General features: G+C 73.5%; 50 protein-coding genes and 1 pseudogene (1 of these 51 cut by a window edge). 35 read left to right on the top strand and 16 right to left on the bottom strand.

What is annotated here, in order from left to right; translation table 11 throughout:
• On the bottom strand, positions 1-37 hold the start of the coding sequence (locus tag ACSUPT_RS04785) for an IclR family transcriptional regulator (RefSeq protein ID WP_399219095.1). The gene continues 728 nt to the left of window position 1, outside the view; only the first 37 of its 765 coding nucleotides appear in the window; the start codon lies at positions 35-37; the stop codon falls past the left edge of the window.
• A 240-nt stretch (positions 38-277) separates the two neighbouring features.
• On the opposite strand from ACSUPT_RS04785, the gene metH reads away from it, so the two are divergent.
• The 4 genes from metH to ACSUPT_RS04765 all read left to right on the top strand — a co-directional run bounded on the left by metH (position 278) and on the right by ACSUPT_RS04765 (position 8,520).
• Complete coding sequence (gene metH, locus ACSUPT_RS04780; RefSeq protein WP_365724793.1) at positions 278-3,799, top strand: methionine synthase; 3,522 nt, start codon at positions 278-280, stop codon at positions 3,797-3,799.
• A 294-nt stretch (positions 3,800-4,093) separates the two neighbouring features.
• The gene (locus tag ACSUPT_RS04775; protein ID WP_351963100.1) at positions 4,094-4,795 is read left to right on the top strand and encodes an HAD family hydrolase; all 702 of its coding nucleotides are present in this window, start codon (positions 4,094-4,096) and stop codon (positions 4,793-4,795) included.
• Positions 4,796-5,294: 499 nt separating this feature from the next.
• Positions 5,295-6,896 (top strand): ABC transporter substrate-binding protein, encoded by a 1,602-nt coding sequence (locus tag ACSUPT_RS04770; RefSeq protein ID WP_351963099.1) that lies wholly within the window; start codon positions 5,295-5,297, stop codon positions 6,894-6,896.
• A 37-nt stretch (positions 6,897-6,933) separates the two neighbouring features.
• Positions 6,934-8,520, top strand: coding sequence for an ABC transporter substrate-binding protein (locus ACSUPT_RS04765; RefSeq protein WP_351963098.1), 1,587 nt, complete (start codon positions 6,934-6,936; stop codon positions 8,518-8,520).
• A gap of 169 nt (positions 8,521-8,689) precedes the next feature.
• Here the strand turns inward: ACSUPT_RS04765 and ACSUPT_RS04760 are convergent, their stop codons facing one another.
• Together ACSUPT_RS04760 and ACSUPT_RS04755 are read right to left on the bottom strand one after the other, a co-directional pair.
• Positions 8,690-9,361 (bottom strand): response regulator transcription factor, encoded by a 672-nt coding sequence (locus tag ACSUPT_RS04760; protein ID WP_351963097.1) that lies wholly within the window; start codon positions 9,359-9,361, stop codon positions 8,690-8,692.
• 9 nt (positions 9,362-9,370) lie between these two features.
• Positions 9,371-10,252: a RecB family exonuclease gene (locus ACSUPT_RS04755; RefSeq protein ID WP_351963096.1), complete on the bottom strand. Its 882-nt coding sequence runs from the start codon at positions 10,250-10,252 to the stop codon at positions 9,371-9,373.
• Between the two features lie 118 nt (positions 10,253-10,370).
• On the opposite strand from ACSUPT_RS04755, the gene ACSUPT_RS04750 reads away from it, so the two are divergent.
• From ACSUPT_RS04750 to ACSUPT_RS04740, 3 genes are all read left to right on the top strand, one after another.
• A complete protein-coding gene (locus tag ACSUPT_RS04750; protein ID WP_351963095.1) occupies positions 10,371-11,624 on the top strand; it encodes a site-2 protease family protein in 1,254 nt (417 codons plus the stop codon).
• Positions 11,625-11,680: 56 nt separating this feature from the next.
• Positions 11,681-12,568, top strand: coding sequence for a tRNA (adenine-N1)-methyltransferase (locus ACSUPT_RS04745; protein ID WP_345692554.1), 888 nt, complete (start codon positions 11,681-11,683; stop codon positions 12,566-12,568).
• 223 nt (positions 12,569-12,791) lie between these two features.
• A complete protein-coding gene (locus ACSUPT_RS04740) occupies positions 12,792-13,364 on the top strand; it encodes a hypothetical protein (protein ID WP_436943516.1) in 573 nt (190 codons plus the stop codon).
• A gap of 7 nt (positions 13,365-13,371) precedes the next feature.
• On the opposite strand, the gene ACSUPT_RS04735 is transcribed toward ACSUPT_RS04740, so the two are convergent.
• Positions 13,372-13,683 (bottom strand): ferredoxin, encoded by a 312-nt coding sequence (locus ACSUPT_RS04735; RefSeq protein WP_315879158.1) that lies wholly within the window; start codon positions 13,681-13,683, stop codon positions 13,372-13,374.
• Between the two features lie 255 nt (positions 13,684-13,938).
• On the opposite strand from ACSUPT_RS04735, the gene arc reads away from it, so the two are divergent.
• The 5 genes from arc to prcA all read left to right on the top strand — a co-directional run bounded on the left by arc (position 13,939) and on the right by prcA (position 19,886).
• A complete protein-coding gene (gene arc / locus ACSUPT_RS04730) occupies positions 13,939-15,705 on the top strand; it encodes a proteasome ATPase (RefSeq protein WP_351963093.1) in 1,767 nt (588 codons plus the stop codon).
• A 283-nt stretch (positions 15,706-15,988) separates the two neighbouring features.
• Complete coding sequence (gene dop, locus ACSUPT_RS04725) at positions 15,989-17,500, top strand: depupylase/deamidase Dop (RefSeq protein WP_351963092.1); 1,512 nt, start codon at positions 15,989-15,991, stop codon at positions 17,498-17,500.
• Between the two features lie 144 nt (positions 17,501-17,644).
• Positions 17,645-17,863 carry a ubiquitin-like protein Pup gene (locus tag ACSUPT_RS04720; protein WP_023589517.1) on the top strand — a complete coding sequence of 73 codons (219 nt, stop codon included), beginning with the start codon at positions 17,645-17,647 and terminating at the stop codon, positions 17,861-17,863.
• Positions 17,864-18,234: 371 nt separating this feature from the next.
• Positions 18,235-19,080 carry a proteasome subunit beta gene (gene prcB, locus ACSUPT_RS04715; protein ID WP_436943515.1) on the top strand — a complete coding sequence of 282 codons (846 nt, stop codon included), beginning with the start codon at positions 18,235-18,237 and terminating at the stop codon, positions 19,078-19,080.
• A 47-nt stretch (positions 19,081-19,127) separates the two neighbouring features.
• A complete protein-coding gene (prcA, locus tag ACSUPT_RS04710) occupies positions 19,128-19,886 on the top strand; it encodes a proteasome subunit alpha (RefSeq protein ID WP_351963090.1) in 759 nt (252 codons plus the stop codon).
• 100 nt (positions 19,887-19,986) lie between these two features.
• On the opposite strand, the gene ACSUPT_RS04705 is transcribed toward prcA, so the two are convergent.
• Positions 19,987-21,012 (bottom strand): LacI family DNA-binding transcriptional regulator, encoded by a 1,026-nt coding sequence (locus ACSUPT_RS04705; RefSeq protein ID WP_351963089.1) that lies wholly within the window; start codon positions 21,010-21,012, stop codon positions 19,987-19,989.
• A gap of 148 nt (positions 21,013-21,160) precedes the next feature.
• On the opposite strand from ACSUPT_RS04705, the gene ACSUPT_RS04700 reads away from it, so the two are divergent.
• From ACSUPT_RS04700 to ACSUPT_RS04650, 11 genes and pseudogenes are all read left to right on the top strand, one after another.
• Entirely contained in the window at positions 21,161-22,444 is a 1,284-nt protein-coding gene (locus ACSUPT_RS04700) for an MFS transporter (RefSeq protein ID WP_361662888.1), read from the top strand.
• A 9-nt stretch (positions 22,445-22,453) separates the two neighbouring features.
• Positions 22,454-23,815 carry a Pup--protein ligase gene (gene pafA / locus ACSUPT_RS04695; protein WP_023589522.1) on the top strand — a complete coding sequence of 454 codons (1,362 nt, stop codon included), beginning with the start codon at positions 22,454-22,456 and terminating at the stop codon, positions 23,813-23,815.
• 187 nt (positions 23,816-24,002) lie between these two features.
• Entirely contained in the window at positions 24,003-24,989 is a 987-nt protein-coding gene (locus tag ACSUPT_RS04690) for an FKBP-type peptidyl-prolyl cis-trans isomerase (RefSeq protein ID WP_351963087.1), read from the top strand.
• Positions 24,990-25,031: 42 nt separating this feature from the next.
• Positions 25,032-25,403 carry an FKBP-type peptidyl-prolyl cis-trans isomerase gene (locus ACSUPT_RS04685; RefSeq protein WP_351963086.1) on the top strand — a complete coding sequence of 124 codons (372 nt, stop codon included), beginning with the start codon at positions 25,032-25,034 and terminating at the stop codon, positions 25,401-25,403.
• A gap of 162 nt (positions 25,404-25,565) precedes the next feature.
• Positions 25,566-26,552 (top strand): helix-turn-helix transcriptional regulator, encoded by a 987-nt coding sequence (locus ACSUPT_RS04680; protein WP_351963085.1) that lies wholly within the window; start codon positions 25,566-25,568, stop codon positions 26,550-26,552.
• A gap of 38 nt (positions 26,553-26,590) precedes the next feature.
• Positions 26,591-27,550 carry a helix-turn-helix transcriptional regulator gene (locus ACSUPT_RS04675; RefSeq protein WP_351963084.1) on the top strand — a complete coding sequence of 320 codons (960 nt, stop codon included), beginning with the start codon at positions 26,591-26,593 and terminating at the stop codon, positions 27,548-27,550.
• A gap of 51 nt (positions 27,551-27,601) precedes the next feature.
• Positions 27,602-27,874 (top strand): hypothetical protein, encoded by a 273-nt coding sequence (locus ACSUPT_RS04670; RefSeq protein WP_351963083.1) that lies wholly within the window; start codon positions 27,602-27,604, stop codon positions 27,872-27,874.
• A 19-nt stretch (positions 27,875-27,893) separates the two neighbouring features.
• A pseudogene (locus tag ACSUPT_RS04665) lies at positions 27,894-28,085 on the top strand (hypothetical protein); the annotation flags it as partial.
• Between the two features lie 194 nt (positions 28,086-28,279).
• Positions 28,280-28,555 (top strand): Sec-independent protein translocase subunit TatA, encoded by a 276-nt coding sequence (tatA, locus tag ACSUPT_RS04660; protein ID WP_351963082.1) that lies wholly within the window; start codon positions 28,280-28,282, stop codon positions 28,553-28,555.
• A gap of 80 nt (positions 28,556-28,635) precedes the next feature.
• Entirely contained in the window at positions 28,636-29,577 is a 942-nt protein-coding gene (tatC, locus tag ACSUPT_RS04655; protein ID WP_351963081.1) for a twin-arginine translocase subunit TatC, read from the top strand.
• Between the two features lie 195 nt (positions 29,578-29,772).
• Positions 29,773-32,601: a DEAD/DEAH box helicase gene (locus ACSUPT_RS04650; protein ID WP_361665012.1), complete on the top strand. Its 2,829-nt coding sequence runs from the start codon at positions 29,773-29,775 to the stop codon at positions 32,599-32,601.
• A gap of 191 nt (positions 32,602-32,792) precedes the next feature.
• Here the strand turns inward: ACSUPT_RS04650 and ACSUPT_RS04645 are convergent, their stop codons facing one another.
• Positions 32,793-33,245 carry an ABA4-like family protein gene (locus ACSUPT_RS04645; protein ID WP_351963079.1) on the bottom strand — a complete coding sequence of 151 codons (453 nt, stop codon included), beginning with the start codon at positions 33,243-33,245 and terminating at the stop codon, positions 32,793-32,795.
• The gene (locus tag ACSUPT_RS04640; protein WP_436943514.1) at positions 33,242-34,207 is read right to left on the bottom strand and encodes a hypothetical protein; all 966 of its coding nucleotides are present in this window, start codon (positions 34,205-34,207) and stop codon (positions 33,242-33,244) included. Before ACSUPT_RS04640 ends, ACSUPT_RS04645 begins: the two co-directional genes overlap by 4 nt.
• A gap of 123 nt (positions 34,208-34,330) precedes the next feature.
• On the opposite strand from ACSUPT_RS04640, the gene ACSUPT_RS04635 reads away from it, so the two are divergent.
• Positions 34,331-35,020, top strand: a complete 690-nt coding sequence (locus tag ACSUPT_RS04635; RefSeq protein ID WP_436943513.1) for a MerR family transcriptional regulator — start codon at positions 34,331-34,333, stop codon at positions 35,018-35,020.
• A 112-nt stretch (positions 35,021-35,132) separates the two neighbouring features.
• Here ACSUPT_RS04635 and ACSUPT_RS04630 read toward each other — a convergent pair whose 3' ends face one another.
• From ACSUPT_RS04630 to ACSUPT_RS04620, 3 genes are all read right to left on the bottom strand, one after another.
• Positions 35,133-36,734, bottom strand: a complete 1,602-nt coding sequence (locus tag ACSUPT_RS04630; protein ID WP_403499269.1) for a hypothetical protein — start codon at positions 36,732-36,734, stop codon at positions 35,133-35,135.
• 282 nt (positions 36,735-37,016) lie between these two features.
• Positions 37,017-37,856, bottom strand: a complete 840-nt coding sequence (locus ACSUPT_RS04625) for a siderophore-interacting protein (RefSeq protein WP_399219106.1) — start codon at positions 37,854-37,856, stop codon at positions 37,017-37,019.
• A gap of 49 nt (positions 37,857-37,905) precedes the next feature.
• Complete coding sequence (locus tag ACSUPT_RS04620) at positions 37,906-38,814, bottom strand: 5'-3' exonuclease (protein WP_365728722.1); 909 nt, start codon at positions 38,812-38,814, stop codon at positions 37,906-37,908.
• A 137-nt stretch (positions 38,815-38,951) separates the two neighbouring features.
• Between ACSUPT_RS04620 and ACSUPT_RS04615 the strand changes: the two genes are divergently transcribed.
• Both ACSUPT_RS04615 and ACSUPT_RS04610 read left to right on the top strand, forming a co-directional pair.
• On the top strand, positions 38,952-39,509 hold the full coding sequence (locus ACSUPT_RS04615; RefSeq protein WP_351963074.1) for a helix-turn-helix domain-containing protein: 558 nt from the start codon (positions 38,952-38,954) through the stop codon (positions 39,507-39,509).
• Positions 39,509-40,228 (top strand): helical backbone metal receptor, encoded by a 720-nt coding sequence (locus ACSUPT_RS04610; protein WP_436946168.1) that lies wholly within the window; start codon positions 39,509-39,511, stop codon positions 40,226-40,228. The genes ACSUPT_RS04615 and ACSUPT_RS04610 overlap by 1 nt, the downstream gene beginning before the upstream one ends.
• On the opposite strand, the gene ACSUPT_RS04605 is transcribed toward ACSUPT_RS04610, so the two are convergent.
• On the bottom strand, positions 40,155-41,429 hold the full coding sequence (locus tag ACSUPT_RS04605; RefSeq protein WP_436943512.1) for a C4-dicarboxylate ABC transporter: 1,275 nt from the start codon (positions 41,427-41,429) through the stop codon (positions 40,155-40,157). The two genes, ACSUPT_RS04610 and ACSUPT_RS04605, sit on opposite strands and share 74 nt — an antisense overlap.
• A 70-nt stretch (positions 41,430-41,499) precedes the next feature.
• Here ACSUPT_RS04605 and ACSUPT_RS04600 point away from each other — a divergent pair, with 70 nt between their 5' ends.
• On the top strand, positions 41,500-42,402 hold the full coding sequence (locus tag ACSUPT_RS04600) for a LysR family transcriptional regulator (RefSeq protein ID WP_351963072.1): 903 nt from the start codon (positions 41,500-41,502) through the stop codon (positions 42,400-42,402).
• 144 nt (positions 42,403-42,546) lie between these two features.
• On the opposite strand, the gene ACSUPT_RS04595 is transcribed toward ACSUPT_RS04600, so the two are convergent.
• The 3 genes from ACSUPT_RS04595 to ACSUPT_RS04585 all read right to left on the bottom strand — a co-directional run bounded on the left by ACSUPT_RS04595 (position 42,547) and on the right by ACSUPT_RS04585 (position 45,738).
• Entirely contained in the window at positions 42,547-43,224 is a 678-nt protein-coding gene (locus ACSUPT_RS04595) for a gamma-glutamyl-gamma-aminobutyrate hydrolase family protein (protein WP_351963071.1), read from the bottom strand.
• 12 nt (positions 43,225-43,236) lie between these two features.
• Complete coding sequence (eat, locus tag ACSUPT_RS04590; protein ID WP_436943511.1) at positions 43,237-44,709, bottom strand: ethanolamine permease; 1,473 nt, start codon at positions 44,707-44,709, stop codon at positions 43,237-43,239.
• Positions 44,710-45,006: 297 nt separating this feature from the next.
• A complete protein-coding gene (locus ACSUPT_RS04585) occupies positions 45,007-45,738 on the bottom strand; it encodes a FadR/GntR family transcriptional regulator (RefSeq protein ID WP_351963069.1) in 732 nt (243 codons plus the stop codon).
• A gap of 75 nt (positions 45,739-45,813) precedes the next feature.
• Between ACSUPT_RS04585 and ACSUPT_RS04580 the strand changes: the two genes are divergently transcribed.
• The 4 genes from ACSUPT_RS04580 to ACSUPT_RS04565 all read left to right on the top strand — a co-directional run bounded on the left by ACSUPT_RS04580 (position 45,814) and on the right by ACSUPT_RS04565 (position 50,462).
• Entirely contained in the window at positions 45,814-47,190 is a 1,377-nt protein-coding gene (locus ACSUPT_RS04580; protein WP_361660888.1) for a glutamine synthetase family protein, read from the top strand.
• 127 nt (positions 47,191-47,317) lie between these two features.
• A complete protein-coding gene (locus tag ACSUPT_RS04575) occupies positions 47,318-48,661 on the top strand; it encodes an aldehyde dehydrogenase family protein (RefSeq protein WP_351963228.1) in 1,344 nt (447 codons plus the stop codon).
• 4 nt (positions 48,662-48,665) lie between these two features.
• On the top strand, positions 48,666-49,526 hold the full coding sequence (locus ACSUPT_RS04570) for a 3-oxoacyl-ACP reductase (protein ID WP_351963067.1): 861 nt from the start codon (positions 48,666-48,668) through the stop codon (positions 49,524-49,526).
• Positions 49,527-49,547: 21 nt separating this feature from the next.
• Positions 49,548-50,462 carry a DUF2510 domain-containing protein gene (locus tag ACSUPT_RS04565; protein ID WP_436943510.1) on the top strand — a complete coding sequence of 305 codons (915 nt, stop codon included), beginning with the start codon at positions 49,548-49,550 and terminating at the stop codon, positions 50,460-50,462.
• A 157-nt stretch (positions 50,463-50,619) separates the two neighbouring features.
• On the opposite strand, the gene ACSUPT_RS04560 is transcribed toward ACSUPT_RS04565, so the two are convergent.
• Positions 50,620-51,822, bottom strand: a complete 1,203-nt coding sequence (locus ACSUPT_RS04560; protein WP_351963065.1) for an alanine racemase — start codon at positions 51,820-51,822, stop codon at positions 50,620-50,622.
• A 185-nt stretch (positions 51,823-52,007) separates the two neighbouring features.
• On the opposite strand from ACSUPT_RS04560, the gene ACSUPT_RS04555 reads away from it, so the two are divergent.
• The 3 genes from ACSUPT_RS04555 to ACSUPT_RS04545 all read left to right on the top strand — a co-directional run bounded on the left by ACSUPT_RS04555 (position 52,008) and on the right by ACSUPT_RS04545 (position 55,657).
• Entirely contained in the window at positions 52,008-53,477 is a 1,470-nt protein-coding gene (locus ACSUPT_RS04555; RefSeq protein WP_436943509.1) for a hypothetical protein, read from the top strand.
• A gap of 71 nt (positions 53,478-53,548) precedes the next feature.
• Positions 53,549-54,697, top strand: coding sequence for a type VII secretion-associated serine protease mycosin (mycP, locus tag ACSUPT_RS04550; RefSeq protein ID WP_399219198.1), 1,149 nt, complete (start codon positions 53,549-53,551; stop codon positions 54,695-54,697).
• Between the two features lie 171 nt (positions 54,698-54,868).
• Entirely contained in the window at positions 54,869-55,657 is a 789-nt protein-coding gene (locus ACSUPT_RS04545) for an SseB family protein (protein ID WP_436943508.1), read from the top strand.
• A gap of 8 nt (positions 55,658-55,665) precedes the next feature.
• Here ACSUPT_RS04545 and ACSUPT_RS04540 read toward each other — a convergent pair whose 3' ends face one another.
• The gene (locus ACSUPT_RS04540) at positions 55,666-56,028 is read right to left on the bottom strand and encodes a DUF1844 domain-containing protein (protein WP_028964449.1); all 363 of its coding nucleotides are present in this window, start codon (positions 56,026-56,028) and stop codon (positions 55,666-55,668) included.
• Positions 56,029-56,337: 309 nt separating this feature from the next.
• On the opposite strand from ACSUPT_RS04540, the gene infC reads away from it, so the two are divergent.
• On the top strand, positions 56,338-57,024 hold the full coding sequence (gene infC / locus ACSUPT_RS04535) for a translation initiation factor IF-3 (protein ID WP_023589552.1): 687 nt from the start codon (positions 56,338-56,340) through the stop codon (positions 57,022-57,024).
• Positions 57,025-57,139: the final 115 nt, after the last annotated feature.

Below are 57,139 nucleotides of genomic sequence, written 5' to 3'. Positions count from 1 at the left end.
CCGCCGCCCGCTCAAGCGACTGGATGTTCTTCGCCATCCCCGGCCTGCTCCTTCACTCCACGGTTCGACAATGCTGAACACTATCGGTCGTTGCCGACCTCCGGCCACATCGTGAAACGCCGTACACGCCACTTGGCCGGACTTCGCCCCCGCCAAGCATGCCGTCCGCCACGTGGGACGCCGTGTCCGGCCCGGAGCGGGGCGGTTAGGCTGACGACGTGCGGCCTCCCCAAGGAGCCGCAAAGCCGACAGCCGTCGCACCCCAGGGAGCACCTCCATGGCCTCGTTGCCGACCCCTTCCCCCACGCCCGCCGACAGCGCCGCCCGAGCAGCCGCGCTCCGCGACGCACTCGCCAGCCGGGTGGTCGTCGCCGACGGCGCCATGGGCACGATGCTCCAGGCACAGGAACCGACCCTCGACGACTTCGAGAACCTCGAAGGCTGCAACGAGATCCTCAACCTGACCCGCCCCGACATCGTCCGCTCGGTCCACGACGCCTACTTCGCCGTCGGCGTCGACTGCGTCGAGACGAACACCTTCGGCGCCAACTTCTCCGCGCTCGCCGAGTACGACATCGCCCACCGCGTCCACGAGCTGTCCGAGGCCGGCGCCCGCATCGCCCGCGAGTCCGCCGACGCCCACGCCGCCGCGGACGGCCGGCAGCGCTGGGTCCTGGGCTCCATGGGCCCCGGCACCAAGCTGCCCACCCTCGGCCACGCCCCGTACACCACCCTCCGCGACGCCTACCAGAGCAGCGCCGAGGGCCTCGTCGCGGGTGGCTCCGACGCCCTGCTGATCGAGACCACGCAGGACCTCCTCCAGACCAAGGCCGCCGTCCTCGGCGCCCGCCGCGCGCTGGAGGCGCTCGGTGCGGACGTGCCGCTCATCGTCTCCGTCACCGTCGAGACCACCGGCACCATGCTCCTCGGCTCCGAGATCGGCGCCGCGCTCACCGCGCTCGAACCGCTCGGCATCGACATGATCGGCCTGAACTGCGCCACCGGCCCCGCCGAGATGAGCGAGCACCTGCGCTACCTCGCCCGCCACTCCCGCGTCCCCCTCTCCTGCATGCCCAACGCCGGCCTGCCCGTCCTCGGCAAGAACGGCGCCCACTACCCGCTCACCGCGCCCGAGCTGGCGGACGCCCAGGAGACCTTCGTCCGCGAGTACGGGCTGTCGCTCGTCGGCGGCTGCTGCGGTACGACCCCCGAGCACCTGCGCCAGGTCGTGGAGCGCGTACGGGACCTCACCCCCGCGCCCCGCGAGCCGCGCCCCGAGCCGGGCGCCGCGTCGCTGTACCAGACGGTGCCGTTCCGCCAGGACACCTCGTACCTCGCCATCGGCGAGCGGACCAACGCCAACGGCTCCAAGAAGTTCCGCGAGGCCATGCTCGAAGGCCGCTGGGACGACTGCGTCGAGATGGCCCGCGACCAGATCCGCGAGGGCGCCCACATGCTCGACCTGTGCGTCGACTACGTGGGCCGCGACGGCGTCGCCGACATGGAGGAGCTGGCCGGCCGCTTCGCCACCGCCTCCACCCTGCCGATCGTGCTGGACTCCACCGAGGTCGAGGTGCTCCGCGCCGGCCTGGAGAAGCTCGGCGGCCGCGCCGTCATCAACTCCGTCAACTACGAGGACGGCGACGGCCCCGAGTCGCGCTTCGCGAAGGTCACCTCCCTCGCGCGGGAGCACGGCGCCGCGCTCATCGCCCTCACCATCGACGAGGAGGGCCAGGCCCGCACCGCCGAGAAGAAGGTGGAGATCGCGGAGCGGCTCATCGCGGACCTCACCGGCAACTGGGGCATCCGCGAGGAGGACATCCTCGTCGACTGCCTCACCTTCACCATCTGCACCGGCCAGGAGGAGTCCCGCAAGGACGGCATCGCCACCATCGAGGCCATCCGCGAGCTGAAGCGCCGCCACCCCGACGTGCAGACGACGCTCGGCCTGTCGAACATCTCCTTCGGCCTCAACCCGGCCGCCCGCATCCTGCTCAACTCCGTCTTCCTGGACGAGTGCGTCAAGGCGGGCCTCGACTCCGCGATCGTCCACGCCTCCAAGATCCTCCCGATCGCCCGCTTCGACGAGGAGCAGGTCACCACCGCCCTCGACCTCATCTACGACCGCCGCCGCGAGGGCTACGACCCGCTCCAGAGGCTGATGGAGCTCTTCGAGGGCGCCACCGCCAAGTCCCTCAAGGCCGGCAAGGCCGAGGAGCTGGCCGCGCTGCCGCTGGAGGAACGCCTCAAGCGCCGCATCATCGACGGCGAGAAGAACGGCCTCGAAGCCGACCTGGACGAGGCGCTGCGCACCCGCAAGGCCCTCGACATCGTCAACGACACGCTCCTGGACGGCATGAAGGTCGTCGGCGACCTGTTCGGCTCCGGCCAGATGCAGCTGCCCTTCGTCCTCCAGTCCGCCGAGGTCATGAAGACCGCCGTCGCCCACCTCGAACCCCACATGGAGAAGACGGACGACGAGGGCAAGGGCACCATCGTGCTCGCCACCGTCCGCGGCGACGTCCACGACATCGGCAAGAACCTGGTCGACATCATCCTGTCGAACAACGGCTACAACGTCGTCAACCTGGGCATCAAGCAGCCCGTCTCCGCGATCCTGGAGGCCGCCGAGGAGCACAAGGCCGACGTCATCGGCATGTCCGGACTCCTCGTCAAGTCCACCGTGATCATGAAGGAGAACCTGGAGGAGCTCAACCAGCGCGACCTCGCCGCCAAGTACCCCGTCATCCTCGGCGGCGCCGCCCTCACCCGCGCCTACGTCGAGCAGGACCTCCACGAGATCTACCAGGGCGAGGTCCGCTACGCCCGTGACGCCTTCGAGGGCCTGCGCCTCATGGACGCCCTCATCGCCGTCAAGCGCGGCGTGCCCGGCGCGAGCCTGCCCGAACTGCGCCAGCGCCGCGTCCGCGCGAGCGCCGACACCGCGGTGGAGGAGCGCGAGCCCGAGACCGGCGTCCGCTCCGACGTGGCCGTCGACAACCCCGTGCCCGAGCCGCCGTTCTGGGGCACCCGCGTCATCAAGGGCATCCAGCTCAAGGAGTACGCGGGCTGGCTCGACGAGGGCGCGCTGTTCAAGGGCCAGTGGGGCCTCAAGCAGAACCGGACCGGTGAGGGCCCCTCGTACGAGGAGCTGGTCGAGACCGAGGGCCGGCCCCGGCTGCGCGGCTGGCTGGACCGCCTCCACACGGACAACCTGCTGGAGGCCGCCGTCGTCTACGGCTACTTCCCCTGCGTGTCCAAGGGCGACGACCTGATCATCCTGGACGAGGCCGGCCACGAGCGCACCCGCTTCACCTTCCCGCGCCAGCGCCGGGGCCGCCGCCTGTGCCTCGCGGACTTCTTCCGCCCGGAGGAGTCCGGCGAGACCGACGTCGTCGGCCTCCAGGTCGTCACGGTCGGCTCCCGCATCGGCGAGGAGACCGCCCGGCTGTTCGAGGCCAACGCCTACCGCGACTACCTGGAGCTGCACGGACTGTCCGTCCAGCTCGCCGAGGCGCTCGCCGAGTACTGGCACGCCCGCGTCCGCGCCGAGCTCGGCTTCGGCGGCGAGGACCCGGCCGACGTCGAGGACATGTTCGCGCTCAAGTACCGCGGCGCGCGCTTCTCCCTCGGCTACGGCGCCTGCCCCGACCTGGAGGACCGCGCCAAGATCGCGGACCTGCTGAAGCCCGAGCGGATCGGCGTCCAGCTGTCGGAGGAGTTCCAGCTCCACCCGGAGCAGTCCACGGACGCCATCGTGATCCACCACCCGGAGGCCAAGTACTTCAACGCCCGCTGAGCCCCGGTACGGCGCCCGGCGCCTGTACGGCCCCCGGCCGCTGCACGGCGCCCGGCCGCCCGGGCGGGACCCCCGCACAGCGGAGGCGGCCCGCAGGGCGGCGCGGGGCCCGTCGGAGGGCGCCCCGGCGCGCCCCGCCGCGCCCCGTCCGGCGCGTCGCGGCGCGCGGGGGCGCACGCCGGAGCCGGGGGTCGTACACTGGTCGGTCCAGTGCAGGCCGGTCGCGTACCTCCACCGGGAGTTCCCGGCGGGGGAGGGCGGCCGGCCTTCTCGTCCCCCATGGAGGTGTGCCGGATGACCAGTACGGTCCCCGCGTCCCTGACCCGTACGGCCGACGGGTCGGCCCTGCAGGCCGTGTTCCTCGACATGGACGGCACCCTGGTCGACACCGAGGGCTTCTGGTGGGACGTGGAGGTCGCGGTGTTCCGGGACCTCGGGCACGAGCTGGACGAGTCCTGGCGGGACATCGTCGTGGGCGGCCCCATGACCCGCAGCGCCGGCTACCTCATCGAGGCGACCGGCGCCTCCATCACGCTCCCCGAGCTGACCACGCTGCTCAACGACCGGTTCGAGGAGCGCATCGACGACGGCGTGCCCCTGATGCCCGGCGCCGCGCGCCTGCTGGCCGAGCTGTCCGAGCACGCCGTGCCCACGGCGCTGGTGTCCGCCTCCCACCGCCGCATCATCGACCGTGTCCTGCGCAGCCTGGGCGCCGAGCACTTCACCCTCACGGTGGCAGGGGACGAGGTGCCCCGTACGAAGCCGCACCCCGACCCGTATCTGCTCGCCGCCCGCCGGGTGGGCGCCGACCCGGCCCGGTGCGCCGTGGTCGAGGACACCGCCACGGGTGTCGCCGCCGCGGAGGCGGCCGGCTGCCGGGTCGTCGCCGTACCGTCGCTGGCTCCCATCGCACCCGCCGACGGCCGTGTGGTGGTGGGTTCGCTCGAAGAAGTCGATCTCGGATTTCTGCGCGCTTTGATCACCGGAATGGACTGAACCGCGCACCCAGCGTGTCCCGTTGAATTGGGGAAAAACTCTCGGCGCCGAAGTGTGCCTTTTCCGTGACGGCCGCCCCGTCGCCCGCACGCTCCACGGCGTCCGTTTCGCGTGACCTTGCTCACTCAGCGTGGCGCGCGAGGGGCGTCCGCAACCGCACACATGCCCGGATCGGGCCGCTTCGGGCGTGCTGATGTGTCCGGATTCCATGGGCATGTTCCCAAACGTTCCTCCGTTACCGAGGGGTACGGTCACGTTCGGAGATCAATTTCTGACAGTCACTCAACTTCACCCCGGTCAAGGATGAGTGGCGGTGCCATTAATCTTTTCGCCGAGCACCCCGCCGCTCTTTCCCCCGGGCTCCAGGCCGCCACGAAACGGCCCGGCGCCACGGGGTCGATCGCTCGTATCCCGGCCCGATCGCCGCGCCTCACCGGGCGCCCGCGGCGGAGCTCCGCACACGCAACACCCCCGTGCCGGACCAGGAGTACCGACCCCCATGAACCGCAAGACCTTGGCGCTGCCGGCCATCGCCGGACTGCTGGCCCCGCTCCTCGCCGCCTGCGGCAGCGACACGAGCGGCGCCTCCGGAAGCAGCGACATCGTCGTCGGGACGACCGACCGGTTCGCCTCGTCGGCGCAGTCCCCGGCGCCCTTCGACCCGGCCTACGCGTACGACACCGGCGTGTGGAACGTGCTGCGCCAGACCCTGCAGACCCTCACGCGCATCCCGCGCGGCGGCGGCCTGCCCGTCCCGGACGCGGCCTCCCAGTGCCAGTTCACCGACCGCGTCAGCAAGAGCTACCGCTGCGTGCTCCGCGAGGACCTCGTCTTCTCCGACGGCAAGCCGGTGACCGCCCGCGACGTCAAGTACTCCATCGAGCGCGTCCTGGCCATCAAGTCCGACAACGGCGCCTCGGGCCTGCTGTCCAACATCGACACGATCGAGGCCAAGGGCTACCACGAGGTCGTCTTCCACCTGAAGACCCCCGACGCCACCTTCCCGTACAAGCTCGCCACGCCCGTCGCCGGCATCGTCAGCAGCGACAAGTACGGCGCCACCGAGCTCCGCGAGGGCTTCCAGGTCGACGGCTCCGGCCCGTACACCATGCGGCCCCACGTCCAGGGCGACCGCCTCGTCAGCGTCTCCTTCACCCGCAACCCGCACTACAAGGGCGGCGTGAAGGTCCGCAACGAGAGCGTCGAACTGCGCACCTTCGACAACGCCGACTCCATGGCGAAGGCGCTCACGTCCGGCGACATCGACATGATGACCCGCACGCTGGAGCCCGGCCAGATCAAGGAGCTCGACACCGACCCGCAGGAAGGCGTCCGGCTCACCGAGGTCCCCGCCCTGGAGATCCGCTACCTGGCCTTCAACACCAAGGCGCCCGTCGTCAAGGAGAAGGCCGTACGCCAGGCCGTCGCCGCCCTCGTCGACCGCGACCGCATCACGCGCGACGTGTACGGCCCCACGGCGAAGCCGCTCTACTCGCTGATCCCCTCCACGATCGCCACGCACAGCAACTCGTTCTTCAACAAGTACGGCGAGCCCAGCCGCGACAAGGCCGCCGCCCTGCTGCGCGAGGCGCACGTCGACACCCCGGTCAAGCTGACCCTGCACTACACGACCGACCACTACGGCGCCGCCACCGCCAAGGAGTTCGCCGCCCTGCGCGACCAGCTCAACGCGAGCGGCCTGTTCGACGTGACGGTCGAGGGCGCCGAGTGGTCCGCCTTCCGCCCCGCGCAGAAGCGCGGCGACTACGCCGTCTACGGGCTGGGCTGGTTCCCCGACTTCCCCGACCCGGACAACTTCATCGCGCCGTTCCTCGACGCGGACAACTTCCTCAACACGCCCTACGTCAACGACGAGGCGCGCGAACGGCTCATCCCCGCCTCCCGCCGGGAGGCCGACCGGGCCGCCGCAGCCCCCTCCTTCCAGCGACTCCAGGACATCGTCGCCGAAGACGTCCCGTTCCTCCCGCTCTGGCAGGGCAAGCAGTACGTCGCCTCCCGCGACACCCTCACCGGCGTCGAATGGGCCCTCAACACCTCCTCGGACCTGCAGCTCTGGGAGCTCGGCCGAGGAAACGCCTGACCCCTGCTGTACCAAGAGATCCAGAGGCAAGGTTCCAGTGAAGGCACACAACAAGTGGCTGACGGCCCCGCTCGCCGCGGGGCTCGCCGCCGCCACGCTCAGCGGCTGCGGCACCGACAAGGACGCGGGCGCCGGTGACGCCGGGACGATCGTCGTCGGCATGTCCGACGAGGTCCTGGCCACCGACCCCGCGACCGGGTACGACCCCGGGTCCTGGCTGCTGTTCAACAACGTCTTCCAGTCCCTGCTGAGCTTCCCCAAGGGCGCCACCACGCCCCAGCCCGAGGCCGCCGAGAGCTGCGAGTTCGAGAAGGGCGCCAGCCGGGTCTACCGCTGCACCCTCCGCGACGGCCTGAAGTTCAGCAACGGAAACCCGCTCACCTCGAAGGACGTCAAGTTCTCCTTCGAGCGCGCCCTGAAGATCAACGACCCGAACGGGCCCGGCCCGCTCCTCTCCACGATCGAGACGATCGAGACCCCGGACGACAGGACCGTCGTCTTCACCCTGAAGGTGCCCGACGCCACCTTCCCCAGCAAGATCGCCTCCGGCGCCGGCTCCATCGTGGACCACCGCGAGTACCAGGCCGACGGGCTGCGCACGGACGGCAGGGCCGTCGGCTCGGGCCCGTACAAGCTGGAGTCCTTCGGCGACGACAAGGCCGTCTTCTCCGTCAACCCGGAGTACAAGGGCACCGCCAAGGTCAAGAACACCGGCGTCACCCTGAAGTTCTACAAGGGCGACCGCAAGGCCCTCGCCGACGCCCTCACCAAGGGCCAGGTCGACATCGCCTACCGCGGCCTCGCCTCCGACGACATCCAGAAGCTCAACGGCTCGCCGACCGCCGGCCAGAAGGGCATCCAGGTCATCGAGGGCTCCAGCGCCGAGGTGCAGCACCTGGTCTTCAACATGAAGGACCCGGTCGCGGGCAAGCTCGGTGTCCGCAAGGCCATCGCCCACCTGGTGGACCGCCAGGCGCTCGTCCAGGACGTCTACGAGTCGACGGCGACCCCGCTGTACTCGATCGTCCCGGCCGGCATCCTCGGCCACAACACCGCCTTCTTCGACCGCTACGGCGACCGCCCGCAGCCCGATCTCGCCAAGAAGGCCCTGCGCGACGAGGGCATCAAGGAGCCGGTCAAGATCACGCTGTACTCCACGCCCAGCCGCTACGGCCCGGGCACGGACGAGCAGCTGCGCGCCATCGCCCGGCAGCTCAACGACAGCGGACTGTTCCAGGCCGACGTGAAGTCCGTCGAGTACGACCAGTACGAGAAGGACATCCAGGCCGGCAAGTACGGCGTGTACGTCAAGGGCTGGGTCCCCGACTACCCGGACCCGGACAACTTCACGCAGCCGTTCTTCGGCGAGGACAACGTCCTCGGCAACCACTACGAGAACAGCAAGATCACCGGCACCATCATCCCGGACACCGCGGCCGCCGCTGACCGCAGCGCCGCCCAGGACGACTTCGACCAGCTGCAGAACATGGTCGCCGAGGACGTCCCGCTCCTCCCGCTGTGGCAGGCCAAGCAGTACGCCGTCGCCTACAACACCATCACCGGCCTGGAGTGGACGCTCGACGCCTCCACCGTGTTCCGGTTCTGGGAGATCAAGAAGGGCTGACGCCCCGCAGCGGACGCCCGGCAGCTGACGCCCCGCAGCGGACGCCCCGCGCCGCCGCAGCAGGAAGCCGGTGCCCCCGTGGTGGTGGTCCACCACGGGGGCACCGGCTTTACGCGTCCCGCACGGCACCGGCGCGGCGGCCCGCGGGGGCGGCGCCACCGCCGCCGGGCTACTGCGCGCCCGGCCGGACCAGACCGCTCTCGTACGCGTACACCGCCGCCTGCACCCGGTCCCGCAGGCCCAGCTTGGTCAGCACATGGCCCACATGCGTCTTCACCGTCGTCTCCGAGACGAACAGGTCGGCCGCGATCTCGGCGTTCGACAGCCCGCGCGCCACCAGCTTCAGCACCTCCACCTCGCGGTCCGTCAGGGTGTTCAGCGCGTCCGGCACCGGCTCGTCGCCCGACGGCAGATGGTCCGCGTACTTGTCGAGCAGCCGCCGCGTGATGCTCGGCGCCAGCATCGCCTCACCGGCCGCCACCACCCGGATCGCCTGCACCAGCTCGTTCGCCGGGGCGTCCTTCAGCAGGAAGCCGCTCGCCCCCGCCCGCAGCGCCTCCACCACGTACTCGTCCAGGTCGAACGTGGTCAGCACCAGCACCTTCGCCGGCCCGTCGCGCCCCGGACCGGTGATCTGCCGGGTCGCCTCCACCCCGTCCATGCGCGGCATCCGGATGTCCATCAGCACCACATCGGGCTGGAGCGCCCGCACCTGCTCCAGCGCCTGGAGGCCGTCCCCGGCCTCACCCACCACGGCCAGATCCTGCTCCGCCTCCAGAATCATCCGGAAACCGGTACGCAGCAGAGGCTGGTCGTCGACCAGTAGGACGCGGATGGCCACGGGCACTCCTCAAGAGATCGCTGGACCCGGCCCATTCTGCCCCGACCCGGTCGACTGCACCGGCAGCGGGTAGACCGGGGGAGTCCCGCCGAACTCCGGACAGAACGCCTGGTGATCGCACCAGCCGCACAGCTTCGTCGGCCGCGGCCGCCAGTCGCCCGTCTCCGTCGCCCTGCGGATCGCGTCCCACAGGGCCAGCAGCTTGCGCTCCACCCGCCGCAGATCCGCCATCACCGGGTCGTACGTCACCACGTCCCCGCTGCCCAGGTACACCAGCTGCAGCCGGCGCGGCAGCACCCCCTTCAGCCGCCACACCACCAGCGCGTAGAACGTCATCTGGAACAGCGCGCTGTCCCCGTACTCCGGACGCGGCGCCTTGCCCGTCTTGTAGTCGACGATCCGCACCTCGCCCGACGGCGCCACGTCCACCCGGTCGATCACGCCCCGCAGCCGCAGCCCCGACTCCAGCTCCGTCTCCACGAACAGCTCACGCTCCGCCGGCTCCAGCCGCGTCGGGTCCTCCAGCGTGAACCACCGCTCGACCAGCTCCTCCGCCTCCCCGAGCCAGCGGGCCAGCCGCTCCCCGTCCGCGTCGTCCTCGAACAGCGACCGCAGCTCGGGCCGCGACTCCAGCAGCCGCGACCACTGCCCCGGCACCATCGCCCGCGCCTTCGCGGGCGTGCGCTCCGCCGCCGGATCGTCGAAGAGGCGCTCCAGCACCGCGTGCACCAGCGTGCCCCGCGTCGCCGCCGGACTCGGCTTCTCCGGCAGCTTGTCGATCACCCGGAACCGGTACAGCAGCGGGCACTGCATGAAGTCGCCGGCACGGGACGGCGAGAGCGACACGGGCGGCTGCGGGCTCGACACGGAAGGCTGCGGGCTCGAAGTCATGTCCCAGACCCTACGACCCGCCACCGACAGCCGTCGGCATACCATCGACGGCAGACCACCACACACTGCATGATCGAGCGGGAAACACCCACCCCACCCCCCACGCCGAAGGGAACCCGTGAACCAGGACGACGAGAGCGGCGAGAGCACGCGCCCGCGGTCCGAGCCCGCCGGAAAGAACCCCGGCCCCGGCAAGCGGCGCCCCGCCGACGGCCACGGCGGCGGCCTCCTCATGGGCCGGATCTTCGGCGTGCCCGTCTACGTCGCCCCCAGCTGGTTCCTCGTCGCCGCCCTCATCACCTGGGTCTTCGGCGGCCAGCTCGACCGCGTCCTGCCCGAGCTCGGCAACGCCCGCTACCTGGTCTCCCTCTTCTTCGCCGTCGCGTTCTACGCCTCCGTCCTCGTCCACGAGCTGGCCCACACGGTCGCCGCCCTCCGCTTCAAGCTGCCGGTCCGGCGCATCCAGCTCCAGTTCTTCGGGGGCGTCTCCGAGATCGAGAAGGAGTCCGAGACACCCGGCCGCGAGTTCGTCCTCGCCTTCGTCGGCCCGCTCCTCTCCCTCGTCCTCGCCGGCGTCTTCTACGCGGGCCTGCACGCCGTCGAGCCCGGCACCGTCCCCGCCGTGCTCCTGGCCGGACTGACGATCTCCAACCTGATCGTCGCCGCCTTCAACGCCCTGCCCGGCCTCCCCCTCGACGGCGGCCGCATGCTCCGCGCCGTCGTCTGGAAGATCACCGGCAAGCCGATGAGCGGCACGGTCGCCGCCGCCTGGGCCGGCCGCGCCCTCGCCGTCACCGTCCTCATCGGCCTGCCGCTGCTCACCCGGACCGGCGCCCTCGGCGACACGAGCGACCTCAGCGGCATGGACACGATGATGGACGCGCTCCTCGCCGCCATCCTCGCCGCGATCATCTGGACCGGCGCCGGCAACAGCCTGCGCATGGCCCGCCTGCGCGAGCGCCTGCCCGAGCTGACGGCCCGCGCCCTGACCCGCCGCGCCGTCCCCGTACCGCCCGACACGCCCCTGTCCGAGGCCCTCCGCCGCGCCAACGAGGCGGGCGCCCGCGCCCTCGTCGTCGTGGACGGCCAGGGAGAGCCGACCGCCCTCGTCCGGGAGACCGCCATCGTCGGCGTCCCCCAGCACCGCCGCCCCTGGGTCGCGGTCAGCGGCCTCGCCCAGGACCTCACCGACGGCATGCGCGTCCCCGCCGACCTCGCGGGCGAGCCGCTCCTCGACCGGCTCCGCGAGACCCCCGCCACCGAGTACCTCGTCGTCGAGGACACCGGCGAGGTGTACGGCGTGCTGTCCACCGCCGACGTCGAGCGCGCCTTCGTCCAGGCCATGGCCCGCCCCGGCACCACCCGCGCGTAGCCGCCCGCGGCCCGCCCGTGGTCGGGGCCCGCGCCGCCGCCGGGTACCCTGGTCACATGTCCGAACCGACCGGTGCCGCCCGCCGTCGCGGGCCCTTCAAGGTCGGGGACCAGGTCCAGCTCACCGACCCCAAGGGACGCCACTACACGTTCACGCTCGAGGCCGGGAAGAACTTCCACACCCACAAGGGTTCCTTCCCGCACGACGAGCTGATCGGCGCCCCCGAGGGCAGTGTTGTCCGAACCACGGGAAACGTCGCCTACCTCGCGCTGCGCCCCCTGCTCCCCGACTACGTCCTGTCCATGCCCCGCGGGGCCGCAGTCGTCTACCCGAAGGACGCGGGCCAGATCCTCGCCTTCGCCGACATCTTCCCCGGCGCCCGCGTCGTGGAGGCCGGCGTCGGCTCGGGCTCGCTGAGCAGCTTCCTGCTCCGCGCCATCGGCGACAGCGGCATGCTCCACTCCTACGAGCGCCGCGAGGACTTCGCGGAGATCGCCAAGGCCAACGTGGAGCGCTACTTCGGCGGCCCCCACCCCGCCTGGCAGCTCACCGTCGGCGACCTCCAGGACAACCTGTCGGACACCGATGTCGACCGCGTCATCCTCGACATGCTCGCCCCCTGGGAGTGCCTGGAGGCCGTCTCCAAGGCCCTCGTCCCCGGCGGCATCCTCTGCTGCTACGTGGCGACCACCACCCAGCTCGCGCGGACCGTCGAGTCGATCCGCGAGATCGGCTGCTACGCCGAGCCGCAGCCCTGGGAGTCGATGATCCGCAACTGGCATGTGGAGGGCCTGGCGGTCCGCCCGGACCACCGCATGATCGGCCACACCGGCTTCCTGGTCACCGCCCGCCGCCTCGCGGACGGCGTCGAGCCGCCCATGCGCCGCCGCCGCCCCGCCAAGGGCGCCTACGGCGAGGACTACGAAGGCCCCAACAAGGGCTGACACCCCCGCAACGCCGCAGCGCCGCCCGCGAGTTCCCCCGTGCCACGGGAAACTCCAGGGCGGCGCTGCCGCGTTCGCACGGGCGCCGCCCGACACCCCTGCCGGCCCCGGCAGATGACAGCCCCCACCCCCCGCTACCGGCCGCCTGTGACGTGTGGCACGATGCTGGCCACTCCCCCCGGCGACACCCACCGCCACCGCACGACCACAGGAGACAGCCCGCGTGCAGACCTCCGAGCTCCCGGACCTCGCGCACACCCACGCCCGCCCCACGCACTGGCTCGCGACCGCCGCCGCCATGGCCGGGGTCATCGCCCTGGCCGGCCTCGCCCAGCCCGACGCGGCCACCGCCACCGACCCCGCGGCCGGCACCGCCGCGGCCCGGGCCGCCACCGCGCCCGCACCCGACGCGGCGACGGCCGCATACCCGCTGAACTGCGCCGGAATCCCCACGGCCACCCCCAGGACCGCCACCGGCGACCTCGACGGGGACGGCCGGCCCGAGACAGTCGCCGCCGCCCACTGCCGCGCCGGCTCCGGCACCCCGCCGCAGGGCCTCTACGTCCTCACCCACGCCAAGGGCGACACGAAGGGCGCCCGCGTCGTGGCGACCCTCGTCGACCCCGCGGACGCCCTCACCGTCGGCGGCCTCGCCATCCGTGACGGCGTCGTCACCGCGACCCTGCTCGGCTACTCGTCCACCGACGTACCCCGCTGCTGCCCCGACAAGCGGGAGACCGTCGAATGGCGGTGGAGCGGCGGCACGTTCCTGCGCGCCACCGCCACCGACCGCTGATCCGCGGCTACTCCGCGTCCGGGCCGTACACCTCGACCCTGTCCGAAACGCGCCGTACGTGAATGCAGTCGCCGGGGCACTCCTTGGCCGAATCCACCACGTCCTGGAGCAGCGGCAGCGGAACCGGAGTCGTCGCGCCCGGCTCCTGCAGCAGTTCGTCGTCGGCGCTCTTGACATACGCGAGACCGTCGATGTCAAGCTCGAACACCTCGGGCGCGTACTGCGCGCAGATGCCGTCCCCCGTGCAGAGATCCTGGTCGATCCAGACCTCCAGAGCCTCTCCGGCGGCCGTGGTGGGAGCCTCGTGCTGCGCGGTCATATGCCCTGCCGTTTCCTGCGTCGGGTGAAGCGTCGAGAAGTAAGTCCGGCCACCCCTGACGGGTGTTGGCCACTGACGACGATACAACCGGCCCGCTTTCCGATGTTGATGGGTGGGTATTCCCTTGACGTGGGGGAGAGCGCAAGGGTGAAGATCGGACACACCTCGAGAGTCTTTGTGATCTAGGGGTTTCAATCACCACCCACGCAGGTAGGGTCTGGAAGCGTCCAGCTCCCCTTGGAGGAGGTGAGGACCGTGGCAGCCCACGACGACGACATCAACCGCGGCATCCGGCCGGGGCGGGGGTCTGAAGACCCCGCCGGCCAGGTTGCCTATCTCGAGCAGGAAATCGCCGTCCTGCGACGCAAGCTCGCCGACTCTCCGCGACACACGAGGATTCTCGAGGAGCGGATCGTCGAGCTGCAGACCAACCTGGCCGGCGTGTCCGCGCAGAACGAGCGGCTCGCCAACACACTCCGTGAGGCCCGCGACCAGATCGTGGCCCTCAAGGAGGAGGTCGACCGTCTTGCCCAGCCCCCGGCCGGCTTCGGCGTCTTCCTGCAGGCCAACGAGGACGGCACGTGCGACATCTTCACCGGGGGCCGCAAGCTCCGGGTGAACGTGAGCCCCAGCGTCGAGCTCGACCAGCTCCAGCGGGGCCAGGAAGTGATGCTCAACGAAGCGCTCAACGTGGTCGACGCGATGGAGTTCGAGCGCGCCGGGGACATCGTCACCCTCAAGGAGATCCTCGAGGACGGCGAGCGCGCCCTGGTCATCGGCCACACCGACGAGGAACGAGTCGTACGGCTCGCCGAGCCCCTGCTGGACGCCACCATCCGGCCCGGCGACGCCCTGCTGCTCGAGCCCCGCTCCGGCTACGTCTACGAGGTCATCCCGAAGAGCGAGGTCGAGGAACTCGTCCTCGAGGAGGTCCCGGACGTCGACTACGACAAGATCGGCGGCCTGGGCAACCAGATCGAGCTGATCCGCGACGCGGTCGAGCTCCCGTACCTCTACCCCGACCTGTTCAAGGAGCACGAGCTCCGGCCCCCGAAGGGCATCCTGCTGTACGGCCCGCCCGGCTGCGGCAAGACGCTGATCGCCAAGGCCGTCGCGAACTCCCTGGCCAAGAAGGTCGCGGAGGTCACCGGGCAGCCCGCAGGCAAGAGCTACTTCCTCAACATCAAGGGCCCCGAGCTGCTCAACAAGTACGTCGGCGAGACCGAGCGGCACATCCGCCTGGTCTTCCAGCGGGCCCGCGAGAAGGCGTCCGAGGGCACCCCCGTCATCGTCTTCTTCGACGAGATGGAGTCCCTGTTCCGCACCCGGGGCTCCGGCGTCAGCTCGGACGTGGAGAACACGATCGTCCCGCAGCTGCTCGCCGAGATCGACGGTGTCGAGGGCCTCGAGAACGTCATCGTGATCGGCGCCTCCAACCGCGAGGACATGATCGACCCGGCGATCCTCCGCCCGGGCCGCCTCGATGTGAAGATCAAGATCGAGCGTCCGGACGCCGAGGCCGCCAAGGACATCTTCGCCAAGTACCTCACCCCGTCGCTGCCGCTCCACGCGGACGACCTCGCCGAGCACAACGGCTCCAAGGAGGCCGCGGCGCAGGCCATGATCCAGTCGGTCGTGGAGCAGATGTACGCGGAATCCGAGGAGAACCGGTTCCTCGAGGTCACGTACGCCAACGGCGACAAGGAAGTCCTGTACTTCAAGGACTTCAATTCCGGCGCGATGATCCAGAACATCGTCGACCGGGCGAAGAAGATGGCCATCAAGGCCTATCTCGACCAGAACCAGAAGGGCATCCGCGTCTCCCACCTCCTCCAGGCGTGCGTGGACGAGTTCAAGGAGAACGAGGACCTGCCCAACACGACCAACCCGGACGACTGGGCCCGCATCTCCGGAAAGAAGGGCGAGCGGATCGTCTTCATCCGCACACTCGTCACCGGAAAGCAGGGCGCGGACACCGGTCGCTCCATCGACACGGTGGCGAATACCGGCCAGTACCTGTAGGAGCGCGCAGAACCGGCTGCGGATGTCCCCGGACCTCCGAAAAGGGGAGGACGACCCCCGAAAGGGGGAAGGGCATCCGCAGCCGGCCGCATTCCGGGGTACCGCCAGATACGGACCACACCCCAGCAATGACGCAATCGATCTCCCCCTCAGCGCAAAGGCGCTCTAGGCTCATCCGTACCGCCGATTCGCGCAGTGCGGGGTCGGGCACCGCACACGCATCGGAGAACCGGTACTCGGGCGCCGTTTCCGCGCGGGGACGCCGCCGGGCAAGGAGGGCCGCATGACCGTACGGCGAGTAATGGGCATCGAGACGGAGTACGGGATCTCCGTCCCCGGCCACCCGAACGCCAATGCCATGCTCACCTCGTCCCAGATCGTCAACGCCTACGCGGCGGCGATGCACCGGGCGCGCCGCGCCCGCTGGGACTTCGAGGAGGAGAACCCGCTGCGGGACGCCCGCGGCTTCGACCTCGCCCGCGAGGCCGCCGACTCCAGCCAGCTCACCGACGAGGACATCGGCCTCGCCAACGTCATCCTGACCAACGGCGCCCGGCTCTATGTGGACCACGCCCACCCGGAGTACAGCGCCCCCGAGGTCACCAATCCCCGCGACGCCGTCCTGTGGGACAAGGCCGGCGAGCGGATCATGGCCGAGGCCGCCGAACGGGCCGCGCAGCTGCCCGGCGCCCAGCCGATCCACCTCTACAAGAACAACACCGACAACAAGGGCGCCTCCTACGGCACGCACGAGAACTACCTGATGAAGCGGGAGACCCCGTTCTCGGACATCGTGCGCCACCTCACGCCCTTCTTCGTCTCCCGCCAGGTCGTCACCGGCGCCGGCCGCGTAGGCATCGGCCAGGACGGCCAGGAGCACGGCTTCCAGATCAGCCAGCGCGCGGACTACTTCGAGGTCGAGGTCGGCCTGGAGACGACACTCAAACGGCCCATCATCAACACCCGGGACGAGCCGCACGCCGACGCCGAGAAATACCGCCGCCTCCATGTGATCATCGGCGACGCGAACCTCTCGGAGATCTCGACCTATCTGAAGCTGGGTACGACCGCGCTCGTCCTGTCGATGATCGAGGACGGCTTCATCACCGTCGACCTCGCCGTCGACCAGCCGGTCCGCACGCTCCACCAGGTCTCCCACGACCCGACGCTCCAGCACGTGATCACGCTGCGCAACGGCCGGACACTCACCGCCGTGCAGCTCCAGATGGAGTACTGCGAGCTGGCCCGCAAGTACGTCGAGAACCGTTTCGGCGCCGACGCGGACGAGCAGACGGCCGACGTCCTCACCCGCTGGGAGGACACGCTCAGCCGGCTGGAGAACGACCCGATGAGCCTCGCGGGCGAGCTCGACTGGGTCGCGAAGCTGGAGCTCATGGAGGGCTACCGGCGCCGCGACGGCCTCGGCTGGGACGCCGCGCGCCTCCACCTGGTGGACCTCCAGTACGCCGACGTACGCCCCGACAAGGGCCTGTACAACCGTCTGGCGGCCCGCGGGCGGATGAAGCGCCTGCTGGACGAGGCGGACGTGGAGCGGGCCGAGAAGCAGCCCCCGGAGGACACCAGGGCCTACTTCCGCGGCCGCTGCCTGGAGCAGTACGCCGACGACGTGGCCGCGGCCTCCTGGGACTCGGTGATCTTCGACCTGCCGGGGCGCGACACCCTCCAGCGGGTGCCCACCCTGGAGCCCCTGCGGGGCACCCGGGCGCACGTGAAGGAGCTGCTCGACCGCTGCCGCACGGCGGAGGAGCTGGTCCGGGTCCTTTCGGGCGGCTGAGAAGCGCTTTCGGAAGGCCGTCGCGGGGAATCATGAAAGTGGGCCCCGGACGTCGAGAAAGACAGGGCCGATGTCAGACCGGGCTTGTAGGGTCTGATCTTGAGACACCTGACCAAGCGGGCAATTCCGAGCGGGGTGAGGGATATGGCGACCAAGGACACCGGCGGCGGCCAGCAGAAGGCCACGCGCTCCACCGAGGAGGTCGAGGACCAGGCACCCGAGGCACAGGCCTCGGAGGACCTCAAGGAGCGCCACGAGAAGCTGAGCGACGACGTCGACTCCGTCCTGGACGAGATCGACGACGTCCTCGAGGAGAACGCGGAGGATTTCGTGCGGTCCTTCGTGCAGAAGGGCGGCCAGTGACGGCCGCCTGACCTGCGACACCGACCGCCGGGGGGTGCAGGCGAGAGGCGGGGGCGAGGCGCCGCGCGCGGTGCGGCACGACCGGGCCGCGCGCGGCGTTCGCTCTCCCCGCGCCCGGGGCGGCGCACCGCGTCCGGCGGTGCGCCCCGGGGCCGGCCGACGACGCCCGGGAGAATCGAAGCCGCAGCTCAGGGGGGTTGCCGACGTGCCCGCACGGCCCGGCCCCGGCATCCCCGGACAGCATGTGGATCTTCGCCGCGGTGCGGGTAAGGTCCGTGGCGTACTGTGCTTCAACTGCAATCGGCCATCGGCAAGCTGACAGATGACCCAGGCGTCATCAGGCGGGCCGTCGCATCTGTGGAGGGGAACTCGTGGAAGCCAACACCCGTAGCACCGGGCGTCTGCCGGCTGCCTTCCTGACGCCCGGGTCCTCGTCCTTCATGGACTTCCTCGCCGAGCACTCGCCGGAGCTGCTGCCCGGGCGCCGGAACCTGCCTCCCGTGCAGGGCGCGATCGAGGTGCCGCACGGCACGACGATCGTCGCCGCCACGTTCCCGGGGGGCGTCGTCCTCGCCGGCGACCGGCGCGCCACCATGGGCAACATGATCGCGCAGCGCGACATCGAGAAGGTCTTCCCGGCCGACGAGTACTCGGCGGTGGGCATCGCCGGCACGGCGGGCCTCGCCGTGGAGATGGTGAAGCTGTTCCAGCTGGAGCTGGAGCACTTCGAGAAGGTGGAGGGCGCCCAGCTCTCCCTGGAGGGCAAGGCCAACCGCCTGTCCACCATGATCCGCGGCAATCTGGGCATGGCCATGCAGGGCCTCGCCGTGATCCCGCTGTTCGCCGGCTGGGACGTGGACCGCGAGAAGGGCCGCATCTTCTCGTACGACGTCACCGGCGGCCGCTCCGAGGAGCAGGGGTACGCGGCGACCGGCTCGGGCTCCCTGTTCGCGCGCGGATCGATGAAGAAGCTCTACCGCGAGGACCTCACCGAGCAGCAGGCCGTGACGCTGGTGGTGCAGGCGCTGTACGACGCGGCGGACGACGACTCGGCGACGGGCGGCCCCGACGTGGCGCGCCGCATCTACCCGATCGTGACGGTCATCACGGAGGACGGTTTCCGCCGCCTCACGGACGCGGAGGCGTCGGACGTGTCCCGTTCCGTGCTGGAGCGCCGGATGAACCAGCCCGACGGCCCGCGCGCCGAGCTGCTCTGATGCTGCTCCCGATGTTCTCGCCACTGACAGAAAGGGACGGATAGCCGGTGTCGACGCCGTTCTATGTCTCACCCCAGCAGGCCATGGCCGACCGGGCGGAATACGCCCGCAAGGGCATCGCGCGGGGCCGGAGCCTTGTTGTGATGCAGTACGCCGACGGCATCGTCTTCGTCGGCGAGAATCCGTCCCGCGCGCTGCACAAGTTCAGCGAGATCTACGACCGGATCGGTTTCGCCGCCGCGGGCAAGTACAACGAGTACGAGAACCTGCGCATCGGCGGTGTGCGCTACGCGGACCTGCGCGGTTACACCTACGACCGCGACGACGTGACGGCCCGCGGGCTGGCGAACGTGTACGCGCAGACGCTCGGCACGATCTTCTCCAGCGCCGGTGAGAAGCCGTACGAGGTGGAGCTGGTCGTCGCCGAGGTCGGCACGTCACCGGAGGGCGACCAGATCTACCGCCTGCCGCACGACGGTTCGATCGTGGACGAGCACGGCTCGGTGGCCGTCGGCGGCAACGCCGAGCAGATCAGCAGCTTCCTCGACCAGCGGCACCGGGACGGGATGTCGCTGGCGGAGGCGCTGAAGCTGGCCGTGCAGGCGCTGTCGCGCGACACGAACGGCAGCGAGCGGGAGATCCCCGCCGAGCGCCTGGAGGTCGCCGTGCTGGACCGCACGCGTCCGCAGTCGCGGAAGTTCAAGCGCATCGTGGGCCGGCAGCTGTCGCGGCTGCTGGCGGCCGAGGAGCCGGCGACGGCCCCGACGGACGCGGCGGACGACGAGGCGGACGGCTCGGAGGAGTAGGCGCCCGCGCGCGAGCCGTAAGCCCCGGTCGGCCCCCTGGCGGGGCGGGCCGGGGCTTCGCCGTACCCGGGCGCGGGTCCCGGGGCGGAGGCGCGCGGGGTCAGCCGGCCGGGGGCGGGGCGGTGGAGGCGCGCACGCGCAGGGTCACGGGCAGATCGCCCGTGGGCGGGGTGCCGCCCTCCAGGACGGCGAGGAGGGCCTCCATGCCGCGTTCGCCGACCCGCTCGGCGGGCAGGGAGACGGTGGTGAGCTCCGGCTCGACCGCCGTGGCGAGGGCCAGGTCGTCGAAGCCGGTGACGGACACGTCCTCGGGCACGCGCAGTCCGAGGCGGCGTACGGCCTTGCAGGCGCCGGCCGCGATGAGGTCGTCGTCGCAGACCAGGGCGGTCGGGCGGGGGCCGGGCGCGGCCAGGGCGCGGGTGGCGGCCTCGCGGGCGCCGGGCACGTCGAGCGGCGCGGGGACGGTCCGTACGGTGACGCCGGGGCGGTCGAGGGCGGCGGCGAGGGCCCGGGCGCGGACGTCGAAGGTCCAGGAGGGCACGGCGGACGCGAGGTGGACGAACCGGCGGTGTCCGAGGCCCAGCAGATGGTCCGTCACCTGCCGCATGCCGTCGGCGATCGCCAGGTTGACCTGCGCGGCGGAGCCCGGGTCCGCGGGGTCGCTGTCGAGCATGACGAGCGGCAGGTCCGTGTCGCGGAAGGCGTGCAGCGCGTCGGTGGCCATGGACGAGGCGATGATGCCGTCCAGGGCGGCGCGGGCCGAGGCGAAGGGGTCCCTGGCGGGGCCGACTCCCTCGGGGGAGGGGTAGAGGACGACGCCGAAGTCGTGGCGGGCGGCGACGGCGGAGGCGCCGGTGTAGACGCGTGCGAAGAACTCGTTGGTGAGGGCCGGGACGACGAGCAGCGCGGTGCGCGTACGGCCGAGGCGGAGGTTGCGGGCGGCGAGGTTCGGGCGGTAGCCGAGGCGGCGGGCCGTGTCGCGGACGAGGTCGGCGGTGCGCTCGGAGACCCGGCCGCGCCATTTGCCGCCCATGACGAGGGAGACGGTGGCCTGTGAGACGCCGGCGGCGCCGGCGACGTCGCGGCTGGTGGGGCGGGGCCCGCCGCCGGGTTCCTGCGCCTTCACGCGCGTCCGCCTCCGTGGGTGTTCTCCAGGGCCGCGCGGGGCGGCCGGCCAGGTGCGCGGGTGGACCCGCGGCTTGCGGACATGGTACGTATGACGTCGGACGTTATACGTAAAACCTCGCGGAGCCGCGAGGGAGAAGGAGTGGGCGATGGCTGCGGCGGGCGGCGGGTACGCCGACATACTCAGGGCGCCGCACGCGCTGCGGCTGCTGACCGGCACGCTCGTCGGCCGGCTGCCGAGCGGCACGGCGCACATCGCGATCGCCCTATTCACCCGCGCGGAGGGCGGCAGCTACAGCCTCGCCGGCGCCCTCGCCGCGGTGTACGGGCTGGCGACGGCGGCCGGGCAGCCGCTGCTGGGGCGCGCCGTCGACCTGCACGGCCAGCCCCGCGTCCAGCTGCCGGCCGCGCTCGTCTCGGCGCTCGGCATGGCGTGGCTCGCGGCGGCCGGGATCGGCTCGCTGCCCGTCGCGTTCGCCGCGGTCGTCGTGGCCGGCTTCTTCACCCCGCCGCTGGAGGGCGGGCTGCGGGCCCTGTGGCCCAGCGTCCTGGGAGGCGGCGACCGGGTGCACCGCGCGTACGCCCTGGACGCCGTGGCGCAGGAGGTCATGTTCACGGTCGGCCCGCTCCTGGTGACCGTCCTCGTCTGGCTGTGGTCCCCGGCGGCCGCGCTGCTGCTGATCAACGTTGCGGGTGTGCTGGGCGCCCTGTCGGTGGTCGCGTCGGCCCCCTCGCGCGCCTGGCGCTCCGAGCCGCGCGAGGCGCACTGGCTGGGCGCGCTGCGCTCGCCCGGGCTGCTCGCGCTGCTGGCCGCGTTCTTCTTCGTGGGCCTCGCCATGGGATCGATCACGGTGGCCGCGCTCGCCTACTCCGACCTGCACGGCGGCGACACCGTGTACGGGGCGCTGATGGCCGCCCTCGGGGTCGGCGCGCTGGCCGGCGGCCTGGTGTACGGCGCGCGGCCGTGGGCGGGCGAGCCCGAGGCGCGGCTGCGGCTGCTGGTGGGGCTGCTGGCGCTGGGCTATCTGCCGCTGGTGCTGGTGCCCGGTGTGGTCGCGATGACCGCGCTGGCCGCCGTGGCGGGGGTCTTCCTGGCCCCGGCCATCGCCTGCGCGTTCATCGTCGTGGACCGGCACGCGCTGCGCGGCACGGTCACGGAGGCGTTCTCGTGGCTGGTGACGACCTTCGGCGTGGGCGCGGCGGCCGGCTCGGCGGCGGCCGGACCGGCGGTCGAGCTGGCGGGCGTGCCGTGGAGCTTCGCGGTCGCCGGGGCCGGGGGAGCGGCGGCGCTGCTGGTGCTGGTGGCGACCCGCCGGGTGCTGGCCGTTCCGGCCGCCGCGGACCGGCCGGAAGCGGGAGAACCGGTGCGTGTATCGGAAAATGATCGAAACGGTACGGTCGAACCCGGTTTCAGCGAGGGCCGTCAGGCGTAATGTTCTGTCATGGACCGCCGCATTTTCGGGCTGGAGAACGAGTACGGCGTCACGTGCACGTTCAGGGGACAGCGCCGACTGTCTCCTGACGAAGTGGCGCGCTACCTCTTCCGCCGTGTCGTGTCATGGGGCCGCAGCAGCAACGTCTTTCTGCGGAACGGCGCCCGCCTCTACCTCGACGTGGGTTCGCATCCGGAATACGCGACGCCGGAATGCGACAACGTGACCGAACTGGTCACGCACGACAAGGCCGGCGAGCGCATTCTCGAAGGTCTCCTCGTGGACGCCGAACGCCGCCTGCACGAGGAGGGAATCGCGGGCGACGTCTATCTCTTCAAGAACAACACCGACTCGGCGGGAAACTCCTACGGCTGCCACGAGAACTACCTCGTGGCGCGGCACGGGGAGTTCTCGCGGCTCGCGGACATCCTCATCCCGTTCCTCGTCACCCGCCAGCTGCTGTGCGGGGCGGGCAAGGTGCTGCAGACCCCGCGCGGCGCCGTGTACTGCGTCAGCCAGCGCGCGGAGCACATCTGGGAAGGCGTCAGCTCGGCGACGACCCGCTCCCGGCCGATCATCAACACCCGCGACGAGCCGCACGCCGACGCCGAGCGCTACCGGCGGCTGCACGTCATCGTCGGCGACTCGAACATGTCGGAGACGACGATGCTGCTCAAGGTCGGCGCGACCGACCTGGTGCTGCGGATGATCGAGGCCGGCACCGTCATGCGCGACCTCACCCTGGAGAACCCGATCCGGGCCATCCGCGAGGTCAGCCACGACATCACCGGCCGCCGCAAGGTCCGCCTCGCCAGCGGCCGCGAGGCGTCCGCGCTGGAGGTGCAGCGCGAGTACTACGAGAAGGCCGCCGACTTCGTCGACCGGCGCGGCATCCGCACGGGCACGGTGGCGCAGGTCCTGGAGCTGTGGGGCCGCACCCTGGACGCCATCGAGGCCGAGGACCTGGACCGGATCGGCACCGAGATCGACTGGGTCATGAAGTACAAGCTCCTGGAGCGGTACCGGGCCAAGCACAACATGACCATGTCGCACCCGAGGATCGCGCAGATAGACCTCGCGTACCACGACATCCACCGCCGGCGGGGCCTGTACTACCTGCTGGAGAAGAAGGGGCAGGCCGCCCGCGTCTGCAACGACCTGAAGATCTTCGAGGGCAAGTCCGTCCCGCCGCAGACCACCCGGGCCCGGCTGCGGGGCGACTTCATCCGGCGCGCCCAGGAGCAGCGCAGGGACTTCACGGTCGACTGGGTCCATCTGAAGCTGAACGACCAGGCGCAGCGCACGGTGCTGTGCAAGGACCCCTTCCGGTCGGTGGACGACCGGGTGGAGAAGCTCATCGCCGGGATGTGACCGCGTCCCGCCGAACCGGGCCCCGCACCGCTCCGGCGGTGCGGGGCCCGGCGCGTGGGGCGCCGGTTCCCCCTCGGGGGGAACGTTGCGCAGGGGTACGCACGTTCCTCGTGCGGCACCGTCCGCACGCCGTAGAGTGGCGCGCACCCAACACAAGATCGACCCCGACCAGATTACGAGGCTTCCCGTGCGTCGTCGCTCCCTCCTTCTCGCCGTGCCCGCCGGCCTTCTCACCCTGTCGGCCTGCGGCGACGACAAGTCAGACCAGGACAAGGACAAGGTCGCCGAGAGCCCGTCGGCGTCACCGGAGCCGGGTGCGTCCGCGAAGATCGTGGACGGGCCGCTGCCCGCCGTCACGGACGGGCAGAAGTTCGGCGAGAAGCCGACCGTCGCCAAGGGCACCGGGAAGCCCTCCACCGACCTGGCGGTCAAGACGCTCATCGCCGGCTCCGGCACGACGGTCGCCGAGGGCGACTACGTCCGCGCCCACTACCTGGGCCAGATCTGGGACACCGCGAAGGTCTTCGACAACTCCTACGACCGCAAGCAGCCCCTGGTCATCCAGCTCCAGCAGGGCGGCGTCATCGACGGCTGGCGCCTGGGCCTGGTCGGCAAGAAGACCAGGAGCCGCGTCGAGATGGCCGTCCCGCCGGCCCTGGGCTACGGCTCCGAGGGCCGCGGCGACATCAAGGGCACCGACACGATGGTCTTCGTCATCGACCTGGAGGAGACCTTCAACGGCAAGTCCTCCGCCAAGGGCAAGGAGGTGCCGCAGGACGACGCGGCCCTGCCCAAGGTCGGCACCAACACGGACGGCAAGGCCCCGAGCGTCACCGTCCCCAAGGGCGCCGCGCCCAAGAAGCTCGTGGCGAAGTACGTCCTGGAGGGCGACGGCGAAGAGGTCCAGCCGACCGACCGGCTGCTCCTGCAGTACAAGGGCGTCCTGTGGAACGGCGGCAAGGAGTTCGACTCCAGCTACTCCCGCCAGCAGCTGGCCGCCTTCCCGCTCCAGCAGCTGATCAAGGGCTGGCAGGAGGGCCTCGCCGGCAAGAAGGTCGGCAGCCGCGTCATGCTGGTCGTTCCCCCGGACAAGGGCTACGGCGACCAGGCCTCCGGCGAGATCCCGGCCAACTCCACGCTGGTGTTCACGCTCGACATCCTGGCGAAGATGTAAGACTGTGCGGGTTGTGCACAAACGATCAACAGGAGCACTGACGTGAACATCGAGAAGCCCGAGGTCGACTTCCCGGGCGGCGAGCCGCCGGCGGAGCTGGAGATCAAGGACATCTGGGTCGGCGAGGGCCCCGAGGCCAGGGCCGGCGACAAGGTGAAGGTTCACTACGTCGGTGTGTCCTTCTCCTCCGGCGAGGAGTTCGACGCCTCCTGGAACCGCGGCATGCCGCTGGAGTTCCAGCTCGGTGTCGGCCAGGTCATCCCCGGCTGGGACCAGGGCGTCCAGGGCATGAAGGTCGGCGGCCGCCGCCAGCTGATCATCCCGCCGCACCTGGCCTACGGCGACCGCGGCGCCGGCGGCAAGATCGGCCCCAACGAGACGCTGATCTTCGTCTGCGACCTCGTCGCGGTCTGATCGCGCCCCGCGCGTCCCGAGGGCCCGCACCCCAGGTGCGGGCCCTCGCCCCGTCGCCTTGCGGACGTTCGAGGCGAATCCGGCGCCACTTGGTGACGGAGTGCCCGGAGCGGTACGGTCATCGGGCGATACGGACTCCATACGAAGAGGTGCTGGGCGTCGATGGCCATTGCCAAGGCCGAGCGGCTGATGAATCTCGCGCTGTGCCTGCTGGGCACGCGGCGGCCGCTCAGCAAGCGCGAGCTGCGCGGCTCCATCGAGGCGTACGTCGAGGCGTTCGGCCCCGGTGACGGCGGGCCCTCCCCGGCCGACGACTCCTTCAACCGCATGTTCGAGCGCGACAAGGACGACCTGCGCGAGCTCGGACTGGTCATCGAGACCGTCGAGAACCTCGACGGCGAGACCGGCTACCTGGCCCGCCGCGACTCCAACCGGCTCCCGCCCATCCAGTTCGACGCCGAAGAGGCCGCCGCGCTCACCCTCGCCGCCAAGGTGTGGCAGCAGGCCCGCCTCGCCGGCGCCGCCAGCGGAGCCCTGCAGAAGCTGCGCGCCGCCGGCATGCCCGAGGCGGACGACCCGTACGACGACCGGCCCGGCGCCCTCGAACCGCGCATCCCGGTCCACGAGGCCGCCTTCGAACCGCTGATGCTCGCCTGCCGCGACCGCCGCCCCGTCGTCTTCGAGTACCGCAAGTCCAACTCCGCGCACGCCGAGACCCGGCACGTCGAGCCGTGGACCCTGGAGTGCTGGCGCGGCCACTGGTACCTGGCCGGCTGGGACCGCGACCGCGGCGCCCAGCGGGTGTTCCGCCTCTCCCGCATCACCGGCAAGGTCCGCTCCCGCGCCGGCGCCTTCACCGCGCCCGTGCCCGACGTGTCCACCGTCCGCGAGGCCGTGGAGCGCTGGGCCGGCGAGAGCGCCACCCGCACGGCGCTGATCCGGCTGCGCGCCGACTGCGGCTACCCGCTGCGCGCCCGCGCCCTGACCGTACGGGACCGCGGCGACGGCTGGGACGAGCTGGAGATCCCCTACGGCCACGGCCTGGACGCCTGGCTCGTCGAGTTCGGCCCCGACGTCGTCGTACAGGAGCCGGCGGACCTGCGCGCCGACGTGGTCGACCGGCTGCGCGCCGTCGCCAAGGGCAGCTGACCGCGGGCACACGAGGAAACGGACGGACCGAGCGAGCGATGGCCACCAACGCGATCGACCAGACCAGGCGGATGCTCTCCCTGGTGACCTACCTGCGGGAACGCCCCGGCGCCCACGTCGGCGACGTGGCCCGCGCCTTCGGCATCACCGAGGCCGAGCTCATCGCCGACCTCGACGTCCTGCCCATGTGCGGCACCAGCTTCCGCGGCGGCGACCTGCTCGACATCGACACCGACGGCGAGCAGATCTGGTGGCACAACGCCGACGACGTCGCCCAGCCGCTGCGCATCGCGGCCGACGAGGCGACCGCCCTGCTCGTCGCCGCCCGCGCCGTCGCCACCCTGCCCGGCCTGCGCGAGAGCGACCGCGAGGCACTGCTGCGCGCCACCGCCAAGCTGGAGGCCGCCGCAGGGGAGGCGGCCGGCGCCAGCTCCCGGCTGTCGGTCACCTTCGAATCCGAGGGCGGCGTCTTCGCCGAGGTCGACCGCGCCATCTCGGAGCGGCGCCGGCTGTGGCTGCGCTACTACTCCCCGGCGCGCGACGAGCTGACGGAGCGTGAGGTCGACCCGATCCGGCTGTTCGCCGTCGGCCACACCTACATGGAGGCGTGGTGCCGGCTGTCCGAGGCGCGGCGCACCTTCCGCCTCGACCGGGTCGCGGAGATCCGCATCCTGGACGAGCCGTCCGCGCCCCCGGAGATCGAGCTGCGGGACCTGTCCGAGGGCCTCGTCCAGCCGTCCGCCGACGACCCGGAGGTCGTGATCGAGGTCGGGCCCGGTGGCCGCTGGGTCGCCGAGTACTACCCCCACGACAGCGCCGAGGAGCTGCCCGACGGCGGGCTGCGCATCACCCTGCGCACCCCCGACCCGGCCTCGCTGCGGCGCCTCGCGCTGCGCCTCGGGCGCGACGGGCGCATCGTCTCCCCGGACGGCCTCGCCGAGAGCGCCCGCCGCGCGGCGCGCGAGGCGCTCGCCGCGTACGACGACCCGCGGGACTGACACCCGGGCGCCCGACACGCCGAACCACGCACACCGGAAAGGTAGGAAGCCATGGGGGACACGGGGAACACGTCGCTGCTGCCCGGCATCCCGCAGCCGCGCCGCACGGTCCTCTTCAAGGCCGCCTGCCCCGAGTGCCGCGCCCGCTTCGAACTGTCCCCCGGCTCGCTGCGGCTGGCCATCGGCGCCAGCCGCCGCACCACCTTCTACTCCTTCACCTGCCCCGAGTGCGGCTCGGCGGTCCGCAAGCCCGCCGGCGAGCGCATCGTCGAACTGCTCACCGGCGGCGGGGTGCGGACGCTGCGCCTCCACTCCACCGTCTGACACCGTCTAGGCTCTGCCCATGTTCTGGCCCATGCTCGCCGTCGCCCTGGGGTTCCTCGGGATCGCCGTACTCGGCGTCCTCGGCATCCGGGTGTTCATCGAGGCCCAGCGCCTCGGCCGTCAAGTGACGCGCACCACACAGCGCATCAACAGTGCCGCCGAGGAGCTGGAGCGGGCGGCCGTCAACCTCGCCCGCACTGGTGAGGCGCTGCCGGGCCGCGCACCGGCCTCCGAACCGGCCGGCACCCCCCGCACACCCGGCGCCTGACCCGCTCACCGGGGGTACGCCGGGGGATTGCCGGGCGTTCACCGGCGAGGGTTACGATGAATGCCCGCGCGGGCGGCCCGCAGTCGTGCGTCCGCACCGCTCCGGTACAGGTGACCTCGGTCAGAAGGTAGGCAGTCATGGGTCAGGTCGGCATCTGGCAGGCGGCCATCATCGTGGGTCTCATCGTCCTCCTCTTCGGGGCCAAGAAGCTCCCCGAGGTGGCCCGCTCGCTCGGCAAGTCGGCCCGCATCCTCAAGAGCGAGGCCGCCGCGATGAAGAACGAGGGCGCCAAGGACGCGTCGCAGGCGGGCACCGCCGAGCAGACCGCCGCGCCCCGGATCATCCAGGCCGCGCCCGGTGACGCCGCGTCCGCCCGCCCGGTGGAAGAGCCCAAGCGCACCGCCCAGGGCTGACCCGGCGCACGCGCTTCACGGTTCACCACAGGCACGCGGCCGGCCGCCCGGCGGACGGCCCTCGGAGAGAAGGACGTGGGTTGCTCAAGTCTGCCCGCAAGAAGCCCAAGGACCCCGAGGGGCGGATGCCCCTCGTCGAGCATCTGCGTGAGCTCCGCAACCGGCTGGTCAAGTCCCTGCTGGCCTTCATCCCGCTGATGATCGTGGCGCTGTTCTTCTCGAAGGACCTCGCCGAGTTCCTGAGCGCCCCCGTACCCCGCTGCCTGAGCGAGCTCGAGGCGGCCGCGCGCGAGGGCCGCTGCGCCGTGCTGTCGCAGATCGGCATCACGTCCCCGTTCACCACGTACGTCAAGGTCGGCATCATGGCCGGCCTCGTCGCGTCCGCCCCGGTCTGGCTGTACCAGCTGTGGGCGTTCATCGCGCCCGGACTGCACAAGAACGAGAAGAAGTACGCGATCTCCACGGTCGTGATCGGCACGCCGCTGTTCCTCGCGGGCGCCTACCTCGCGTACTGGATCCTGCCGCACGCGGTGCCGCTGCTCCTCAGCTTCAGCGTCGAGGGCTCGGTGAACTACATCACCGTCGACGACATGATCGGCATGACGGTGAAGCTGGTCCTCGCCTTCGGCCTCGCCTTCCAGCTGCCCCTGCTGCTCATCCTGCTCAACCTGGGCGGGGTCGTCAGCGGCAAGAAGATGCTCGGCTGGTGGCGCGGCATGGTGATGTGCATCGCGATCTTCTCGGCGGTCGTCACGCCGACCGACCCGCTCTCCATGATCGCCCTTCAGGTGCCGCTCACCGCGCTCTACTTCAGCGCCGTCGGCTTCGCCCTGCTCAACGACCGCCGCAGGCGCCGCCGCGAGCCCGAGCTGGACGACGACGAGGCCGCCCCGCTGGACCTCACGCCCGAGCCGATCGCCCCCGTCGAACCGGTCGCCGCACCCGCCCTGCCGGAGCAGGCGTCCGCGGCCCCCGACACCGCGCCCGCGCACCGCGTCAACGGCTACGACGACGTCACCTGAACCCACCCGTCCGCTCCGGTGCCCCGGCCCCGGAGCGGCGGACACCGGACGGCCGGCCACGCACAGCGCGTGGCCGGCCGTTCACCGTACGGGGCCCGGCTCTCCACCCGTACAAGCCCGCGGTGGGCCCGCCGGGACGAGGTCGAATAAACGCTGAGCTGACTGTCAGCACCGGCGGGTAGGCTCGATAACAAGATGACAGACGACCTCACACCCGCGGAAGCGTACGCGGCGGCCCGGCGCCGGGCCGCCGAGGAGGCCACCGCGCTCCACGCCTTCCGCGCTCTCTACGACTTCGAGCTGGACCCGTTCCAGATCGAGGCATGCCAGGCCCTGGAGACGGGCAAGGGCGTGCTCGTCGCCGCGCCGACCGGCTCGGGCAAGACCATCGTCGGCGAGTTCGCCGTCCACCTCGCCCTGGAGCAGGGCCGCAAGTGCTTCTACACGACGCCGATCAAGGCCCTGTCGAACCAGAAGTACACCGACCTCGTCAAGCGCTACGGCCCCGGCAAGGTCGGCCTGCTCACCGGCGACAACAGCGTCAACGCCGACGCCCCGGTGATCGTCATGACCACCGAGGTCCTGCGCAACATGCTGTACGCCGGCTCCCAGTCGCTGCGCGGCCTGGGCTATGTGGTCATGGACGAGGTGCACTACCTCTCCGACCGCTTCCGAGGCGCCGTATGGGAAGAGGTGATCATCCACCTTCCCGAGTCCGTGACGCTCGTCTCGCTCTCCGCGACCGTCTCCAACGCGGAGGAGTTCGGCGACTGGCTGGACACGGTCCGCGGCGACACGGAGGTGATCGTCTCCGAGAGCCGCCCCGTCCCGCTGTGGCAGCACGTCCTGGCCGGACGCCGGATCTACGACCTCTTCGAGGAGGAGACCGACCACGGTGGCCGCGGCGTCGCCCGGCGCGAGGTCAACCCCGACCTGGTCCGCCTCGCCCGCATGGAGAACTCGCGCACGTACAACCCGCGCGACCGGCGGCGCGGCAAGATGGTCCGCGAGGCCGACCGGGAGCGGGAGCGCCGCCAGCGCTCGCGGATCTGGACGCCCGGCCGCGCCGAGGTCATCGAGCGGCTCGACGCCGAGGGCCTGCTGCCGGCCATCACGTTCATCTTCAGCCGCGCCGGCTGCGAGTCCGCCGTCCAGCAGTGCCTCTATGCGGGCCTGCGGCTCAACGACGAGGACGCCCGCGCCCGGGTCCGCGAGATCGTCGAGGAGCGCACGGCGTCCATCCCCACCGAGGACCTGCACGTCCTCGGGTACTACGAGTGGCTGGAGGCGCTGGAGCGGGGCATCGCCGCGCACCACGCGGGCATGCTGCCGACGTTCAAGGAGGTCGTGGAGGAGCTGTTCGTCCGCGGCCTCGTCAAGGCGGTCTTCGCCACGGAGACGCTGGCGCTCGGCATCAACATGCCTGCCCGCTCGGTCGTCCTGGAGAAGCTCGTCAAGTGGAACGGCGAGCAGCACGCCGACATCACCCCCGGCGAGTACACGCAGCTGACCGGCCGCGCGGGCCGGCGCGGCATCGACGTCGAGGGCCACGCCGTGGTGCTCTGGCAGCGCGGCATGGACCCGACCCACCTCGCGGGCCTGGCCGGCACGCGGACGTATCCGCTGCGCTCCAGCTTCAAGCCGTCGTACAACATGGCGGTCAATCTGGTCGACCAGTTCGGCCGGCACCGCTCGCGGGAGCTGCTGGAGACCTCTTTCGCCCAGTTCCAGGCGGACCGGTCCGTCGTCGGGATCTCCCGCCAGGTCCAGCGCAACGAGGAGGGGCTGGAGGGCTACCGCCAGGGCATGACGTGCCACCTCGGGGACTTCGAGGAGTACGCGCGGATGCGCCGCGAGCTGAAGGACCGGGAGAACGAGCTGGCCAAGCAGGGTGCCGCCCAGCGGCGCGCCGCCGCGGCCAGCTCCCTGGAGCGGCTCAAGCCCGGTGACGTCATCCACGTGCCGACCGGCAAGTTCGCCGGGCTGGCGCTGGTGCTGGACCCGGGGCTGCCCGCCGGGCGGTCCAACGGGCACCGGGGCCTCGACTACCACGACGGGCCCCGCCCGCTGGTCCTCACCGCGGAGCGGCAGGTCAAGCGGCTGGCGTCGATGGACTTCCCCGTGCCGGTGGAGCCGCTGGAGCGGATGCGCATCCCGCGCTCGTTCAACCCCCGCTCCCCGCAGTCCCGCCGGGACCTCGCGTCGGCGCTGCGCACCAAGGCGGGGCACATCGTGCCAGAGCGGCACCGCAAGCAGCGGTCCGGGGCCGTCGACGACCGCGAGATCGCCAGGCTGCGGGCCGCGCTGCGGGCGCACCCGTGCCACGGCTGCGACGAGCGGGAGGACCACGCCCGCTGGGCGGAGCGGTACTACCGGCTCCAGCGGGACACGCGGCAGCTGGAGCGGCGCATCGAGGGCCGCACCAACACGATCGCCCGCACCTTCGACCGGATCGTGGCGCTCCTGACGGAGCTGGACTATCTGCGCGCCGACGAGGTCACCGAGCACGGCAAGCGGCTGGCCCGGCTCTACGGCGAGCTGGACCTGCTGGCGAGCGAGTGCCTGCGGGAGCGGGTCTGGGAGGGCCTGGACCCGGCGGAGCTCGCCGCGTGCGCGTCCGCGCTGGTCTACGAGGCCCGGCAGGCGGACGACGCGGTCGCGCCGAAGGTGCCGACGGGCCGGTCCAAGGCCGCGCTGGGCGAGATGGTCCGCATCTGGGGCCGCCTCGACGCGCTGGAGGAGGAGTTCCGGGTCAAGCAGGCGGAGGGCGTCGGGCAGCGGGAGCCGGACCTCGGCTTCGCCTGGGCGGCGTACCAGTGGGCGTCCGGCAAGGGCCTGGACGAGGTGCTGCGCGAGGCGGAGATGCCGGCCGGCGACTTCGTCCGCTGGTGCAAGCAGCTCATCGACGTACTGGGCCAGATCGCGGCCGCCGCGCCGCAGGAGGACAGCACGGTCGCCAAGAGCGCCCGCAAGGCGGTCGACGGGCTGCTGCGGGGCGTCGTCGCCTACAGCTCGGTGGGCTGAGGGCTCCGGGGGCCGTCGCGCGCCGCGGGGCCGGGTCCGCCGGGGGCTGAGGCGTGCGCGCGTGGTGCGACGGGGCGAGGCCCGTACGGGCACGGTTCGCGGAAGCCTGCCGGAGCCGTACGGGGCGTGCCTAGCGGCCCCGGGTGTGCGGAAGGGCCCGGCCGGGACGACCGGCCGGGCCCTTCGCCGTCTCACCGGGCGGGCGCGGGAGCGGGTGCGGGGCCGCGGCGGCGGTCGAGGGCGGCCCGCAGGGGGAGGAACAGCAGCAGGGCGACGGGCGAGAGCAGGATCGTCAGCACCAGCAGCGGGCCCGTCACCAGCGGGTGGAGCCCGAGGCGGCGGGACTCCAGGTACATCCACTGGCCGATCAGCAGGTCCCAGGCGATGACCTGCGCCCAGATGGCTCCCGCCCCGTCCGCGAGTGCGGTCAGCGCGCGGAACGCCTCCAGGTCCGGTTCCCGTACCGCCGTCCACAGCTCCGGCGCCACGGAGGCGGCCAGCGCGAGGTAGACCAGCAGGACGGGGACGGCGGTCAGCGGGGACGCGGCGATCCGGGCGGTCACTCCCCAGCCGGGGGCGAGGATCATCAGCAGCCACACGGGGGCGGCGAGGGAGAACGCCAGCTCGAAAAGGATCACGGTCATCGGACGGGCTCCGGTTCGTGGTGTCGGGCCAGGGGGTCGGCCACGGGGGCGCGGGTGCGGAGCGCGGCGACGATCCCGGCGGCGGTGAGGGCGGCGATGGCGGCCGCGGCGGCGAGGGTGGCCGCGTCGGGGTGGACCAGCGGCCGGCCGCGCAGCGCCTGCCAGCCGAGCAGGGCGACGACCGCCGCGTACGCGCCCGAGGCGACCAGCATCAGGCGCAGCCGCGTCGCCGGGTCGGCGAGCCGGGGCCGGCGCCGGGCCAGCACGAGCAGGGCGAGCAGCAGCAGCGGCAGCACCTGCAGGGCGTGCATGCCGACGAAGTGCGGGATGCGCAGATCGCCCCCGGTCGTCGACCAGCCGAGGAGCGGCAGGCCGGGGCCGCCGTCGGGGACGCCGACGCTGTGCGCGCCGACGACATCCGAGACGCCGCGCCGCTGCCCGGGCGCCGGCCGGGTCATGAGGACGCCGAACCCCGCGCCGACCAGGGCGAGGACGGTGCTGAGCCGGATCGTCCAGACGGTCGCGCGGTCGGCCATGCGGGCGCGGAAGAGGAGCACCGCGACCGCGAGGGTGCCGCACCAGATGACCATCGCCATGACGCCCATCGCGGCGAAGACCGCCGAGTCGAGCGGGGTGGCGTAGTTGAAGTGGCTGCGCCGGCCGCGTACGGCCTGGCCGGCGATGAGGGCCATCTCGGCGGCGCAGGCCACCGCGACGACCGTGCCCGCCCAGGAGGCGGCCCGCCGTCCCGCACGGCTCTGCCGGGGGAGGAGTGACAGCATCCAGGCGAGCGAGAGGCAGTACGCGACGAACGACACCGCGAACTTGAACGGCTTCGCCCACATCGGCTCCCCGGCCAGCAGGCGGTCGTCCAGGACGAGACCGAGGACCGAGACGACGGCCATGCCGGCCATCGCGGCGGAGACGGCGACCAGCGGGCGGTGGAGTCGGCTTGACGACATGCGGATACCCCCGGATCAAGTATGGATAGTGGTGCTGACCGCTATCCGATAGCGCCACTATCTAAGATGGGTCGTGCCTTGGCAAGGGCGGGGCACCGGAACTGAGCGAAGAGGTGAGCGTGCGTGCGCGTGGGTGAGTTGAGCCGCAGGACCGGGGTGTCGGTGCCGACGATCAAGTACTACGTACGGGAGGGGCTGCTGCACGCGGGCGAGCTGAGCAGCCCCAACCAGGCCCGGTACGACGAGTCGCACGTCCGCAGACTGCGGCTGGTGCGGGCGCTCATGGACGTCGGCGGCCTGTCCGTGGCCGCCATCCGCGACGTACTGGACGCCGTGGACGACCCCGGGCGCTCGGTGCACGACCTGCTGGGCGCGGCGCACGGGCGCATCGCGCCGCGCGAGGCCGGGCCGGACGACGCGGCGCGGGACGTGGCGGACCGGCAGGCCGTCGAGCTGATCGCCCGCCGGGGATGGCTCGTGGACGCGGGGAACCCGGCGGTACGGTCGCTGGCGGACGCCCTGGCGGCGCTGGTCCGGCTGGGGCACGAGCGGTTCACGGAGGTCTCGCTGGACACGTACGCGGAGGCGGCGGAGCGGGTCGCCGCGGTGGACGTGGCGTATGTGGCGCGGGAGGTCGCGCGGGAGGACCTGGTCGAGAGCACCGTGGTCGGCACGGTCCTGGGCGACGCGGTGCTGACCGCGCTGCGGCGCCTCGCCCAGGTGGACGCGTCGGCCCGGATGTACGAGTCGGGCCGGATGTACGAGTCGGGCGGGACGTACGAGTCGGGCCGGACGTACGAGTCGGGCGAGTAGGGCGGACCGGCCCTGGGCCGGACGGCGAGCCTCTTGGGCGGAGGGAACGCGGCGGCGCGCCCCCGCCGTCCGGAGGGGGCGCGCCGCCGCCGTGCGGTGCGGGGCGCCGCTGTCAGGTGTCCTCGGCGGTGGCGGGCTTGCTCTGCCGGCGCAGCAGCGCGGAGGCCGCCAGCAGAGCCGTGACCATGGCGAGGGCGACCGCCGCCGCGCCCGCCAGCGGCCAGCCGTGGCCCAGGCTGTTGCGGAGCAGGTTTACGCCGCTGCTGCCCGTCATGCCGTGGAGGGCCACGACACCGAGGGCCAGCGCCGCGACCGAACCCCACACCCGTACGCTCTCGCGCACGATCAGCCACTCGCCGACCACCAGGCACAGCACGGCCACCGCGAGGGCCAGACCGTCCGTGTACCCGCCGGTCCACAGCGCGGCCAGGTCGGTCGGGAGGTGGATGGCACCGCAGGCGAACAGCGCGGCGGCCGCGGGCCAGCGCAGGACGGACCTGCGGGCCGGGGCGGCGGCGTCGCCGTCCGACGGCGGGGTGAGGGTCTTCACCTCCAGGGTGGGGGCCGGCGCCGCCGCGACCGCCGCCGTGCGCGGCGGGCGGAGCCGGGGGTCCTCCGGCACCGGCGACGAACCGGTGGACGCCGCCGCGCCCGCGCCGCGGGAGGGCGCCGGGGAGCCCTGCGCCGGGCCCAGGATGCCGACCAGCTCGACCACGTCCTCGATGGGCCGTCCCACCGCCGCGGCGCGCAGTGCCGTGTCGTTCTCGTCGAGCGTGTGACCGGCCTCGTTCAGCATCGCGACCAGCTGCCGGACCTCCTCGAGGGGCCGCGCCACCGCGGCGGCGCGCAGCGCCTCGTCGGCGGGGCTGTCGACCGCCTTGGCCTCCTTGAGCTGGGTGACGAGCGCGACGACCTCGTCCAGCGGGCGGTACGTGGCGGCCGTCCAGATCAGGGTGCGCATGCGCTCGTCGGCGTCCTCGTCCCCGTCGGCCTGCTCCGTGCCCGACGTCTCGCCGAGCACGGCCTCCACGAGCGCCGCGTCCGTCGCCGCGCGGTCCTCCGGACCCGGCGCCGCGTCCTGGTCGGGCGGGGGGCGGTCGTCGCCGGGCGCGGGTTCGTTCGCCACGACGTGGCCGGGCACGGTCGTCACGTCGCCGGACAGGTGGTCGTACGCGGACTCGGACACGTCCGTGCCGGTGTCCTCGGGGCCGGGGCCGTCCTGCCGGACGGTGGCGGCGGGCCGGGTGGCGTACGGGTGCTCCGTCACCGCGGGCGCGGCGGCGGGCGGCGCGGACGCCGGGGGCGACGGCTCGGCGGCGTTCGGCGCGGCGCCTTGCGGTGCCGCCCCGATGTCGGCGCTGCCCAGGCGCGGGGCTCCGGCGCCGTGGCCGACGGGGAGGGCGCGCGGGGCGGGCGCCGCCTCCGCGGGCGGGACGTTCCCGTCGCGGGTGGCGTCGGGCCGGTGCGCGGCGGGCGTGCCGCTCGGGTACGAGGGCGCGGCCGGCCGCAGCGGAGTGAACCCGCCCGTCCTGCGGGTGGCCCCGGCCGTGGGCGGGGGCGGCGCGACGGCGAGGCGGGGCGCCTCCAGGGGCGCGGCCTCGACGGGCACGCCCGCGGTCGGCGCGCCGACTATGGGCATGCCGGCGCCGGGCGGTCGCCGTCCCGGTGCGGGAGCGGCGCCCGCGGCGTGGGTCGTAGGGTCGTCGGTTGTCATGGCGTGGCTCCGTTCGCCGGACTCCGGTGAGGCACACACCGTGTCGGTCGTCCTGCGCCGACTGGGGCGCGCGGTCTGCTCCATGTAAGAGGCGCGCCGGACGATTGCGCCATCCGGGAAGGGCGGACGGGTTACCGCGGCCCAATAGCCGAGCCGTACGGGTGACACGCGCGCGGCGAGCGGGACTCGTCGGCCACGCACCGGACCAGGCCCTCGCCGGGGCCGGGTCCGGAAAACGCGGGACGCCCCGCCCCGGGAAGGGGCGGGGCGTCCGGCACGGCGTTACGCGGACTGCTCCTCGCGCTCCACCTCGGCGTTCCACTCGCGCTTGACCGCGCGCCACGCCTCGTCCGACTTGCCCAGCCGCCAGTAGCCGGAGATGGACAGCCGCTCCAGCGGGACGCCGCGCTCCCGGCGCAGGTGGCGGCGCAGTTCGCGGACCGCGCCCGCCTCGCCGTGGACGAACGCGTGGACGGTGCCCTCCGGGAAGTCCAGGCCGCGCACCGCCTCGACCAGCGCCTCGCCGACCGGACGGCCGCGCCGGGGCAGCCAGCGGACCTCCGCGCCGGCCGGCGCGGCGATCTTCAGCTCGTCGTTCTCGTCGCCCACCTCGATGAGGACGTGCGCGACGGCGCCCTCCGGCAGGCCCTCGACGGCCGCGGCGATCGCCGGCAGGGCGCTCTCGTCGCCCACCAGCAGATGCCAGTCGGCCGCCGGGTCCGGTGCGTACCCGCCGCCCGGGCCCAGGAGGCGGACGGTCTCGCCGACCCGCGCCCGCGCCGCCCAGGGGCCGGCGAGGCCCTCGTCGCCGTGCACCACGAAGTCGATGGTCAGCTCCCGCTGCACGGGGTCCCAGGCGCGCACCGTGTACGTGCGCTGCGCCGGCCACCGGTCGCGCGGGAACTCCGCGCGGATGCGGTCCAGGTCGAACGGCTCCGGGTACGCCACCCCCTCCGGGGCGAACAGGATCTTGACGTAGTGGTCGGTGAAACCGCTCGTGGCGAAGGAGTCCAGTCCGTCGCCGCCGAGCACGATCCGCACCATGTGCGGAGCGATCCGCTCGGTGCGGACCACCCGCGCCTCGTGGGCCTTCGGTGTCCTGCGGGACGGCTCATCCGCCACTGCGTACTCCCGGGGAGATTGGTTGCTTAGGCATGCCTAAGCTAACACTTCATCGGGGGAGAACGGCGAGCAGCCGCTGCAACGACCCTCCCAACCCCCATGTTTCCGCCAGTTCCCGCAGCGCCTCCGGGGCCTTGGGCCCGGTAGGCAGCGCCGGGTCGAAGGGCGGCAGCGGCACGTCGTCCGCGACCCGCACCACCTTCGGCGCGACCTCCAGATACGCCCGCGCCTCCGTCAGCCGCCGCCGCTGCGCGGGGGTCAGCTTCGACGCGGGGTCGTCCACGGCGGCCACGATCCCCGCCAGGTCGCCGTACGCCTCCAGCAGCTTGGCGGCCGTCTTCTCGCCCACGCCCGGAACCCCCGGCAGCCCGTCGCTCGGGTCGCCCCGCAAGGTGGCCAGATCCGCGTACCCCGGCCCGTCCACGCCGTACTTGCCGCGCAGCCACGCCTCGTCCACCACCTGGTGCGTGCCGACGCCCTTGACCGGATACAGCACCCGCACGCCGCGCGCGTCGTCCACGAGCTGGAACAGGTCCCGGTCGCCCGTCACGATGTCCACCGGGCCGGCCGCCCGTCCGGCGAGCGTGCCGATCACGTCGTCCGCCTCGTACCCGGCGACCCCGACGCGCGCCACGCCCAGCGCGTCCAGCACCGCCTCGATCACCGGCACCTGCGGCGACAGCGTGTCCGGTACCTCCTCCTCGTCCGGCACGCCGGGACCGGTCTCCGCCGCCACCCGGTGCGCCTTGTACGACGGGATCAGCTCGACCCGCCAGGCCGGCCGCCAGTCGGCGTCCATGCAGGCCACGAGATCGTCCGGGTGGTGGTCCTGCACGAGCCGGGCCATGAAGTCGAGGAGCCCGCGCACGGCGTTCACCGGGGTGCCGTCCGGGGCGCGCACCGAGTCGGGGACCCCGAAATAGGCCCGGAAGTACAGGGAAGCGGTGTCGAGGAGCATCAGGCGTCGCGTCACACCTCGCATGATGCCGTACGTCACCGACAGGCCACGCGCCGCAATGGTTGCGCCGTTTGCGCTACTCGGCGGTTCTCGCGCTGCGTAAGGTTGTCGGGAGAGGGAGGGAAGGGAGGGAAGACATGGACGACAAGGAAACCCCGAGGGTCGGCGCGGCCGTGCGCAGGAGGCGCCGGGCGCTGTCGCTGACCCTGGCCGCCGTGGCCGAGCGCAGCGGTCTGTCCGTGCCCTTTCTCAGCCAGATCGAGAACGAGCGCGCCCGCCCCAGCATGCGCTCACTCGAGTGCATCGCCGACGCGCTGAAGACGACCGCCGTCGAGCTGCTCGACGCGGGTGACGCCGCCCGCACCGTCGACGTCGTACGGGCCGCCGCGTACGCCGACGACCCGGGCGCCCCCGCCGGTGTGCGCGCCCTGGTGCGCGGCGAGCACCAGATGCACGCCGACGAGTTCACCGGCGAGCACGACGCGGGCCGCGAACTGGTCCTCCGCAACGACGCCCTGCTGTACGTCGCCGACGGCACCGTGGAGGTGGAGGCCGAGGGCCGCGCCTACCGCCTGGAGCGCGGCGACACCCTGTACCTCTCCGGCGGGGTCCGGCACCGCTGGCGCGCCTCCGGGCCCGGCACGCGCGTCCTCGTCGTGTCGGTCGCGCCGCACATGGAGGCGACGGAGCAGTGATCCGGGTCGTGTCGCTGGTTCCGTCGCTCACCGAGGCCGTCGCGGTGAGCGCGCCCGGCGCCCTGGTGGCGTGCACGGACTGGTGCACGCACCCCGAGGGCCTCGACGTGCCCCGGATCGGCGGTACGAAGAACCCGGACGTGGCCGCCGTCGCGGCGCTGCGCCCGGACCTGGTCGTCGCCAACGAGGAGGAGAACCGCCCCGACAACCTCGCCGCCCTGCGCTCCGCCGGCCTGGAGGTGCTGGTCACCGAGATCCGGGACCTGGAGGGGGCGCTGCGCGAACTGGACCGGGTGCTGCGCGCCTGCGGCGTCGCCTCCCGGCCCCGCTGGCTGGACGAGGCCGAGGCCGCCTGGGCCTCGCCCCCCTCCGGACGGCCGCCCCGCAGGGCGGTCGTCCCCGTGTGGCGGCGGCCCTGGATGGTGCTGGGCCGCGACACCTTCGCGGGCGACCTGCTCGCCCGGCTGGGTGTCGCCAACGTGTACGCGGACCACCCCGAGCGCTATCCGCGCGTCCCGCTCGACGAGCTGCGCGCCGCGGGCGCCGACCTGGTCGTCCTGCCCGACGAGCCGTACCGGTTCACCGCCGACGACGGCCCCGAGGCGTTCGGCGGGCTGCCCGCCGCGCTCGTCGACGGACGCCACCTCACCTGGTACGGGCCTTCGCTGGTCCGGGCGCCGCAGGTGCTGGGCCGGGCCTTGGGCGCGGTGGTCCGCTGACCGCCGGCGCGGACGCCGGGGCGGGCGTCCCGGCGTCCGGTGGCGCGGGCGTCCCGCCGGCCGGTGGCGCGGGCGCACGGCCGGCTCCGGCAGCGGGCGGCGGCCCTCCGGACACGGGGCCGGGCGGGGCCGCGCCGAGCAGCGCCCGTACGGTTCCGGACGCCGCCGCCAGCCAGCCCGCCACGAGCAGCGCGTACAGCGCCGCCGCCGCCCCGTCGAGCACGACCAGCCCCGTGAGCCGCGCCATTCCCTCCAGCCCCGTCACACAGGTGCCGACGGGGAAGGTGAACGCCCACCACGACAGCGTGAAGCCCATCCCGCGCCGCCGCGCCCGGACCACGAGCGCCCCGGCCAGCGCCAGCCACAGCAGCGCGAACCCCAGCACCGGCAGCCCGTACGCCACGGCGAGACCCCGCCCGTACGGCACCTCCGGCGCGGCCCCGGCGAGAGCGGCGGCCGCCGTCGCGGACTGGCCCAGCGGGCCCAGGACCAGCAGCAGCGCCGGGGTCGCGGCGGCCGGGGGCGGGCCCGCCGTGACGAGGCGGGCGAAGACCGGCGGCAGGATCAGCAGCGCCGCCAGCAGGCTCATCCCGAACATGCCGTGGCAGGCCGCCAGCAGGGCCCCGCGCGCCTGGCCTTCCGGGACGTGCGGGGCGAGCAGCGGACCGGTCGCCGCCGACACCATCGGCGCGACGACCGGGAGCAGCCACACCGGTGACGGCCCCTCCATGTGGTGCCGCACCACCAGCAGATACGGCACGCCGACCGCGACCACCAGGCCGGTCACCGTGCCCGCCGTCCACAGCACGGTGCCCAGCGCCACGGCGGGGCCCGCGCCCAGCCAGTCCCGGCCCACGACGAGCGCCCCGCCGCCGACGGAGGTCAGCGCCATGGCGAGGCACCCCTGGAACGGCGCGACGGCCGGGTCGAGGAGCTGCTCCCGCGTCCGGCCGGGGCGGTGGGCCCACTGCGCGGTCCTGGCGGCCAGCAGGACGGCCAGCGTCAGCAGGGCCAGGGCCCACAGCGCCGTACAGGCCGTGCGCAGGCCCGGCACGGCGCCGTGCGGGTCGAGCCCGGCGCCCGCGGTGCCGAGGATGCCGGTGCCCATCACGGCGGAGTAGTACTGCGGGCCGAGGAGGCGCGGGACGGCGGTGCGGGGTGCGGGGAGCGGGCGGTGCGCGGGCTGGACGACGGTGGCCATGGGCCCACCCTGGTCCGGAACAACACCCCCGACCAGGGACCTTGCCTCTATGGCCCCATAAGCTGGATTTATGAGCCTGTCGCATCGTGTGCCCGACCTCGGAGCCCTGGAGCTGCTGCTCGCCGTCGCGCGGCACGGCAGCCTCGGCCGGGCGGCGCGCGAGGTCGGCATCACCCAGCCCGCCGCCAGCGGCCGCATCCGGTCCATGGAACGGCAGCTCGGCGTGGCCCTCGTCGACCGGTCGCCGCGCGGCTCCCGGCTCACCGACGCGGGCGCCCTGGTGACCGACTGGGCGCGGCGGATCGTGGAGGCGGCGGAGGCGTTCGACGCGGGGGCCCAGGCGCTGCGGGACCGCAGGGACTCGCGGCTGCGCGTGGCCGCGTCCATGACGATCGCCGAGTACCTGCTGCCGGGCTGGCTGATAGCGCTGCGCGCCGAGCGGCCCGACACGGCCGTGTCGCTGCAGGCCGGGAACTCCGCCGCGGTCGCCGCCCTGCTGCTGGCGGGCGAGGCGGACCTCGGCTACGTGGAGGGCCTCGCCGTGCCGGAGGGCCTGGACGGCGTGGTCGTCGCCCGCGACCGGCTGGTGGTGGTCGTCGCGCCGTCCCACCGCTGGGCCCGCCGCCGCGCCCCGGTCACGCCCGCCGAACTGGCCGGGACGCCGCTGGTGCTGCGCGAGTACGGCTCGGGGACCCGCCAGGTCCTCGACTCGGCGCTCGCGGCGCACGGGGGCCTCGCGGCGCCGCTCATGGAGCTCGCCTCCACGACGGCGGTGAAGGCGGCGGCCGTGAGCGGTGCCGGACCGGCCGTGCTGAGCGAACTGGTGGTGAGCGAGGAGCTGGCGTCCCGCCGCCTGGCGGAGGTGCCGGTCGAGGGCGTCGAGCTGCGCCGCGCGCTGCGCGCCGTGTGGCCGACGGGCCCGCGCCCCACGGGCCCGGCGCGCGACCTGCTGACCCTGTCGCGGGCGCGCTGACGGGGCGTCCGGGCCGGGGCACCCGCGCCTCGTACGGCGGTGCCGGTCGGCCCCATGGCCTCGCGCCCGCGACCCATCCCGGCCCCGGTCCTGTGGCGTACGGGCCCCACCGACCCGACCAGGTCCCGTGCGGGGGCGCCGGGTTCAGCCCGACGCCGCTCGCACCAGCCCCTCCATCACCCGCGGGTCGTCGCCCATCTCGGGGTGCCACTGCACGCCCAGCGCCCAGGCGTCCGGCAGTTCGACCGCCTCCACCGTGCCGTCCTCGGCGTACGCGCCGGGCACGAGCCCCGCGCCGAGCCGGTCCACCGCCTGGTGGTGGTACGTCGGCACCTCCACCGCCTCCGGCACCAGCGTCCCGTACCGCGTCCCCGGCACCGGCTTCACCGTGTGCCGCCCCAATACGCCCACCCCGCCCGTGTGGCCCTCCAGGTGCTGGACGAGCGTCCCGCCGAGGGCGACGTTCAGCAGCTGCATGCCCCGGCAGATGCCGAGCACCGGGACGCCCGCCGCCAGGGCCGCGCCGATCAGGGCCAGCTCCCACGCGTCCCGTTCCGGCGCGGGCGGCCCGGTCCTCGGGTCCCGCGCGGCCCCGTACCGCGCGGGCTCCACGTCGGCGCCGCCCGACACCACCAGACCGTCCAGCCGGGCCACGGCCGCCGCGGCGGCGTCCGGGCCGTCCGGCGGGAGCAGCGCGGCGATCCCGCCCGCCGACTGCACGAGCCTGGGGTACGCGGCCGGCAGCAGCGCCGCGGGCAGCTCCCACACCCCCCACCGCGCCGAGTCGAGATACGTCGTCACACCGATCAGCGGCCTGTCCACGCGCGCTCCCTCTCAGCCCCGGCCCAGCTCGGCCTCGGCGGCGGCCAGCGCCGCGAACTCCTCCTCCGGCGCGCTCGCCACCAGCCGGTGCCGACTGTAGAGCGCGAAGTAGGCGACGGCGACCGCGTACACCGCGAGCGCGAGACCCGCCGCGACCACGTCCACCAGGAACGTCGCCACCAGCGCGGCGAGCGCCAGGACCAGCGCCACCGAGGAGGTCAGGACCCCGCCGGGCGTGCGGTACGGCCGCTCCAGGCCCGGTTCGCGGCGCCGCAGCACCATGTGGGACAGGGCCATCAGGGCGTACGAGATGGTCGCCCCGAAGACGGCGACGTTCAGCATCCGCGCCCCGTTCCCCGAGCCCGCCGCCAGCGCGAAGCCGATCGCGCCGGGGATCAGCAGCCCCAGGTACGGCGCCTTGCGGCGGCTCGTCAGCGACAGGAACCGCGGCAGGTACCCGGCGCGCGACAGGGCGAACAGCTGCCGGGAGCCCGCGTAGATCAGCGAGAAGAACGAGGCGACCAGGCCCGTGAGCCCCGCGTAGTTCACGAACCGGCTCAGCGCGGTGGGCCCGCCGTCCCCCTCCAGCGCCACCACCAGCGGGTTCCCCGCGTCCTGGACGGCGGCCGCGCCGCGCGCCCCGGTCGCCGCGAGGAGCGTCACCACGGCCAGGACCGCCAGCACGCCCATCGACAGCGCCAGCGCCCTCGGCATCGACCGGACCGGGTCCTTCGCCTCCTCGGCGGCGAGCGGCACGCCCTCCACGCCGAGGAAGAACCACATCCCGAACGGGAACGCCGCCCAGATGCCCAGCAGCCCGTACGGCAGCCAGGAACTCGCGCCGAACGCGCCCGCGTCGACCGGGATGTCGTCCAGCCGGTCCACCCGGAACTCCGTGAACGCGCCCACCGCGAAGACCAGCAGCGCCGCCACCGCGACGGCCGTCACGACCAGGCTGAAGCGCAGCGCCTCGCCCACGCCCCACAGGTGGATGCCGATGAAGACGGCGAAGCACGCCAGGTAGACGGGCCATCCGGACTCCAGGCCGAAGAGGCCCAGCGACTCCACGTAGTCCCCGATGAAGAGGGAGATCGCGGCGGGGGCGAGCACGTACTCGATGAGGATCGCCGTGCCGGTGAGGAACCCGCCCCAGGTGCCGAGCGCCCGCCTGGCGAAGCCGTAGCCGCCGCCCGCGGCCGGGAGGATGGCGGACAGCTCCGCGAGCGCGAAGACCAGGCACGCGTACATCACGCCCATCAGCAGCGTGGCGACGGCGAGGCCGCCGAAGCCGCCCTCCGCCAGGCCGATGTTCCAGCCGGAGTAGTCGCCGGAGACGACGTAGCCCACGCCGAGTCCGGTGAGCAGCAGCCAGCCGGCGCTGCCCCGCCGCAGCGCGCGGCGCTTCAGGTAGTCGTCGGCTTCGGCGCCGGCGCGCGGGGGTGCCGCTTCACCGGGTGAGGTGCCCGAGGTGTCTTCCAGCGTCATGGCGTCAGCTCCCCGCGTCGGGTCGAGCCCAATGGAATGGCCCCATACCTTTGCGGTGCCGTACGTCCCGCGCAAGCCCCCGTACGCCACCTTCACGGAAACGCCCCGCCCGGCGCACCGCCCACGCGCGCCGAAGCGCCCTGCGGCACCACCGCGCACCCCCGCCCGCCCCGAGGCGCCCCGCCAGAGCGCCCGGAGGCGCCCCGCCCGCCGGCCGGAAGCACCCCGCAGCAGCGCCCCGGCCCGCCGCCGCGCCGAAGCACCCGCCGCGCCGAAGCACCCCGCAGCAGCCCCCGCCTACGCGAGGAAGCCCCGCAGCAGTGCCGCCGTCCCCGCGCAGTGCTCGCGGGCCACCTCCCGCGCCGCCTCCGCGTCGCCCTCCAGGACCGCCTCCACCAGCGCGTCGTGCTGGTGCTGGGCGTGCTCCAGGTTGCGCACCAGCAGCGGTATGCAGTCCAGCAGGTCGTTCACGGTCGCCCGGACCGCCGCGTACCGCTCCGTCAGCGTCGGCGAGCCGGACAGCTCCGCGAGCGTCAGGTGCAGCAGCGTGTCCTGGCGCCGGTAGTCGTCCAGCGGCGCGTCGTGCGTGGCCCGCAGCGCCGCGCGCAGCCGCCCGGCCTCCTCGGCGTCCAGGCCGCGGGCCGCGCACAGCCCCGCGGCGCCGGTCTCCAGCACCTCCCGGAACAGCAGCACGTCCTGGAGGTCCACCTCCGCCGTGCGCCTCCGCAGCTCCTCCGCCGCGCCCGCCCCCCGGTCCGGCGGGCGCAGCACGAACGTCCCCCCGTACCGGCCGCGCCGGCTCTCCAGCAGGCCCTGCTCCTGGAGCACCTTCAGCACCTCGCGCAGGGTGACCCGGCTGATCCCCATCCGCTCCGCCAGCTCCCGCTCGGCCGGCAGCCGTTCCCCGGCCGGCACCAGCCCGAGCCGCACCACCTGGAGGATCTGCTCCAGCGCCTCCTCGAAGCCGTTGCCCGCCCGCACCGGCCGCAGCACCGGTGTCAGCCGATCGGATGTCCGCCCGCTCGCCATGCGGCCGCCCCCTTCCCCTCAAAGGTCTTCAGCAATACCTTATGGCTCCCGGCTGACCCAAGGAGGACCCACCCCGTGGCAGACCGAACACCCCCGCTCTCCGTGGGCGACCTGCGCGCCCTGGTCGCGAGCGGCGAGATCGACACCGTCGTCCTGGCCTTCCCCGACATGCAGGGCAGACTCCAGGGGAAGCGGTTCGCCGCCCCCTTCTTCCTCGAAGAGGTGCTGGAGCACGGCACAGAGGGCTGCAACTACCTGCTCGCCGTGGACGCCGACATGAACACCGTCGACGGCTACGCCATGTCCTCCTGGTCCACCGGCTACGGCGACTTCGCCCTCCGCCCCGACCCCGCCACCCTCCGCCGCGTCCCCTGGCACCCCGGTACGGCGCTCCTCCTCGCCGACCTCGCCTGGCACGACGGCGCCCCCGTCACCGCCGCGCCCCGCCAGATCCTCCGCCGCCAGCTCGAACGCCTCGCCGCGCACGGCTACACCGCCCACGTCGGCACCGAGCTGGAGTTCATCGTCTTCAAGGACACCTACGAGCAGGCCTGGGACGCCGGCTACCGCGGCCTCACCCCCGCCAACCAGTACAACGTCGACTACTCGATCCTCGGCACCGGCCGCGTCGAGCCGCTGCTGCGCCGCATCCGCAACGAGATGGCCGGCGCCGGGCTGACCGTCGAGTCCGCCAAGGGGGAGTGCAACCCCGGCCAGCACGAGATCGCCTTCCGCTACGACGAGGCCCTCACCACCTGCGACCACCACGCCGTCTACAAGACCGGCGCCAAGGAGATCGCCGCCCAGGAGGGCGTCTCGCTCACCTTCATGGCCAAGTACAACGAGCGCGAGGGCAACTCCTGCCACATCCACCTCTCGCTCCAGGACGCCGACGGCCGCAACCCGCTCGCCGGGGACGGCCCGCCCGGCAGCCCGGCCGCCCTCTCGCCCGTCATGCGGCACTTCCTCGCCGGACAGCTCGCCGCGCTGCGCGAGTTCTCCCTGCTGTACGCGCCCCACATCAACTCGTACAAGCGGTTCCAGCCCGGTTCGTTCGCCCCCACCGCCGTCGCCTGGGGCCACGACAACCGCACCTGCGCCCTCCGCGTCGTCGGCCACGGCCGCTCCACCCGCTTCGAGAACCGCCTCCCCGGCGGCGACGTGAACCCGTACCTCGCCGTCGCCGGACTCGTCGCCGCCGGCCTCCACGGCATCGAGCAGCGCCTCGAACTCCCCCCGCCCTGCACCGGCAACGCCTACGCCGGCGACCACGCGCACGTCCCCACCACGCTGCGCGAGGCCGCCGAACTGTGGGAGTCCAGCACCCTCGCGAAGGCCGCCTTCGGCGACGACGTCGTCGCCCACTACCTGAACATGGCCCGCGTCGAACTCGCCGCCTTCGACGCCGCCGTCACCGACTGGGAACTGCGCCGCTCCTTCGAACGCATGTGAGGCCGAGTTGACCACCGAGCTCCCGCCCCCGACCCCCGAGGCGACCAAGCCCCCGACCCCCGAGGCGACCAAGCCCGCGCCCTCCGGAACCGCCGGGCCCGCGACCCCCGCCGCCGGGCTCGCCGTCCTGAACCCCGCGACCGGCGAGCACATCGCCACCGTCCCCGCCGCGACCGCCGCGGACGTCGACGCCGCCGTCACCCGCGCCGCCCGCGCCCAGCGCGCCTGGGCCGCCGCCGCCCCCGCCGACCGGGCCCGCCTCCTGCGGCGCTTCGCCACCACCGTCGACGCCCACCTGGAGGAACTGGCCCGCCTGGAGGTCCGGGAGGCCGGCCACACCATCGGCAACGCCCGCTGGGAGGCCGGCAACGTCCGCGACCTCCTCGACTACGCCGCCGGGGGAGTGGAGCGGCTGAACGGCCGCCAGATCCCCGTACCCGGCGGCGTCGACGTCACCTTCCTCGAACCCCTGGGCGTGGTCGGCGTCATCGCCCCCTGGAACTTCCCCATGCCGATCGCCGCCTGGGGCGCGGCCCCCGCGCTCGCCGCCGGCAACGCGGTCCTCCTCAAGCCCGCCGAGACCACGCCCCTCACCGCGCTCCGCCTCGCTCGACTCGCCCTGGAGGCGGGCCTGCCCGAGCACCTCTTCCAGGTGCTCCCGGGCGAGGGCCCCGTCGCGGGCGCCGCCCTGGTCGACCACCCCGGCGTCGCCAAGATCGTCTTCACCGGTTCGGCGCGCGTCGGCAAGGGCGTCATGGCCCGCTGCGCCGAACGCGTCAAACGCGTCACCCTCGAACTCGGCGGCAAGAGCCCGAACATCGTCTTCGCCGACGCCGACATCGAGGCCGCCGCGCTCTCCACCCCGATGTCCTTCCTCGACAACGCCGGCCAGGACTGCTGCGCCCGCACCCGCATCCTCGTGCAGCGCACCGCGTACGACCGCTTCCTGGAGCTCCTCGCGCCCGCGCTGGAGAAGGTCGTCGTCGGCGACCCGGCCGACGAGCGGACGCAGATGGGCCCGCTCATCTCCCGCGCCCAGCTCGACCGCGTACGGTCCTATGTCCCCGACGACGCCGAAGCCCTGCGCGGCAGCGCCCCCGAGGGCCCCGGCTTCTGGTATCCGCCCACCGTCCTCACCGGCCTCGCACCCGACGCGCCCGCCGCCACCGAGGAGGTCTTCGGCCCCGTCGCGGCCGTCCTGCCCTTCGAGGACGAGGAGGACGCCGTACGCCTCGCCAACGCCACCGAGTACGGCCTGTCCGGCTCGATCTGGACCCGCGACGTGGGCCGCGCCCTGCGGGTCTCCCGCGCGGTCCAGGCCGGGAACCTCTCCGTCAACTCCCACTCCAGCGTCCGCTACTGGACCCCGTTCGGCGGCTTCAAGCAGTCCGGCGTGGGCCGCGAGCTGGGCCCGGACGCCCTCACCGCCTTCACCGAGACCAAGAACGTCTTCATCAGCACGGAAGGGTGACCCCATGACCGACGCCATCGACCCGACGACCGCTCCCGCCCCCGTCGCTCCCCCTCCCGTCGCGCCCGCCCCCGAGTCGGCCGCCCCCGAGGCGCCCGTCTGCCGCCGGCTCGTCGGCCGCACCGCCGTCGTCACGGGCGCGGGCAGCGGCATCGGTCTGGCGGCGGCCCGCCGCCTGGCCGCGGAGGGCGCCCACGTCGTGTGCGGCGACATCGACGAGACCGCGGGCAAGGCCGCCGCCGACGAGGTCGGGGGGCTGTTCGTACGGGTCGACGTCACCGACCCCGGGCAGGTCGAGGCGCTGTTCCGCGCCGCGTACGACACCTACGGCAGCGTGGACGTGGCCTTCAACAACGCCGGGATCTCCCCGCCCGACGACGACTCGATCCTGGAGACCGGACTGGAGGCGTGGAAGCGCGTCCAGGAGGTCAACCTCACCTCCGTCTACCTCTGCTGCAAGGCCGCCCTGCCGTACATGCGCCGCCAGGGACGGGGCTCCATCATCAACACCGCCTCGTTCGTGGCCCGCATGGGCGCCGCGACCTCCCAGATCTCCTACACCGCGTCCAAGGGCGGGGTGCTGGCCATGTCGCGGGAGCTGGGCGTGCAGTTCGCCCGCGAGGGCATCCGCGTCAACGCCCTGTGCCCCGGCCCCGTCAACACCCCCCTCCTGCGGGAGCTGTTCGCGAAGGACCCGGAGCGGGCGGCGCGGCGCCTGGTGCACATCCCGCTCGGCCGGTTCGCGGAGGCCGAGGAGATCGCCGCCGCCGTCGCCTTCCTCGCCAGCGACGACGCCTCCTTCGTCAACGCCACCGACTTCCTCGTCGACGGCGGGATCTCCGGCGCCTACGTCACCCCCCTGTGACCCCTGGCTAGGCTGGACCGCATGAGCATGACGACCCCGCCGGGCTGGTACCCGGACCCGTCCCTGCCCGCGGTGGAGCGCTGGTGGGACGGCACCGCGTGGACCGCGCACACCCGCCCGGCGGGGGCGGTCACCCAGCCCGCGGCGGTCGTCGTCCCCCCGAAGCGGTTCGGCCCCGCCCGGATCGCCGTCGCGGCGCTGGTCGTCGCGGCGGTCGTCGCCGGCGCCGTCCTCCTGCGCCCCGGCGGCGGCGAGGCGCCGGAGGCCGGGCGCCCGCCCGCCTCCGCGAGCGCCGCGGCCCCGGCCCCGGCGGCACCCGCCACCCCGAGCGCGGCGGCCGAGCCGTCCGCCGCCCCGTCCGAGGACGGCGGCGTCCTCACCGACCAGCTCAACGGCATCACCCTGCCGCTGCCCAAGGGCTGGGAGAAGGACCGGATCGGCGTCGACCAGGCCCCGACCATGGTCACGACCGACCGGTACCAGTGCCCCGCCGGCACCCGGCAGTGCCCGCCCGGCCGCGTCACGTCCCGCAGCCTCGCCTCCGCGGCCCCCACCTTCAAGGCGATGGCCAAGGCGGACGTCGCGGAGGCCGCCGAGCGGCTGTACGGCGCCGACACGCTCGGCCACAGCCCGTACGGCGGGGTCGTCTCCCACCAGGTCGTCGCCGCCCGCGAGACGGCCGTCGCGGGCCGTACGGGCTATCTGGTCCGCTGGCGGGTCACCACCGGCAAGGGCCCGGGCGGATACGTCCAGTCGCTGGTCTTCCCGTCGCCGGGCGGCACGGAGCAGCCGGTCGCCGTGCGGTTCGCCTTCGACGCCGTACCCCAGGGGCCGCGGCCTGCGCTCATGGACGAGATCGTCCGCGGCATCCGCCCCATCGGCAGCTCCACGGGCGGCGGCGTGGGCAGCAGCATCGCCCCGCCCGGCCACGGCTGACGCGCCCCCGCCGGGCACCGGGGCGGGACCGCGACGGGGCCTGGGACCCACCCGCGGCCGGGCGCCGGGACGCACCCTCCCGCCGGACGGACGGGCACGGCGCCGGGCTACAGGGACGGGCCCGGCGCAGGGCTGCAAGGGCAGGCACGGCGCAGGGCTACAGGAAGGTCCGCCCCTCGCCCCGGTACGTGGGGACGGCCCCGGTCACCCGGTCGCCCTCCAGCAGGTGCAGCCGGTCGAACCGCTCGCACAGCTCGCCGGCCTTCGCGTGCCGGAACCACACCTTGTCGCCGATCAGCAGATCGTCGGCCGCCGAGCCCAGGAGCGGCGTCTGCACCTCCCCGGCGCCCTCCATCGGGTCGTACCGCAGCCCCTCCGGCAGATACGGCACCGGCAGCCGGTCCGGGCCCGCCGCGCCGGACGCCGGATACCCCCCGCCCAGCACGGTCACCACGCCCACCCCCGGCCGGCGCACCACCGGCTGCGCGAACAGGGCCGCGGGCCTGCCGCTGAACGACGTGTAGTCGTCGAACAGCCGCGGCACGTACAGCCCCGAACCGGCCGCCACCTCCGTCACCGCCGCCTCGGCCGCCGTGTGCTGCACGCTCCCGGTCCCGCCGCCGTTCACGAACCGCAGGTCCGGCGCCACCGCCCGTACGGCGGCCACCACCGCGGCCCGCCGCCCGGCCAGCTCGCGCCGCGCCACCGCCTGCATCACCCGCACCGCCCGCGACCGCACCGGACGGCCCGCCACCGCGTCCCCGACGCCCGCCACATGCCCCTCGTACGCCATCAGCCCCACCAGCCGGAAGCCCGGCCGGCGCGCCACCGAGCGGGCCAGCTCGGCCAGTTCGGCGGGCTCCCGCAGCGGCGAGCGCCGGGCGCCGACGCGTATCCGCCCGCCGAGCAGGCGCAGCGACGTGTCCAGCTCCAGGCAGACCCGCACCTCCTCCCGGCCGCCGCCGCGCGCCGCGTCGATCAGGTCGAGCTGCGCCGGGTCGTCCACCATCACCGTGACGGCCCGCGCGAGCTTCGCGTCGCCGGCCAGCTCGGCGAAGCCGGCGCGGTCCGCCGACGGGTAGGCCAGCAGCACGTCCTCGAAGCCGGCCCGCGCCAGCCACAGCGACTCGTCCAGCGTGAACGACATGACGCCCGCGAAGCCCGGCCGCGCCAGCACCCGCTCCAGCAGCGCCCGGCAGCGCAGCGACTTGCTCGCGACGCGTATCGGCTTGCCCCCGGCACGGCGCACGAGGTCGTCGGCGTTGGCGTCGAAGGCGTCCAGATCGACGAGGGCGAGGGGCGCGTCGAGATGCGCGGTCGCCCGGTCGTAACGGGCGCGGTCAGCGGCACGGGGAGTCATGCGCCAGAGGGTGCCAGACCCCGCTACCGGGGGGTAGGGGTGGTGGACGGGACGTTCCGGTCAGATCCGTCCCGGCCTGCGGTCGCGTTCCCGTGGGCCCGCCGACAGCCTTTAGAGTGACGGCTACACGCCGGCGAACGGGCCTGCCCCGACGGCGTCTTCCGGTACGCGTACGAGGGGGGCGGATGAGCACCGAGGCACGGCGCCCGGCCCCGGCCCCGCAGCCGGAAGCCCCGGAGGAGACCACCACCCGCCTCCGCCCCATCCCGCCCCAGCCGGCCCCCACCGGCCCGCAGCCCGCCCCGCGCCAGGAGACCCCGCGGCAGCCCTCCGCGGGCGAGGACGCCCCCCGGCCGGCCGCCCCGCGTCGGACCACACCTCCGCAGACGGACGGGCCGAGGCCCGCGCCCGACGAGCGGACGCCCGCGCCCGACGCGGGCGTACGAGCGGACACCGCCCCGCGTGCCGCCGCCCCGCGGCCCCCGCACCGTCCGGCCCCCGCCGTCCCCCCGCCGCCCACCGCACCGCCGCGCCCGACCGCCGACACCCCGGCGGCCCCGGCCCCGCAGGCCCCGCAGGTCCGGTCGCCGCGGGCCGGGGCACCGCGTCCGCCCGCCCAGCCGGCCACGGCCCCCGGCGACCAGCCCGCCCCGGTCCCGCAGGCCCGCTCATCGGCGCAGACCCCGCCGGCCCGGTCGCCGCTGGCCCCGGCCCCGCAGGCCCGCTCCACAGCCCCGGCGCCGCATCCGCCCGCCCAGCCGCCCCACGCCGCCGCCCCGCACCCCCGGGCCCCCCACACCGCCGCCCCGCACCCGCCCGCGTACTGGGGCGTCCCGCCCGAGACGTCCCGCGAGACGACCGTGCGGCTTCGGCCGATCACCGAGCCGAAGCGCACCGGCCGCCTCGTCGCCGCCGTCGTCTGCCTGGTCCTCGGTCTGGGCCTCCTCGCCGGGGCCGCCGCCGGCACATGGCTGCTCCAGGGCACCGGCGACGCCGGGCAGCGCACCGCCTACACCGAGGCGGCCACCCTCTGGCACAGCACGCCCGTCGACACGCTCTTCCCGCGCACCGTGCGGGGCGACGGCGCCGGTCCGGGCGGAGCCGACCGCGCCTGGACCCGCGTCGCCGTCGCGCCCGACGCGCCCTGCGCCGAGGCCCTCCAGCCGCAGCTGGCCGCCACCCTCGCGCCCGTGGGCTGCCTGCGGGTGCTCCGCGCCACGTACACGGACGCCACCTCCAGCAGCGTCACCACCGTCGGCCTGGTCTTCCTGCAGACCGACGCGACCGCCATGAAGGCCCTGCGCACCCGCTTCACCACCGGCGGCCTCGACCGGAGCCCCGACCTCATACCGCCCGCGCACGCCGCCCCCGGCACCGTCGCCTCCCGCTTCGGCAACGCCCAGCGCGCCAGCTGGTACGTGAACGTCCTCACCGAGGCCCCCGTCATCGTGTACGGCGTCTCCGGCTTCGCCGACGGCCGCGCCGTCATCCGGCCGCAGCCCGCCCCCGAGGCGATGGCCAAGGGCCAGACGACCGCCCCCGCGCAGGCCGGACTCGGCCACGAGGCGCGGGGCATCGCGGACCGGATCGAGAAGGGCCTGCGCGCGACGGTCACCCGGGCGACCCAGGGTCCCGCGCGGAAGGGGAACCGGTGAAGCACACCAGCACCACCCGCACCACAGTCACCCCCGTGCCGTTCCGCCCCGCGCGCACCCCCGCCCGGCTCCTGCTGGCCGCCCTCACCGCCACCGCCCTGGCGCTGCTGCCCGCCGCCCCCGCCCGGGCGGACGGCATACGGGCCCGCCAGTGGGGCAACGAGGCCATCAACGCCGACCGCGCCTGGGACACCACCCGCGGCCGCGGCGTCACCGTCGCCGTCCTGGACACCGGCGTCGACGACACCCACCCCGACCTCGCGGGCAACGTCCTGCCCGGCAAGGACCTCATCGGCTTCGGCGCCCAGCGCGGCGACCGGGCCTGGGCCCGCCACGGCACCGCCATGGCCGGGATCATCGCGGGCCACGGCCACGGCCCCGGCAACGGCGACGGGGTCATCGGGGTCGCCCCCGAGGCGAAGATCCTGCCCGTACGGGTCATCCTCGAAGGCGCCGACAAGGCCCGCTCCCGCGCCCGCCACACCCGGGGCGGCGCCCTCGCCCAGGGCATCCGCTGGGCCGCCGACCAGGGCGCCGACGTGATCAACCTCTCGCTCGGCGACGACAGCGAGTCCGCCCACCCGGAGGCCGCGGAGGACGCCGCCGTCCAGTACGCCCTCTCCAAGGGCGCCGTCGTCGTCGCGTCGGCCGGCAACGGCGGCGAGAAGGGCGACCGCGTCTCGTACCCGGCCGCCTACCCCGGCGTGATCGCCGTGACCGCCGTCGACCGCTACGGCACCCACGCCTCGTTCTCCACCAGCCGCTGGTACGCCACCGTCAGCGCCCCCGGCGTGGACGTCGTCATCGCCGACCCCGACCGCAAGTACTACGAGGGCTGGGGCACCAGCGCCGCCGCCGCGTTCGTCTCCGGCGCGGCCGCGCTCGTCCGCGCCGCGCACCCCGCGCTCACCCCCGCCCAGATCAAGAAGCTGCTCGCCGACACGGCCCGCGACGCCCCCGAGGGCGGCCGGGACGACGAGAAGGGGTACGGGACGGTCGACCCCGCCGCCGCCATCGAGGCCGCCGCCGCACTGCGCCCCGGCGACCCCAAGGCGGCCGCGGCCGGCTACGACCGCCGGTACTTCGGCCCGGGGCCGCGCCGCGAACCCGACCCGGAGGAACCGGCCGGCCTCGTCGCCCCGCTCGCCGGAGGCGCCGGCGCCCTGCTGGTCGTCACCGCCGCCGCCCTCTGGCGCGCGGAGCGCCGCCGCACCGGCTGACCCCGCGCCCCACGAGCCGGCCCACCCACGCGCACCGCCGCACCGGCTGACCCAAGCGCGCCCCGCACCGCGGCAGCCTCCGCGCACCGCCGCACCGGCCGGCCCGCGGCCCCGTACGCCTCCCCGCACCGCCGTGCGAAGTGACCGAACCGTCCCGATAGGCTCGGTCCCGTGGCGCTCAAGAACATTCCCGACCCCGGTTTCTCCGACGACGACGGCTCCGCCGACCCGAGGCTCAGCGAGGCCCTCGCGGCCTGGGCCGAGGACCGCGGCGCCGAGCCGCGCGTGCTGGAGGCCCTCCAGGGGGCGCGACTCCTCGTCCCCGTCGTCGCCGTACTCGGAGAGGTCGAGGAGGACGATCAGGAGGGGCGCGAAGCTCCGGGGAAGGGCGGTGGTGGGAGACGGGTGGGCGGCCTGCGCCGCGAGAAGACCAGCGACATGGCCGTGCCCACGCTCACCGCGGGCGACCGCCGCGCGCTGCCCGCCTTCACCTCCACGGCGTCGCTCGCCCGCTGGGACCCCGCCGCCCGCCCCGTCGCCGTGCCGCTGCGCCAGGCGCTCCAGGCCGTCGCGCACGAGAAGGCCGACACGCTCGTCCTCGACATGGCGGGACCCGTGCCGTTCGAGGTCACCGGCCGGGCGCTGCTGGCCCTCGCCGAGGGCCGCACCAGCACCGACCCCCTGGCGGACCCGGCCGTCACCGGCGCCGTGCGCGCGCTCCTCGCCGCCGAGCCGGCGGTGCTCCGCGCCTACCTGGGCCGGGGCGGCGGCGCGGACGGCATCCTCGCGCTGGTCCTCGCCCCGGACGCGGCGCCCGCCGAGGCGGCCCGCCGGGTGGCGACGGCCCTGGCGGGCGACGAAACACTGAGGGCCCGCCTGGTGCGGGGCCTCGACCTGGCACTGCTGCCGCCCGAGGCCGCCCCGCCGGGCGAGCCCTTCCACGTGAGGGAACAGGGATGAGGGACCGGTCAGCCGTAGACGGGGCCCGTGTACTTCTCGCCCGGCCCCTGGCCCGGCTCGTCCGGCACCAGTGACGCCTCGCGGAACGCCAGCTGCAGGGACTTCAGCCCGTCCCGCAGCGGCGCCGCGTGGAAGGAGCTGATCTCCGTGGTGCTCGCGTCCAGCAGACCGGCCAGGGCGTGCACCAGCTTGCGGGCCTCGTCGAGGTCCTTGTGCGCGTCGCCCTCCTCGGTCAGCCCGAGCTTCACGGCCGCGGCGCTCATCAGGTTCACGGCGACCGTGACGATCACCTCGACCGCGGGGACCTCCGCGATGTCGCGGGTCATGGCGTCGAAGTCGGGGCCGGGCTCGGGGGGTGTCGCGTCACTCATGCCCCACACGATAGGCGGTCGCCCGAGCCGTCCCGCGCCGCCCGCCCGGTTGGGCGCACCGGCGGCCAGCTGGTAGCCTGGTGTGACGACCGGCCGGAACCCATGAGCTCCGGCCCACAAGTGGAGGCTCCGTCTCCCACCTGACCGTCCTCCGGGACGGCGGGTCACCGGTCAGGCGGCGCCCATCGTTCCGTACGGACGATGGACCCGCCCGAGCTCAGCGCCCCGCGGTACGCCGTGGCGGTGCTCCGGTATCACCAGGAGCCCCGCCTGTGTCCCGTCCGGGGCATTTTTCATGCGCCGGCGCGGTTGGTCTCGCTAAACAGACGTTACGCGTCCGTCCGCCAGGCGGTCGCGTGGTGCTACCGAGGAGGATCCATCAGCGCCGAGCCCCGCATCAACGACCGGATTCGCGTTCCCGAGGTGCGACTTGTCGGTCCCAGCGGCGAGCAGGTCGGGATTGTCCCGCTTGCCAAGGCCCTGGAGCTTGCCCAGGAGTACGACCTCGACCTGGTCGAGGTCGCGGCGAACGCCCGTCCGCCCGTGTGCAAGCTCATGGACTACGGGAAGTTCAAGTACGAGTCGGCCATGAAGGCCCGTGAGGCGCGCAAGAACCAGGCGCACACGGTCATCAAGGAGATGAAGCTCCGGCCGAAGATCGACCCGCACGACTATGACACCAAGAAGGGTCACGTCGTCCGGTTCCTCAAGCAGGGCGACAAGGTCAAGATCACGATCATGTTCCGTGGACGCGAGCAGTCCCGGCCGGAGCTCGGCTACCGGCTCCTGCAGCGGCTCGCGGAGGACGTCCAGGACCTCGGTTTCGTCGAGTCGAACCCGAAGCAGGACGGCCGAAACATGATCATGGTTCTCGGTCCGCACAAGAAGAAGACCGAGGCCATGGCCGAGGCCCGTGAGGCGCAGGCCGCCCGCAAGGCGGAGCGCCAGGGCCAGCCCGCCCAGGCGGAGCCGCAGGCGGAAACGTCCGCCGAGTAGCCCGCAAGGCCGTGTCCGGGCAATCCCGCCCAGGACTCGAAACCCGATCCACCTGACGCTCCCGCGCGCCGGTCCCCGGACCGGCTGGGAGCGCCACTGACGAGGAGATAACGGC

The organism is Streptomyces sp. SudanB25_2051, from assembly GCF_964272635.1.
Lineage (GTDB): Bacteria > Actinomycetota > Actinomycetes > Streptomycetales > Streptomycetaceae > Streptomyces.
The sequence above is the reverse complement of the archived record's forward strand: the minus strand, read 5'-3'. Positions and strand labels throughout refer to the sequence as shown.

Coding starts and splice junctions, on each gene's coding strand:
- ACSUPT_RS04775 (WP_351963100.1), top strand. CDS start 4,094: ATGACCAGTACGGTCCCCGCGTCCCTGACCCGTACGGCCGACGGGTCG.
- tatA (WP_351963082.1), top strand. CDS start 28,280: ATGGGTCAGGTCGGCATCTGGCAGGCGGCCATCATCGTGGGTCTCATC.
- ACSUPT_RS04650 (WP_361665012.1), top strand. CDS start 29,773: ATGACAGACGACCTCACACCCGCGGAAGCGTACGCGGCGGCCCGGCGC.
- ACSUPT_RS04700 (WP_361662888.1), top strand. CDS start 21,161: ATGGCTGCGGCGGGCGGCGGGTACGCCGACATACTCAGGGCGCCGCAC.
- ACSUPT_RS04755 (WP_351963096.1), bottom strand. CDS start 10,252: ATGACTTCGAGCCCGCAGCCTTCCGTGTCGAGCCCGCAGCCGCCCGTG.
- ACSUPT_RS04720 (WP_023589517.1), top strand. CDS start 17,645: ATGGCGACCAAGGACACCGGCGGCGGCCAGCAGAAGGCCACGCGCTCC.
- ACSUPT_RS04600 (WP_351963072.1), top strand. CDS start 41,500: ATGAGCCTGTCGCATCGTGTGCCCGACCTCGGAGCCCTGGAGCTGCTG.
- ACSUPT_RS04585 (WP_351963069.1), bottom strand. CDS start 45,738: ATGGCGAGCGGGCGGACATCCGATCGGCTGACACCGGTGCTGCGGCCG.
- ACSUPT_RS04605 (WP_436943512.1), bottom strand. CDS start 41,429: ATGGCCACCGTCGTCCAGCCCGCGCACCGCCCGCTCCCCGCACCCCGC.
- ACSUPT_RS04615 (WP_351963074.1), top strand. CDS start 38,952: ATGGACGACAAGGAAACCCCGAGGGTCGGCGCGGCCGTGCGCAGGAGG.
- ACSUPT_RS04630 (WP_403499269.1), bottom strand. CDS start 36,734: ATGACAACCGACGACCCTACGACCCACGCCGCGGGCGCCGCTCCCGCA.
- ACSUPT_RS04570 (WP_351963067.1), top strand. CDS start 48,666: ATGACCGACGCCATCGACCCGACGACCGCTCCCGCCCCCGTCGCTCCC.
- ACSUPT_RS04560 (WP_351963065.1), bottom strand. CDS start 51,822: ATGACTCCCCGTGCCGCTGACCGCGCCCGTTACGACCGGGCGACCGCG.
- ACSUPT_RS04640 (WP_436943514.1), bottom strand. CDS start 34,207: ATGTCGTCAAGCCGACTCCACCGCCCGCTGGTCGCCGTCTCCGCCGCG.
- ACSUPT_RS04735 (WP_315879158.1), bottom strand. CDS start 13,683: ATGACCGCGCAGCACGAGGCTCCCACCACGGCCGCCGGAGAGGCTCTG.
- pafA (WP_023589522.1), top strand. CDS start 22,454: ATGGACCGCCGCATTTTCGGGCTGGAGAACGAGTACGGCGTCACGTGC.
- ACSUPT_RS04675 (WP_351963084.1), top strand. CDS start 26,591: ATGGCCACCAACGCGATCGACCAGACCAGGCGGATGCTCTCCCTGGTG.
- ACSUPT_RS04565 (WP_436943510.1), top strand. CDS start 49,548: ATGAGCATGACGACCCCGCCGGGCTGGTACCCGGACCCGTCCCTGCCC.
- ACSUPT_RS04770 (WP_351963099.1), top strand. CDS start 5,295: ATGAACCGCAAGACCTTGGCGCTGCCGGCCATCGCCGGACTGCTGGCC.
- ACSUPT_RS04540 (WP_028964449.1), bottom strand. CDS start 56,028: ATGAGTGACGCGACACCCCCCGAGCCCGGCCCCGACTTCGACGCCATG.
- metH (WP_365724793.1), top strand. CDS start 278: ATGGCCTCGTTGCCGACCCCTTCCCCCACGCCCGCCGACAGCGCCGCC.
- ACSUPT_RS04670 (WP_351963083.1), top strand. CDS start 27,602: ATGGGGGACACGGGGAACACGTCGCTGCTGCCCGGCATCCCGCAGCCG.
- ACSUPT_RS04680 (WP_351963085.1), top strand. CDS start 25,566: ATGGCCATTGCCAAGGCCGAGCGGCTGATGAATCTCGCGCTGTGCCTG.
- ACSUPT_RS04620 (WP_365728722.1), bottom strand. CDS start 38,814: ATGCTCCTCGACACCGCTTCCCTGTACTTCCGGGCCTATTTCGGGGTC.
- eat (WP_436943511.1), bottom strand. CDS start 44,709: ATGACGCTGGAAGACACCTCGGGCACCTCACCCGGTGAAGCGGCACCC.
- ACSUPT_RS04645 (WP_351963079.1), bottom strand. CDS start 33,245: ATGACCGTGATCCTTTTCGAGCTGGCGTTCTCCCTCGCCGCCCCCGTG.
- ACSUPT_RS04745 (WP_345692554.1), top strand. CDS start 11,681: ATGTCCGAACCGACCGGTGCCGCCCGCCGTCGCGGGCCCTTCAAGGTC.
- ACSUPT_RS04555 (WP_436943509.1), top strand. CDS start 52,008: ATGAGCACCGAGGCACGGCGCCCGGCCCCGGCCCCGCAGCCGGAAGCC.
- dop (WP_351963092.1), top strand. CDS start 15,989: ATGACCGTACGGCGAGTAATGGGCATCGAGACGGAGTACGGGATCTCC.